This is a genomic window from [Clostridium] fimetarium (assembly GCF_900111235.1).
Lineage (GTDB): Bacteria > Bacillota > Clostridia > Lachnospirales > Lachnospiraceae > Clostridium_N > Clostridium_N fimetarium.
Genome location: NZ_FOJI01000021.1, coordinates 1 through 57,671 on the forward strand (window position 1 = coordinate 1; position 57,671 = coordinate 57,671).

Genomic DNA, 57,671 nt, shown 5'->3' on the forward strand with positions numbered 1-57,671 from the left:
ATCAGAAATTTTTTCTACTGCCTTTTAAAAATAGATAACAAAAAATCGCTTAGCCACAACCTTGGTAGGCCATCGCGTAGCGATTTTGTTCAATTCTAATTTGTTGAGAGTTGTAATATTGTACAGGAGGATAAAAATGGATGTAAAAGATATTGTTCAAAATATAGGATACTGTGGGTTGGTTTGTACATTATGCCATGGGGCGGATAAATGCAATGGGTGTAAATCTGATAATAATTGTTGTGGAAGGCATTTAAGTGAAGAGGGGTGCTTTCAGTTTGACTGTTGTGTCAAAAAGGGTATAAATGGTTGTTGGGAATGTGCAGATGGGCCATGTGAAAAAGATATGTTTAGTGAACATCATGATGTAAGAAATCGAACTTTTGTAAAAGTGGCAAAAAATGAGGGTATAGAAGCACTAGCAGCATATGTATTGGAGAATCAAAAGAATGGTATTATGTACGGATGGAACAAGGATTATGATAACTTAGGAAACGAAGAGGCTGTTATTGATTTATTAAATAATGGATTAAATAGTAAGTATGCAAAATAATCACAGTGTATAGTTTTGAAAAATTGCTGGCAAGTAAATAAGTTTTTGCGAAACCTAAAGTAAAAATACGGTTATTATTAAGAGGAGAGAACTATAGAGAGGACCCTTTGCACTGATTTTTTTTGATTTAAGACTTGCAACTTATAGTTGCGGATATTCAATGTCTGTTTGGTGGAATGCAACTACACTGAATGTTAGAATAACAAAATAAAATAGGAGGTTGTTATTATGACTTTTGGAGAAAAACTTCAATTATTAAGAAAACAAAAAGGGATATCACAAGAACAGCTTGCTTCAAAACTATCAGTATCAAGACAGGCCATTTCAAAATGGGAATTGGATAATTCTTTGCCGGACACAGAAAATGTAATTATGTTAAGTGAATTATTTGATGTGTCAACCGATTATTTATTAAAAGACCATGTAGAAAATACAAAAGAAAATCTAATATCAGCAAGTAGCATAAAAGAAAACCTAGCGCCAGTAAATAGCAAAAAAGAAAAGTATACAATATTTTCAGGGATTGGTTGTGTGTTGTTTTCCTGTTTAAGCTTTTTTGTAGTCTGGATTTTAGAAAAAGTATATCCCGCCCCAATCGTATTTTATAATACTAGTACACATTTATGGAAAGTAGGTTTAGATAACTTTATTTGGGTGCATGGTTTGGAGGATTTTATGTTTATTATAGGCGTATTATTTGTAATCGGTATAGGTTTGATATGCCACAAACAAATTATATGGACTACACACAAGTTTCATCAATTAAAATCGAATCAAACAAAATGAATTATAAGATTATTAGTAAGTATAGAAAAACTACGTTTATTTGTAATGGTCAAACATTTTTGCAACAAATTCACTTAAAATTATTTTCCATATATTTTTGCGTCCATGTACAATTAGCTAAACATTTTAAACAGCCATTACAGTGGTATACATCTACGACTAAATCTCTATTCATACCTATTTCCCATGTAGTGCCATGGATAACTCCTGCAGGACAAATGTCCTTACATACTGTGCAATTTCGACATTTAGGCATTAATATTGACCTATTCTCAGTAGGTAATGGTGCATTTGACAAAACGGTACACATACATAACGCACTTCCGTATTCTTGGGTAACTAACAAATTATTTTTCCCAATCCAGCCTAATCCAGCCAATATAGCAATTTTTTTATGTGGAAGTGAAGATGTTTTTGTAGCTTTATCGAAAAATCCATGCATTAGATTTCTATCGGATAGTGCGAATGCTTTGTATCCTTTTGCAATTATAAAATCAGCCGTCCACTCTGCAAGCTCATGAGTAAGGTGTTCCTTTTCCTGAAACTCGGAATGGTCGATTATGTTTTCTTTAGACAACCTAAAAATATAACTAGGACTAAGAACTATTCCAATCAAAATAGAAATGTTATACCCATGATTTTCATTTGCCGAGAGCATGGATATATCAACTACCTTTACAATGGTTGCACCACGTGTATTCAACTCGGAAATCAACTCGTTCAACATATTTTATACCTCATACAATCTTTTAGTAGTATTTACTAATAGTAGCATTAGGGCTTTGTTAATACAAGCGCATACTTAATTCTTAAATAAGTATGCGCACTCAATAAAAAGTGGGTGGCATATTTCTATTATGTTTATGAAAAGTATGGGAGAACAAAAAAGAAGCAGATGAATCAGAATTAGAAGTATAGATTATTTATACTTAAACTAGGAGGTTATGATGGGTATTGATCGAATAAGTAATGAAAATATGTCAACAGTAGCTCGGTTTTTTGAAGGATGGGAAGAAACTTTGATTTTGTCATGCTTACAAGGATACATGGGAACAGCCTGGGCTGATTGTGAAAACAAGCCCCAATCGGCTCAGATTGTTATTGCGGACTTTTGTTTTCTGTCAGGTAAAGTAAGTGAAGAGTTAATAAGAAATAACCCGAAAGAAAACAATTTGGATTTTGTAATTATGGTACCTCGAAATGAAGAATGGGCAGCGCAGATTGAAAAGACGTATGGAAATAATGCAAAAAAAGTGATACGTTATGCAATTAAAAAAGAGCCGAATGTTTTTGATCTAAAAAGACTCAGAGTATTTGCTGATGAAGTAAATCAAGATTACAAATTAGAGCTAATTAATGAGGAACTATATCATATTACAAGAAAAAATAAGTGGTCATCCGATCTATGTTCTCAGTTTGATACCTTTGAGAAATATAACGAAAGAGGTTTAGGAGTCGTTGCGCTACATAATGGTGAGGTTGTTTCAGGGGCGTCTTCTTACACTGTATATCGTGACGGTATAGAAATTGAAATTGATACAAGAAAAGATTACAGAAGAAAAGGATTAGCTTTGGCGTGTGGAGCTAAACTAATTCTTGAATGTATGAAAAATAATTTATATCCGAGTTGGGATGCACAGAATAAGGGTTCGGTCGCATTAGCAGAAAAACTTGGTTATCATTTCGATAAAGAGTATATTGCTTATGAAATATCTAGATATGGTGAAGTATGAGCATTGCACGAAGCACGATAACTTCTAATCTATAAGGTGATTTAAATTTCTCATTATATTTATACTCGTTGAGTATCACTTTATCCAATTTAAAATTTCCTGAAAATAATCTTTTGCTCAATTAAATCAATTGTGACAAGTAATTTACATTTCCAAATCTGGTCTGAATTCAATTCTATCATTGTTGAATAAGGTAATCCTTTTGCTTGTGCAATATCATTTGCTTCTGTAATATCCTTCAGAGTAAGTTCAAGGCCTCCAACTTTAAGTGGAATATCTAAATGTTTTGTGGGTTTATCTCCAATAGAACTGCTGCAGTCTGGATTATATAAATATGAATAATTTTTACCGGTATCCAAATAAACGATGGTAGGTTGATTATTATATTCGGCCTCGAAAAAGAGTAAGTCCTGCTGGCCTTCACTTGTTGTCTTAAAAAGCGGAAGTACTACATATTTATCGTCCTCCAACTTTGTATAATCAATGGGATTACTGCTAATACCAATTCTATGACCTGCATAGTCTAGTGTAATAACTTTTGAGTCAAAATAAGACAATCCTATTAATCCATTAAACTTAGAAGCTGAAGACATGGACAAATCAGCGATACTGGTAGTTATATTGTTAAACTGTTCTCCAAATACTTTCATTTCACCAATTGCTATGCCCTTATTCCACCCACGGTGAGAACCATCTCTATTAAGCGCTTCGGTTTTGTCTAATAAAGTATAGTCGATTTTGCCTTCAACAACATCGGTAAATTGTACTCCAGTGCCACATCCTGTATCGAATATCAATTTAAATATATTATTATCAACTTGAATGGGTATTTCAGGGCAACTTCTATTTCCCATCGAGTAAAATGTAAGTTCATGAATTTCATTATCCTCATATCCAAAGTCTATAATCCAAGTTTTATCTGCTAATAAAACCACTACAAATCTATGGATAAAATATCCACTAACTAACACGATTAGAACAGACAACATACTTATAAATATTATATTTTTTCTTGATTTCAATTTCATTCTACATTACCTTCCTGAAATGTCATAATATTAATACTGGGAATTTATAGTGATTTATGGTATTCCTACATATTTTACAAATTTTACCATAAAAAATATCAATGTACAATAATCATATAAGAATACCTTTTATAACTGTTTAAAAAATTTATATTATCTAATTGTATGATTTTAATCAGTTTATTAGTGGGGAAATACATTAGAAAAAATTAATTTAATAAGAAATTTTCTAATGAGATAGTCTAAAAGAAGGGAAATTAATTATTTGAGATTTATGGCATATTATGGTATTATTTCTTTGGGTGAAAATCATTTATAGGGTGATACTTTGGTATAACATTGATTGAAACGCAGTTAAAAAATGCCATATAATAAGTAGGGGGATAAAATGAAATATTTAAGGCACAAAAAGTATGTATTTATTGGAGCTATCATTATGTTGCTCATTTCACTACCAATAAGTGCTTATTGTTTTAATTATCAAAGTAATGATGGACAAAAGGATTTAAAAGATTTAGTAAAGTTACAAAATAAAGAATATGATCTCGTGGTTGAAAATGGAATAGAAAAAATCGAATCAGTAAATCATGAGTTGAACACTGAAAGTACGAAGGCTGAATATGTAGAAGATAATATCACGACTAATTATGAATTGGAAACTGCATTTAATAATGTTAGAAGTAATGAAATTATTAGTGGCACAAATAATGAAATACTAGTAGATCTCAATGATAGTAATGTTGGAAATAATGATATCCAAGTAATCGAAAATCAAGATCAAAAGGAAACAGTAATAGAAACCGTAATAGAAAAAGAAAATGATATTTTATTAAATGAACAGCTACAAGCGAAAAAGGAAGCGGCTATTAAATCTTTATTGGAAAAACAAAAGGCATATAAGGAAGCTCAGTTAAAAATGAAAGAAGAAATGGAAGCTGAATTAGAAAAACATATGAATAAATAAATATAGAATTGTTCATTGTTCTTGCTCATCATATTACAACTTCATTGGAATGGACATGGTATCCGCATCAAGCAGAACGAAATATTAGGACGTGTGGTGCAGACTTGCATGCAAAAATGTGATAGAAAAGATTGCGTATTGTTTAACAGATGATGGATATTCAAATTTTGTGGTTCCATACCCAGGTAAAAGTGGTATAAGAATGAAAGATTTAGCTGACAAAACATCGCTAGGACATATCGGTGATAGTTTTTTATTCTTACATAAACAATGGGGGCCTTGGGTTCATTTAAGATTGCTATTTACAGACGCGCATTTTGAAAGCGATAAGAATTCCGATATAAATGCATGTAATCATTGCGGCAAATGTATATCAGCTTGTCCGGCTAAAGCAATATATATTGATCATTTTAAGGGGATTGATTGTGGTGAATATCAAATGTCGCAATATATTGGCGTAAAAGACAATTATTATTGGAATTGTGAAGTATGTGCAAGAATCTGTCCAATCGGAAATTCTCCATTATCATTAAAAATCATAAGTGATATATAGTAAGATATTAAACGTAGTATCAATGAGAATGAAGCTGATTTTAATACAAAAATAGTTTTTAATAGGGGGGGGATTAACTAGATATGAATATTAAGAGAAACAAAATGCAGAACACAGAGCACAACACAGAGCAGAACACAGAGAAGAATCAAAAGCAGAATCCAAAGAAGATGAAGCTTAATAAATTTGGTGTATTTTTACTAGCATATTCAGGTGTATTGATCTCGATAGTTATTGTGTTATTGGTACTTTTATACGGTACGCTAAAAGATTATGAAAAAAGTATGCCTAATAACTCAATGAGCAAAATAGTAAAGGGATTTACACCAGATAATATTGAGCAAGTTCTAAATGATAATTCAGTGAAAATCAATGACTTTGAAACTGTGAGTTCAGTTGCTGATTATTTCAAACTCAAAATGCAAGATAAAGAAGTGACATATAAGAGAAAAAGTGGTGAGTTTACAGATACAACACCAGTATACTTAGTGAAAGCGGGCGATGCTTCAATTGCAAAAGTCACTTTAGTTGAAAATGGAAAAAATGCGCATAATTTCACTAAGTGGAAGCTAGGCAGCGTCTCATTCGATGGCTTTATTGATGCAGAAAATGAGATTACAATAGCAGCGCCAAGTACAGCAGAAGTTAAATTAAATGGAGTAAAGATAAGTGATTCTTATATAACGCAAAAAAATATTATTTTTGATATCGTAAAGAATGTAGGCCCATTTGTTAAGATTCCAACAAGTGTAGAATATAAAGTTAGTGGTCTTATGGTGCAACCTGAAATCACAGCATCAATAAATGGTGTTGAACTTGAAGTGATAGTAGAAGGAAAAACATGTACCGTGAATTATCCTACAGATGAAGCCTTGTTTGAAGCACAAAAGCCTACTATTCACACTATTAATCAAGAAATTGGTAAATTTATGATTAATAGAGGATCCCTAACTACATTAAACAAATATCTGATTGGGAATGCTAAATTGAATATGAATATAGAGGGGATTTGGGCATACTCATATGGTAAATCGTATACATATGAATTTAGAAATGAAAAGACTTTCGATTTGATAAAATATTCTGATGATTGTTTCTCTTGCAGCATATATTTCGATTTATATGTGAAATGGGTTGATACTGATAAAACATATCAAACTAGTATGACGTATACATTTGTAAAAACAAATGGCAGTTGGTTAGTGGCAGAGATTCTGCAATAGATTAGAATATTAATCTATAGGTAGACAAGCTAGCATTTCCAAACGAAAAGAGGTATTTAATGAATAGACTATTTATCGTTGAAGGTATTCCGGGCTCTGGTAAAACAACATTTGCAAGAAGGCTAGCCGAACAATTTCTAAAATACAATCCGAATGTAAATTTATATGTAGAAGGTGATTTACACCCAGCTGATATGGCTTGGTGTGCTTTGCTGACAAATAAAGAATACAAAGAAATATGTGATAAATATCCTTGGTATGTGCAAGAACTGGAACACAACAAAACCGTGTGGGACGGATATATAATAGTGGCCTATACAAAGATTCAAAACCTTGACAGTAAACTGTATAACTACTTTGAATCAAAAGAAGTCTATGATGGTCGCATAGACATAGAAACATTTTGTGGTGTACATGAAAATCGTTGGAAAAATTTTGGGCAGCAAGCAACAGGCATAAATGTTTTCGAGTGTGCATTACTACAGAATGCGGTAAATGAATTGCTGTTATTTAGATGTTCAGATGAAGCTGCATTATCTAAATATATTGGCAAGCTGATTTCTTGTGTAGAAAAGCTTAAGCCAGTTATAATTTATCTTAATGTTGATACGAAATCTGCCATGAAAAGGGCGGCTATGGAAAGGATTGACCAAGATGGAAACCATGTTTGGGAAAGTCGTGTTATAGAATATATAACAGAGTCACCCTATGGCATAGAAAACGGTATCACTGGAGTTGAGGGGATGTACAACTATTTCGAAAAAAGGAAGCAGATTGAACTTAAAATCATAGAAAAGCTGGCTGTTGAGAAATATTGTATATCTATAGATATAGATAATCAGCAGGAGATGGTAGGGGAGTTTATTGAAAAGATATGCAAAATACAACGTATCTAAAGATATAATTTCGTGTTGTAGAATTCGCAATTATTTGTGAATAGGTTGAAAGCATTTATAGGGTTGATCGTGGGGGATATAAGTTCTTAAGGGTATTACAGATGATGGTATTCTTCCATTAAAGTAGATCAGATAAAGCAGATCAGAGGTGACTAGATGCAAATTAACCGAATGTTTGAAATAATATATATACTAATTGATAAAAAAACCGTTACGGCAAGAGAACTAGCACAGCGATTTGAAGTTTCTGGAAGAACTATCTATCGTGATGTTGAAATCTTATCATCAGCAGGAATTCCTATTTTTATGAAAAAAGGGAAAGGTGGCGGAATATCAATTTTAGATGACTTTGTGCTGAATAAAGCTGTATTAACTGAGGAAGAGAAAACTGATGTTTTATCCTCAATGAAAGCCGTTGGAGCAATTAATTTTAATGCAACAGATTCTGCATTAAAAAAGTTAAGCAGCTTATTTGGGGAAAACAATTCCGATTGGATTGAGGTGGATTTTTCATCCTGGTACAATTCAAAGAAAGAGTCTGAAACGTTTAATGACATTAAGTCCGCTATTCTATCTAAGAAAATAATAAACTTTACCTATTCAAGTGGAAAGAGCGAAAGCACTTCACGAGAGGTTGAGCCTTTGAAGCTATGTTTTAAAGGTATGTCACGATATTTATACGCTTACTGTAGATTAAGACAAGATTTTCGTTTTTTTAAACTTAATCGAATAAAAAATATTGTAATTACAGAGAAATATTTTGAACGAATAGTTAAGAGCCCCATATTTAAGGACGATAATATGTTTCGTGATCAATATATCACATTAAAATTAAAGCTATCCTCCAATATGGAATTTCGGATTTATGATGAATTTGATAATTATACCAGAGAACCTGATGGTAGTTTTATAATTCAAACAGTTTATCCTGTAGGTGAATGGCTATTTGCGTATATTGCTTCTTTTGGTAGTAACTGTGAGGTGTTGGAGCCTTTGGATATAAGAAATGCAGTTAAAGAGGAACTGAAAAAAACTATGAATAATTATTTGTAATATGACATACAGCTGTCATATTACCTAGTTTATAATAACTATATCAAATATATGGAGGTAGTGTAATATGAACTATGAAATTGTAAATCTCGAAGAAAAAATGATTGTAGGTGTAAGTACGGCAACAAGTAATGAAGATCCCCAAATGGGTGAGAAAATCGGCAAGCTTTGGGTAGAGTTATATCAAGGCGGCGTCAATGCAAAAGTAAATAATAAAGTGAATGATTATGCAATAGGCCTTTATTCTGATTATACAGAAAACGGTTATATTGTGACTGCAGGAAACGAAGTATCAAAGTTAGAAAATGATGAGCTTATAACAAAAGTAATTCCCGCCGGTAGATATGCAAAATTCTCTGTACATGGACCTATGGAAAAAGTAGTTGCACAAGCATGGAGCGAAATATGGAGTATGGACTTAGACAGGAGTTTCACAGGCGATTTTGAAGAATATTTAAACAGTGACTTTGAGAATGCACATATTGATATTTACATTGCATTAAAATAATGAAATAAAGGAGATACACTATGGCAACATCAGTAGAATACATTGCGTTTGTTTGTGATCAAATAAACGAAGTAGGGGATATCCGATCTAAAAAGATGTTTGGTGAATATATGATATATGTGAACGACAAACCAATTCTTCTGGTTTGTAATAGCACTGTATATGTAAAATGTCTTGATTGTATTTCTGAACAAATGAAAGATGCAGAAACAGATAGTCCTTATACCGGTGCTAAGGTACATTATATTTTAGATATCGAAAATAAAGATTTAAGTAAAGAAGTAATACTAGCTTTAGAAAAGGTTATTCCTATACCAAAGCCCAAAAAGAAGAAAGTTAGATGAATAATATGACCGAACAATTTAAAAATATAACGATAAATAATCTGAATAATGAGCACCTTTGCTGTGCTATTGCGGATAAAAAACATCAATGCGGTGTGGATACTAAAAAAGTATGGTTAAAAGAACGTATTGCTGAAGGACATGTTTTTAGAAAACTGGACGAGAAAGGCAAAGTGTTTATTGAATATGCACCGATTGAAACAGCGTGGGTGCCTGTGAATGGCGATAATTATATCTATATTTACTGCCTCTGGGTTTCAGGCTCTTTTAAGGGAAAAGGGTATGGAAAATCACTTCTTGAATATTGCATTAATGATGCAATATCACAAGGAAAATCTGGTGTTTGTATTCTGAGTTCTAAAAAGAAAAAGCCATTTCTGAGCGAGAAAAAGTTTATAGAAAAATTCGGATTCCAGGTTGTGGACAGTATAGGAGACTACGAACTTTTGGCTTTATCCTTCAACGGGACAAAGCCTACTTTTGCGGAAAATGCAAAAAAGCAAAGCTATGACAGTAACAGGCTTACAATATATTACGGTGTACAATGCCCTTATATTCCAAATTGCGTAGATCAGATTAAAAAATATTGCCATGAGAACCATATTCCGCTTGAATTAATCGCCGTAGACAGCTTGGAAAAAGCAAAAGCTGTGCCTTGTGTTTTTAATAATTGGGCAGTTTTCTATAATGGAAAATTCGAAACGCTGCATCTGCTCAACGAGGGATACTTGAAAAGGATGCTCGACATATAGAGATAGAGTAATTTCTATATCTGGAAATTATGCAACAACAATTGAATTTAAAAAAAATAGAAGTAGAATAGACTAGCTTATTTGAACTGCTCCCTGTCAGATATACAGGGGCGGTTCAAATTAAGTAGTCTGTTTTTTTGTGGTCTCAATGGAGCGAGATTAAGGTATGGAAATAGTATAAAATCTAGAAAATCAGTCATGTTTAGATTTGAATATGAATTTGAAACCTCATAAAGCTTAAGAAGCTAATTTACAGGATTTGTAAGGTGCGTATAGATAAGAATACTTTCAAAGAATATGTTGTGGAAATAGGTATATTATGGTAAAATTCGGGTAAGAAATTGTGACTTGAACTTTGTATTTTATAAGAAACTATTAGCCTGTTTGGAAGGAGAATTGACATGAATGGAAGCTGGGAGAAAATTTATACAAAACATGGAAGAGTTCAGATTGACGTGCTAGACACAGCAATCCAAGCAGCAGATATTTTTTGTAAAAATGGATTTAAAAATATCTTGGATTTAGGTTGTGGAACAGGTCGTCATACATTATTATTAGCGGATCGAGGCTTTAATGTTCATGCATGTGACATATCTGAAACAGGTATAAAGATGACACGAGAATTAATAGAAAATTCTGGCTTGAGTAATGTGAGTTATTGTATTCAAGATATGTATAATCTTAATCTAGATTCAGATTCACTAGATGGTATTTTGTGTATTTGGGTACAAGGTCATGGACTTCGAGAAGAAATTGCTAAGGGGATAAGAGAAGCATATCGAGTTTTGATAAAAGGTGGAATATTTTATACGGATTTTGTGACTACAGATGACTTAACATATGGAATTGGTAGTGAGATTGCTCCGCATACATTTGTTGGAGGAAGAACAGGTGAAGAAGGAATTCCTCATTATTATACAACAGTCGAAGAATTAAAAGCGTTATTCGACATATTTGATGAGGTTAAGATAGAGAACAAGATATACAGATTTAATGACAATGAAGGGAATGCTCATGAGATAATTGCGGCGGTAGTGATTGCAAAAAAATGAGTGATTAGGAGGGAAGAGATAAAATGACACAAGAACATATTGCAGGTTTTTTATTAATGCTTATTTCGATATTACTGATACTGTTTCCTAACCAGATATGGAAGGTTACAGAGGCATGGAAAAGCAGCACAACTACAGCACCTTCAAAAGGTTATATAATAGTGCTTCGGTGCGTAGGAACTTTTTTGATAATTGTAGGATTTATTGTATTTGTGTTTGAGTAATTGCGAAAGTGAAACAGATAATGAGTGTAGTCTACAGTGGGAGGTGATGGATAAAATATGTTTGGTAAAATGATAAGCATATAGTTGGAAAACAATAGATAATGAGAATACAAACAGCATATCAATATTGCAGAGGAGAAAATAAAATTGATAAAAAAGGTGGCAATCGTAACAGGTGCGAGTAGCGGGATAGGAAAGGCGGTTTGTACTACACTTCTTAATAATTCATTTTGTGTTTTAGCAAACGGAAGAACAATACATTCTGTATTTGAAAAGTCAGATTGCTTAGGCTTGAATGATGGAGATATGTTACTTCCTGAAACTCCTCAATTATTACTGGACGAGGCGTTAGAGAAATGGGGAAGATGTGACGTGATTTTTGTTAATGCAGGAATAATTGAATCTAATAATATTGAAAATATAAATATTGATAAAATGTGTGAAATGATTAGGTTAAAAGTAGAAATGACGTTTAGGCTGATTTATACTGCTTTAAAGTATTTTAAAAAGGTTGGGGATGGACATATCATCATAACATCTAGCGTAATGGGTACTAAAACAAGAGAAAATTCTGGAGCATATTCGGCCTGTAATTATGCGTTAGAAGCGTTATCAGAATCACTTAGAATGGAATTGTCTGATACAAATATTAAAATCACTTGTATTGAACCTGGTTTAGTTGAAACTGGATTACATCGAGATTGGGAAGTTAAACCCAAGGAATTACTTGATATTTCGTGTGCATTAAGTCCACAGGATATAGCCGATGTAGTGATTGAAATCCTTACAAAACCAGATCATATAAGAATACCTAAATATATGATTCTGCCCAAGGGACATAAAATATAGTTAGTAAAATTCCAGTATGAATATTTATATGACGTAAAAAGTAAGATTGATTCTCAACATTAAAGCTAGACCTGAATTTTAGGAGGAAGTTGTATGTGTATTAAACCTTTTAACGAAATTGAAAGAGTTTTAAATAACTCTGCATCTGCATGGATAAAGCTTGTCGGGTACATTAATACAAATTACATAATGGATGAACGTTGGAATGACAAAGATGAATTAAAATTTAAAAAAAGAGGGAAAACACTAGCAACTTTTTATGTTCGGGATGGTTATTTCCTTTTGTTGCTTATTTTTGGTAAACAGGAAAGAACTGTCTTCGAAGAAATGAAAAATACCCTTACAATATGAGCAAACTAGGAAGTTAATATGGCTTCCATATATATATTATTATTATTATTATTATTATTTAATAGGAGAGAAAAAAATATGGAATGTAAAATTCGCGGTTGGAGAATAGAAGATGCATCTGATCTTGTAGAAGCCTTGAATAATAAAAAAATCCATGATAATTTAAGGGATGGCTTGCCTTATCCCTATACAACAAGTGATGCGAAAGATTTCATAGTGGCAATGCTAAATGCAGATATAAAAACAACATACGCTTTTGCGATTACTGTGGATGATAAAGCGGTGGGGAGCATTGGTGTGTTTCGCAAAGATAATATTCATTCAAGAACCGCAGAGATGGGGTATTATGTCTCAGAACTGTATTGGGGGAAAGGAATTGGGACAAGTGCCGTAAAACAAGTATGTGAATATATTTTTGAATATACCAATATTATTCGAATATTTGCAGAGCCTTTTGCATTTAATGGAGCTTCATGTCACATACTTGAAAAAAACGGATTTGAATATGAGGGGACACTAAGAAAAAATGCACTGAAAAATGGCGCAGTTCTCGACATGAAAATGTATTCAATCATCAAGTAATCAAATTATACGGTAGGGGGTATGAACATATGGTGCGAGAAATATTAAAGCTCGGAAATCCACAGCTATATGAGATAAGCAAAAAAATAACTGAATCCGACATTGATTGTTTATCGGGATGGATATCAGATTTGCATGATACGCTAATGAATTACAGGAAAATATACGGAGCAGGACGTGCAGTAGCTGCACCTCAAATAGGAGTTCAAAAACGGCTGCTGTATATGTTTATAGATAAACCTTATGTTTTTATTAATCCGGTGATCTCGTTCCCAGATAATGAAAAATATATGTTGATGGATGATTGTATGTCCTTTCCCGTTTTAAGTGTTAAACTAGAACGCTATAAGCGCGCTGATATTGCTTATCTTGATGTTGATTTTCAACCACAGCAAATGCATCTTGAGGGCGATTATTCAGAGCTATTGCAGCATGAATACGACCATTTGGATGGAATTTTAGCAACTATGCGGGCAGTAGATAACAAGTCTCTTATCTACGATATGTAAAACTCATAGTTTTTCTATTAAGTTTATTCATCGTATCAAGTCATAGTGAAATAAAATTTTTTATTAGAGGAGGTGCAGAGTTGAAACATTTAGGGACAAAAAAACTTGAAACAGATAGATTAGTACTTCGTCGCTTTATTATGGAGGATGCCGATGCCATGTACAATAATTGGGCAAATGATCCTGAAGTTACAAAATACTTAACATGGCCGCATCACAAAACGGTTGAAATGAGTCATACAGTATTGGGCGATTGGATTAGCCAATACTGTAAAGATGATTTTTACCAGTGGGCTATCATTTTAAAAGATAATCTTGATGAGCCAATCGGCACTATATCAGTTGTACATAAAAAGGATTCGATTGAGATGGTACATATAGGTTATTGCATAGGGAAAAGATGGTGGAAGGGGGGGATTACATCTGAAGCGTTAGCTGCTTTGATAAAATTCTTCTTTGAGGAAGTAGGTGTAAACCGAATTGAATCACGCCATGATCCAAGAAATTCTAATTCTGGAAAAGTAATGATGAAATGCGGACTAAAATATGAAGGAACGCATAGGGAAGCAGATTGGAACAATCAAGGAAGATGTGATTTTACCATGAATGCAATATTATCCAAAGATTATATTTGAAGAGAGGAAATTCATGACAGATAAAGAAATATTTAAGATTGCGATGCAACAATCTGCGATTGATAGCAATTGCTTCGTTGAAGACTTTGAAAAGACAGAAAACATAATTGTAATCTCTGATAAAAGTCCTAACGCCAGGAAATACCTAGAACTGCCGTTTTACTGTGATCTAACATCTTATGGTAATAATATAGTAGCTTCTGTTTCTGAAGAATTAACTGAAACAGTAAGTGAATATATAGCAAAATATCCTATTGAGCATTGTTTTGAAACACCAAACTTGCATATTTTAATTGAAAAATTAAAACCTTTTGATTTAAATGTTTGTTTTATGGCTGAGTATTTTTTGCCAGATATGGATTCTATAAAATCGCTAGGTTGTAAATATGAAACAAAAGTTATGGAACCTGAATTCTTTTCGGATTATTATTTGCCAGAATGGGAAAATGCGTTATGTAAAAAGCGCAAGCATTTAGATAAGTTAGTTGTTGGTGCATTTGATAACGAAAAACTTATCGGACTTGCAGGGTGTTCAGCTGATTGTGATACTATGTGGCAAATTGGGATTGATGTTCTGCCAGAATATAGAAAACAAGGTATTGCTTCAAGTCTTACAAGTAAACTTGCTATTGAAATATTAAATAGGAACATAGTTCCGTTCTATTGTTGTGCTTGGTCAAACATAAAATCGGTGCGAAATGCAATTAAAAGTGGATTTAGACCAGCTTGGGTTCAAGTTACAGCAAAAAGAAATGATTTTATTGCAGATATGAACAAGTAAGATAACGAGCAATTTACGAAGTTAAAGCAACTTTCTATTATGTTTGCATAAGGAAGATTAGTTGTTGTTGTTGTTGTTGTTGTTGTTGTTGTTGTTGTTGTTGTTGTTGTTGTTGTTGTATGTTATCAGGTCTTATAAGCTCTTGAAATAGGAGCTTATGAGATCTTTTCTTTTTTATAATTGGGAGTGTATGTATTCGTGTTTTGTTAAGAAAAAATGTCTTAAAAGAACCCCAGTTGACATAGAAAAAATATTATGATAGTATGTAGCTAGACGATATGTCGAGATACGACATATCGAGAGTGAACATATGAAGTTACAACTCATAAAACGTCAGCGAATAGAAAGCACCACATAGAATGCACCACAAAAATTAACAACGCATAAAGCTGAATTGATCTAAAGCAATGAAAGGAGTGAAATTTATTGAATGAATTAATTTTAAAAAAATATATTCCAATGACAGAGACAACGTATTATACGTTACTAGCTTTAAATGAGCCTCGTCATGGATATGCAATTATGCAATTTATAAGTGAGTTAACCCAAAAACGAATCCAGATGGGAACTGGAACTTTATATACAATGTTAGGCAGGCTTGTTGAAGATAGACTAATCAAAATAGTTTCACAAGACAGTGTTAAAAAAGTATATCATATCACAGAAGAAGGTAATGAGTTAATTAAAATGGAAATTGATAGACTCACACATCAATTAGAAAATGGAGAACAAATATATGGAAAATAATATGATAAAGAAAACAAAGTTTTTTGTTAGTATAATGAAAGAGAAAATATGGCTTGAGCAGATGGCATTAGAAGGCTATAAGTTGATTAAAATGACGATGGGAATGAGATATACATTTGAAAAGATTGAACCGACAAGATTAATATATGAAATTGATAGATTTAATCTCCCCAAGAATCCTACGTTGAGAGAAATCAAGAGTAAACACGACTCAATTGCTATGGCAGAGGAAATGGGTTGGAGGATTGCATTACATGATGAGGATTTGAATTATTATTTATGCAAGGAATATGTAGAAGGCGATATCAACGAATTATACAACGATCAAGAATCAAGACAGATTCATGCAGAAAAATACAGAAAAAGATATACATCAATTGGTAAAGATATGTTAAAATTAATTATTTTTTTAAATGCAATGCTTATTTTTGTTGGAATAGTGGAAATGTTTGATATTGATAAAGTTGGCTCTGCATATACTTGGCTTGTTGTTGGATGCACAATATTTAGTGTTATTATGGCAATTGCCTATAATAAAGTGGGTGAATTGTATTACAAAGAATTTATGATGACAGAAGAGGATTGGATTGAAAAAAATGACTATCTTAACAATAACTCCAAGAAGGTAACCAAATTTATATTTAGAAGTAGCACACTTCAAAGGTTTCTTGAAAAAGAAGGCGAGAAAGGATGGTACCCTCAAAAATTATCACTTATTAAATATACATTTGTTAAGAATGATAGTGGAAGATATCAATACATAATGGATTCAAAGCATTTGACAAACAAAAGACTAAAAGCGATTGGTTCTAGCAAAATCAAAGATCTCAAAGATTTGGGAGGAATGGGAAATGATTGGCAGGTTCAAAGTGTCGACGATGCTGAGAAATTAGGATGGGAATTTGTGTGTGCCGTTCAGAACCAATCGATATTATATAGAGCACCTAAAACAAATATGATTGAACCGCTGAATCCTAATGGAAAGATGTCTTTTGTAGGATTGCTTTCATTTAAAGTCAGCTTGTTAGTTGTGGCTTCGGGTGGAACGGGATTTGTGATAGGTTTTATATGGAAAATGTTGTCGCGTTAAGAACAAATACTATGTAGTGTATGATGATTAATCACCCATCTTGATAAAGATTATTTAGATAGATTACTTTAAGGTAATCAAGGTACTATGTTCGAATAAAATGATCGCATTTCGTTTTGTAAAAAAATAAACTTATGGAGAATCACTATGATTTATTTATCTCATTTTTCATTTCCTGATATTGAAGAAGAATATAGCTTTGTTATGGCTCAAAAAAGAACCTGCTATGATTCCTTTTATCCATTTCAAATTTTATCAAAGAACCATCTTTTAATGTTGGATTTTGAACCGGTCACGATTTTATATGGTGGTAATGGTTCAGGAAAGACAACGGCACTTAATGTTATTGGAGAGAAGTTAGGACTTTCAAGAGATACACTTTATAACCGAACCAATTTTTTTGAAGACTATACCAAATTGTGTTCCTATAAATTGAGTAAACCGATCACTGCAGAAAGTAGAATTATTACTAGTGATGACGTCTTTGATTTCATGTTGAATTTAAGGACTATCAATGATGGAATTAATCAAAAACGGGAGGATTTATTTCAGGATTATTTGGATATAAAATATTCAAAATTTCAGATGAAATCGATGGATGATTATGAACAGTTGAAAAAAGTTAATATGGTACGTAGTAACACACAATCTCGTTATATTAGAAATAGTCTCATGGATAATGTTAGAGAACACTCTAATGGAGAGAGCGCATTTATGTATTTTTCTGATAAAATCAAGGAGAATGGGCTGTATCTTTTAGATGAACCAGAAAACAGTCTGTCACCTGAAAGACAGCAGGAACTTTTAAGATTTCTTGAAGACTCTGCGCGTTTCTTTGGCTGCCAATTTATTATAGCAACCCATTCTCCATTTCTTCTTTCTATGAAAGGGGCTAAAATCTATGATATGGATGAGGAACCGGTAGATATTAAAGGGTGGACCGAACTTTCTAATGTCCGTGCGTATTATGATTTTTTCAAACAACATGAAAAAGATTTTAGGTAACATTTCTATTCAAATTTATCATCTCCACCTAGCCATATCACGATATTATAATCCGGGGTCCCCCATGTTTTTTTGCTTTTTTTAAAAAATATATAATAAATATGTTTGCATTATGACGAATACATGAAATAATTGACAAATTTGTGAAATAATTGTAAAATAAATGTAAAGTTATAGTAGATTTGAAGAAGAAAATCAAATACTCGGGATTGAAATACAACAACTAAGAGGCATGATTTACGACAAAAAGAACCTTGTTCGAACAATTATACTTTAGAAAAAGACAACGATGGTATGGGGGCTTGCAGCCTCTGACTACGAGTTTTAACTAGGAGGATTTATTTAATGAAAAAGAGGAATCACTTTAACAATGGCAAAAGAAATGTCATGAGAATCGGGGCGCTTGTAATCGCTTGTATGCTTACTGTGTCAACTTTATTTGTTCAGGGAGGTACAACAGTTGCTTATGCACAGAGCAGTGTATCATCGGATGTTTTATCTAAAACAATTAATAAAAGTAATATTCCGGGTACGGTGACAACCCAAAGCAAATATAATGATTCATTTCTCTCTGTTACGGGATTTGCTTCAATTGAAGGAAATATAACTGACAGAAGTAACTATGTAGGGACGCAGTATTATAGAACTGTTAATAATGAGAGAGAATTTCTTGATGCACTTATTGATGCACAGTCTGGTCTTGTAAAAGTTATTGAAATCACAAAGGACATGAACCTTGGATATAATGAACTTAATCTGACATCAGACGAACGTAAAAAGTATTCTATGGTTTCAAAATATGGAGCACCAAATAATGAATTAAATCGTGTAAACGGTGGTTTTACAAATCCGCTTATGCAGGTGAGTGGCGTTACTAAAATTTCTCTTTCTAATATTAAGGGACTTACTATTTTCTCACAAAATGGAAGAAGTATTAAACACACTGAATTAAAACTTAATTCTCCAAGTTCAGATATTGTTATAAGAAATTTAAATTTTAAAGAAATGTGGCAGTGGGATGATAAGGGATCACAAAAAGAAGTTGGTTGGTCAAATTTAAAAATCAATGGTGCAAAAAATGTATGGGTTGATCATTGCAGCTTTGAGATGGCCTCAGACGGTAATATTGACATGGAAAATGGTTCAAGTGGAATAACTATTTCATGGTGTGCTGTTGGTATTGATGCAACCGAAAATCCTAGTGAAGATAGTTCTTTATATCAGTCAATTATGTTTATGGAAGGCAGATATCAGAAGAATGAATTAAAACCGGACACAAGCTTATATTATCAATTAAGAAATGGTGGTGCTACACCACAACAAATCATGGCATATTCTGCATATCATAAGAAATGTCATTTAACAGGTTCCGGTGATAAGGATTTCGTAAACTATGTAAAACCTGATGGAACGGTAGTAGCGGATGCAAACAGCAATCTTTCGCTTACCCTTGCTTATAATCATTATTCAAATGTTGGACAGCGTGTTCCAATGATTAGGCAGGGGGTTGGCAATCTTATTAATTGTTATATTGATAATTCGACACATGTTGCAGCGGAAGCTGCAAGTCCAATTTTGGGTCAAATCGGACCTTATCATTTAAGCCGCGGTCTCAATTCAAGAGATGGTGCCAGCATCGCTGCTGATACATGTGTATTTAATGGAATAGAAGAACCAATTACGGGCAGTGAAGTTCAAGGTGATGATATTGCAAATATGTCAGCTCAATGGGCACATTTATTCCAGAATGCATATAATCATGTACTTATTGCCAATTCAACTGTAACTAATTCACAAGGTACCTATACAGGAAGCAGTTGGGACAACAGTGGTGAAAATCTGTTTACAACAGGATTCAACTGGAAAGACAAATCAACACTTGGAAAATGGGCATGGTATTCATCTATTGTAGGTAAAGAAACTTACAGCAAGGAGACACCTCCGCTAATAACAGATGCTCCATTTGAATTTACCTATGATTCAGAAACAGGACTGCCATTTGAATATCAGGTACTTCCACTTGAAGATGTTAAGGGAGTTGTAACAGAGAAATCTGGTTCAAATGTAATTGAAATGTCAGCTGCTGAATGGCTTATGACAGCATATTTAGCCGATGCTGATTACAGTGTAGTTAATACTGCAATTGATAAGGCAAATTCATTAAATGCGTCTGATTATGTTGATTTTACAGCAGTAACGAATGCGATGAATACAGTTGAAAAAGGTCTTAAATCTGACGAGCAGGAAAGAGTCGCTACTATGGCTACAGCAATTGAGAATGCAATTAATTCACTTGTTAAAATCACTGTAGAAGATTCAACACAAGAGCCAGCATCAACAGTGTCACCAACATCAACAGTATCACCAGCTTCACCTGAAACAGCGGATAAGGGTATGTTATCAATGTATACTTTGTTTCTTTGTTTATCAGTAGGAGTGGCTGGAATGGCAGCATCACTAAGAAAAAAAACCAGAGTTAATAAATAGTTCATTAGCTATTATAAAAGATATTTTTAAAAAATAAAATCGCCACCTCATAATAGGTGGCGATTTTTGTGATATATTATTTTGAATATGATCCAGATGAACTGATTACTGATTCAGTTTGCTCATTGGCAAGAATCATAACTCTATTATAATTTTAGGCTCTGACAGAATATAATGTTGATATATACATGCTTATACTGATATTAGTTTAATAAGTTTTTTTTACATCAAGAACTAAATTATATTCAAATTTTTCCCCATTCATGAGAATTCCACTTACTGAAAAATTTAATGATTTCTTTATTTGCTCCAAATTATCACCATAAAATAAGTCTTTTGAACTGATTGATCCCATATCTTGTTGAATATTTGTACCTTTAGGTGTACCTTTAGTAGTGGTTTCAATGCTTACAATATTATTTAAAATAATATTTTCAACCCCATCCTTGTAAAAAAAGAATTTTGTAGCACTGTATTTTACATCTGATGGTTCTTCGCCATTAAAAGTCAAATCTCCACCAATAAATTTTTCTGAATCATTAGTTACAATAATTAAGCCATTATTTATCGTTACAGTTTCATTTTTACCACTAAAAGAATAGATTTCGTTTTTCTCTTGTTGTTTTGTGCATGATGTAATAAGGAATACTACAATTACAAAGACAATTATTCTAAATTTTTTTCTCATTATTTTACCCCCATTTTGCTGTACTTTCTTAATGTTTTTGATTTAATACACATACGAATTACTTACTTAAATACATACTACATTAAATATAATTTTTTGATTAGTTTGATTATATATGTTAACTTAGTTCTAGAAAGACTGCATATATGAAAAAAGATAAAATTATTGTGCTTATAATTTTCCTGATTATTTTTATTTCAATTATATTATTAATATTATCCCTAAAACAAAAAAATACAATATTATATATAATAAAATACAATTTATATCAACTGAAATTTTATTATCCGGTTATGTTAATGAAGAAATTTCGTTACCAACAATTTTTGTATGTAATCAGAATTTAGACCCTAATAGTTTAATTGAAGATGTATCTTTAATTAATTCTGAAAATATGGAAATATCTAAATGGGATATAAAAGATGGAAATAAATATAAAGATATAAAATTAAATAATATTAGCTTAAAATTAAAAATTATAAAAGAAGGAGTTAGTGATATAAAAGGTTTGAAAATATTATATAATAATGGTACTGTTGTTGAATTTAAATTTGAAAAATTTCTGTTAAATTCATACCTTAAAAAAGCTTCGAATTTTATAGTGAATTCTAAAGAGAGTTATATAGCATCATATAATAAACTTGATTTCGACTTGAAAAACATTTCTGAAAATAAATTTAAATTTAATGAAATAAACTTGAATAGTCCAGATATTATTTTAGAAAACTCGCAATATAGTATTAATAATAATTATATAAAGAATTTAAATAATATCGATGTTGACCCTAATGATATTATTGATTTTAAACTAGAAATTGACATGAATAGACTGCCCGTTGACCTATTATTTATTAGACCCTATATTTCTTATACATTAGATAATATAACATATTATGAGCCGATTACCTTTGGTTGTATTATTGGCTTACCAATAAGTGATGATAAGATGGATAAGATATATAATAATTATATACAATTCTCAGAGATTGCAGGTGGGTGAATCAGCAACATAGTATTCTTTATGTTAAATATCATGTAGAATAGATATTAATTTAACAGAATATAGTTATTATAAGAAATTAAAAAAGTTCAAATTGAATGGAATATAACAATATTCATAGATACTAAATTCAAAGTCGTTGATTATAAATAAGTTATTAACAACTTTTCTTTATTACAAAACAATATATAAAATGAGAAAATATTGGCTCTGCAAAAAAAACATATTTGAGCAGAGCCAATATTATATTTAGAATTATGTACATTTTTTTGCTTTTTAGAGATTTGTTGTACACCAGCTTTTTATTGATTATGTACATTTTTTAGCTGTTTTTAAATTTGGGCGCCGGGGGATTTTAATATATTTTAATCCCTACGCAACTTAACTTCATTCCGAGCCTTACGCTTATTCTCGTCAACAATTTCAGCATAATGTCTTCTTGTTGTGTTAACATCTTTGTGACCGAGTACATCGGCAACAAGGTAAATATCTTTGCTTGCTTGATATAAATTCGTTCCATAGGTACTTCTTAATTTATGTGGTGTAATATGTTTTACAGTAGTAACTGTTAAAGCATATTTTTTTACTAGATTTTCAACGGATCGTACACATAGACGCTGCTTTTTTGCGGAAATAAACAGCGCATTTTCATAACCATCAAGCGGTACAAGATTTTTTCGTTCCTCCATAAAAATCACTAATATTTCATGGACTTCATCTCCAAAATATACAAAAGCCTCTGTACCACCTTTGCGTACCACTTTTATTCTATCGTTATCGAAATCAACATCATTAATATCTAAGCCAACACATTCGGATACACGAATACCAGTACCGAGCATAAGCGAAAGAAGAGCTAAATCACGAGTTTTAAGCTTATCATGGCGTAGTAGTTGGCCTTTTGATAACTTATCCCCAGATTCAACGTTATCAAGCAATTCGGATACTTCATTCACTTCAAGTCGTGTTATTGTCTTATCGTGAATCGTAGGCATATCTACTTGAAGGGAAGGGTTGTACTTTATTTTTTTTGTTCTATGAAAATATCCATAGAAAGAGCGAAGCGTAGATAATTTTCGTTTGGCAGCACGCTCTGAATTAGTTACCTCTTTCCCATTCTTATTGTATAATTTTACATGACGCAAATATTCTAATAAATCATTTGAGTCAAGCAAATCTATCTCCCCATTTAATTTAAAACTTTTAATGGAATAATTTGAAAATGTGGGATTCGCAGTAATTAAATATTCAAAAAAGCCTTTTAAATCCATCGCATAAGCAACCTTTGTTCTAGGAGCTTTTGTATATTCGATACTCGCAAAAAAATCCTTGCAAAATTCCGGTAATATATTTAATAGTTCATTTAATTTTTTTGTGTGAATAATGTTTTGTTGCTCGCTATAAGTTTTTGTATTAGACATCGGTATATCCTTTCGTATTTCAAAACGCATCAGGTTTGTATCTGTTTAAAACATTGAAATTATAATACTATTATAACTTAAAAAACCATGAAAACATAGTATTATATACTACTATATTATATGAAATATTATAATCTATTTTGTATATACTTCATTCAATAAAACAAACGGCCCTTTAAAAGAAATGGAAATAAAATAATAATAGTGGTTTTTTTATCTAACTTTCCTCTATTTCAGGAAGGACACCAAGATTAGCACCTGATTTTGCTAATGCAACATTACGGGATTGAATAATCAAATTAATATTAGAACCCAAAGATGAAAAAAATGATGCTATTTCTGCTAATTCAATTTGCGTTTTTCCTTGTGAAATTGCTTCTGCCAAAGTAATGGATAGAGCCAAATTACTAATCTCTGCACTCATATTTGTTATATAATCCTTTCTGTACAAAATAGCAAAATATTATTATTATTATTTGTCGTAGTATTGTTTTGCTACTTCTTGGTGTTTTTAAAATATAATGTATATTATAATATTATAATCAATTGTCTTTTTTGAAATGCTTATTATATATTAAATATATTCCCATAAAAATAAAGCATATGATAAAAGCACAGGCTAGAATATATGAAAAAGGACTTATATTATTTGTGATAATTTCTATTGATGCTTTTATAGTCACTCCAAAGGTTACTAAAACTGTATTCCATATTGTGATTCCAATTAATGTAAGCACTAAAAATAACAATAAGTTCATTTGGGCCATTCCAGCAGGAATTGAAATCAGACTTCCCAGAATAGGAATACATCTACCAAATAAGACAGAATATTTTCCTTTATGTAAAAACCAATCTTTCGATTTATATATATCCTCTTTTTTGAAACCTATTATATGAGCAATCTTACCTTCAGCAAACTTTTGTAATCTATCTGGTGTGAAAAAGCGCCCCACGGAATATAGAATGATAGCACCGGTTAGTTCACCTAGCGTTGCAAATATTATAACTCCATATTTAGACAGTCTGGTAAAAGTAGTCATGTACCCGCCTAATGTTAAGATAAATTCCGCGGGAATAATCGGAAAAATACTTTCTAGGGCGGTAAGTAAATAAATCCCCCAATATCCATAATTATTTACAATCTGTAAAGTCCATTCTTTCATATTTAGCCTTTTTTTATATTCTATAATAGCTTATGATTGTTTTATAACAATTAGAAAAAAAGATTTTTTTATTTTTTGTCCTCATAATCTTATTATATTTGAAGGGAGAACAATCATATAAAAGAGTATTTACCAAATTCCAAGAAAATGTTGCATTAATAGGCTTACTGTAGTGATTCCAATCCAACAACAAAACCCCATAAAAATTGATTTTCCACCTGTTTTTACTAGCTTTATAATATCTGTATTAAGACCGATAGCTGCCATTGATAAGATGATGAAGAATTTACTAAGATCCTTGAATGGCGCAAATATATAAGAAGGAACACCAACGCCCGTAGCTATAGTGGTAATAATAGATGCAATTAAAAAATATAGGATAAATATTGGAAAACTTTTTTTGAAATCAATTTTGACTCCATCTGTAATTTTACTTTTTCGTGTACGAATGAATGTAAGCACAAGCGTAATAGGAATTATGGCTAAAGTTCTTGTTAATTTCACTGTAACTGCCTTATCTAATGTAGCTGAAGATAGATTATACATACTATCCCAGGTAGAAGCTGCGGCAGTTACGGATGAAGTATCATTGATTGCGGTTCCGGCAAAGATACCAAAGGGTTCCCCGGAAGTTTTGGAGAAACCAAGCCAGGCGCCAAAGGCTGGAAACAAGACAGCAGCAAGTATATTAAAGAAGAAGATAACAGAGATGGCTTGTGCAACTTCCTCATCATCTGCATCTATAACCGGAGCAGTGGCTGCGATTGCGGAACCACCACAAATCGAAGAACCTACACCTACTAAGGTAGAAATCTTTGATGGAATATGCATTGCTTTATGCAGTACAAATGAAATAATAAGCGAAGTAGTTATAGTACCAATAATAATAGGAAGCGACTGTTTTCCTGTTTTTAGTATTACAGAAAGATTTAAACCAAAACCTAGTAGGATGACTGCATACTGTAAGATTTTTTTTGAGGTGAATTTGATGCCAGATTCAAATTTGCTTTTGTTTTTGATGAAGATGGTAATAATCATGCCAAGTAAAATTGCAATTACAGGGCCACCTATAATGGGGAATATTATTCCGAGTAACCATGATGGAATTGCAATGATTAGACAGATTAATAACCCTGGCCAATTCTTTTTTATGAATTTCATTTTTTTTTACTCCTTTTATTTTTAACAACATTCATTACATACATTTATAACGAACATTAGTTTCAATATTTATGGTATCATAGATTTATGATAAAATATAATTATGATTATTTATAGTTCTATAAATTTATGTTATAGTCAATTTATAGTTTCTGTAACAGTTACATTAAAAGTCGTATAACTGCTATATAATTTTTATTATTAAGTTAAGTAGATATCTAATGAAAGGAACATATTTAATTATGATGGATTTTAGAATTGATACTTTTTTAACTGTATGTAGATTGATGAATTTCACAAAAGCTGCGGAGGTACTTCACATTACACAACCGGCGGTATCCCAACATATCCATTACCTGGAAGATTTTTATTGTGCAAAGTTGTTTGTATATGAAGGGAAAAAAATGAATCTAACCAATGCTGGAAATGCTTTGTATCAAGCGGCGGTCACAATGAAACATGATGACCTTTATTTGAAGGAAAGTATTCTTGATTTAAATCAAAGAAAAACAAGATTATTATTTGGAGCAACTTTGACTATAGGTGAATTTGTAATGCCAGCACATTTGAAAATATATTTAGATTTATATCCAGATACTGAAGTTCGAATGATTATAGGAAATACAAGTGAACTGTTAGAGAAGCTCCGTCTTGGTGAAATAGATTTCGCAATTGTCGAGGGGAATTTTGCAAAGGATCAGTATGATTATCTAATGTATTCGCATGAAAAATATATACCAGTGTGTAGTAAAGATTATTGCTTTGTGAAAAAACCTAAGAATTTAAAGGATCTGTTATTAGAACGGATTATTGTAAGAGAAAATGGATCTGGAACAAGAAAAATTTTTGAGGAAAATCTAGAGACTAGGAATTTGGTTATAGGAGATTTTAGTTGTGTAGTTGAAATTGGAGGAATGAATGCCATTAAGTCGATGGTGCTAGCTGGTTGTGGCATTACTTTTTTATATGAAGCGGCAGTCAGAAATGAATTGGAAAGTGGCTTTTTAAGACGAATAATATTGAACGATTTCCATGTGTCGCATGATTTTTCGTTTATCTGGAATAAAGGTAGTGTTTTTTCTGAGAACTATAACAAAATATATGAAATATTAAAAGCTTAATTATGAAATAATAAGAGTCTGAGTTATTGACATATGTCGGAAATGGTGTATGATTATTTACATAAGTCAGAAATAAAGTTGAGATTACTAATCTGTTTCAGAAATGGAGACAAGCATATGCCAAGGCCACGAAAATATAGGAGAATTTGTTCTATGCCACAAAATGTTGGATTTGAGCCAATTGGTGAAAATAAAAACATGGATGATTTTGTGAAACTGAATGTAGATGAATATGAAGTAATCAGACTAATTGATTTTGAAAAGTTAACGCAAGAGCAGTGTGCTACGCAGATGTTTGTTTCAAGAACAACCATTACAAGCATTTACGGATTGGCTCGTTATAAAATGGCGGACGCCTTAATAAATGGAAAAAAATTAATGGTTTCCGGAGGCGAATTCAAGTTATGTGAGCATAATAGAGAATGCTGTAGAAAAGGTAGATTGGCAAATGAATCATGCATTGATTTATTTGGTGATGTAGCACTGAAAATGAAAAATCATATAAAGGAGAATGAAAAAATGAGAATAGCAGTAACTTATGAAAATGGACAAATTTTTCAACATTTCGGTCATACCGAACAATTTAAAATTTATGAGGTTGTAGATAATAAGGTGATTTCTTCACAGGTTATCGATACTATGGGAAATGGTCATGAATCATTGGCTGGGTTTTTAAAAACACAAAATGTTGATACTTTGATTTGTGGCGGCATTGGTGGTGGAGCAAAGGAATCGTTAGAGGAGGCAGGAATTAAATTGTATGGTGGCGCTAATGGTGAGGCAGATTTGTCAGTTGAGAATTTGCTTACAAACACGTTAGAGTATAATCCTGAGGTTGTATGTAAACATCATGATAATGAGGAACATAATGGTGGTGAACATAGTTGTGGCAGTCATTCTTAATGCAACGATAATTGGTAAAGTAAAGTAAAGTAAAGTAAAGAAATAGAATTGTAATATATTTTGTATTAAAATAAATGTAAAATTAAATAATATATATAAACAGTTAATGCAAATGATTTGCATTAACTGTTTACAAAAAATATAATTGGGTTTATAATTTGTAAATTGAAAGATTTATAAATTATGAGCCTTATTATATTTTTAAAATAGTAGTATTTAAAATGTTTATGTATATATATATGGAGCTAGGAGGAAGACCATTGAGCCAGATTGATGTTATACTGAAAGAAAATGGATTGAAAAGTACAAAAAGCAGAAAATTAATTTTAGATATTTTAGAAAGAGCACTGGAACCAATGAGTGCAGAAGAAATATTTATTAATGTCAGACATCAGGATGAGCTTAATTTTTCAACGGTTTATAGGACACTTTCGACGCTTACCCAGAAATTGATCACATTAAAAAATATTGAGGACGATGGAATATCTTATTATCAATTAAATAATCATAAACATAGTAATTATCTCGTATGCTCCGAATGCAGAAAAAGAATCCTACTTGACAGTTGTCCATTGGAAGAAATGACTGTAAATCTGGAGAAAAAAACTGGATTTCATATATCAGGTCATAATCTTGAATTTATTGGAGAATGTCCAGAATGTTTAGAAAATGAAATTTATAAAGTAAGTAAGTAAGTAAGTAAGTAAGTAAGTAAGTAAGTAAGTAGAAAGTAAATAGATCATGAAAATGGAGGAGAACGTATGTACAAGAATAATTTAAAAAACAAAATTGCATTGTGCCTAGCAATTCTTGCCCTTTTTGTGATTTTTTACGCAGAACTTTTTATTATAAATAACATTCATCATAATTGTAATGGAAAAAACTGCCCAATTTGTGCAGAAATCCAGATAGCTGAGTCGATGATACAGCAGTTTGGTTCTGCAGTACCACCAGTCATGCTTCTTATTGTTTTTGTATGTTTTTTTACAGAAACTACATCTATAGCAAATCAAGTAAATCTATTTAGTACTCCAGTTGAAATGAAAGTAAGAATGGATGTTTGAAAAGACAATTTCATGTGAATTGATCTAAAAGAGAATGAATGATGCAGATACGTATGAAAGGTATCTTGTATTTTTGCATTCCTTTTTTGGTAAAAAATCGTGCTAGAAATATGAAATTGTTGAAAAATAACAGAATCATAAAAACTGACACAAGCATAGAAATTGGAGAATTTAATCATGAAAAAATTATATAGAAATATATTTTTATTATTTGCCGTTGTTGTTATGATGGCAGCTTTATATGCATGCGGTACAAACGTTAATTCAACGAAAAATGAAAATGGGAAGATAAATGTTGTAGCAACAATTTTTCCAGAATATGATTTCTTACGTCAGATTGCAGGTGACCATATTAATTTGACAATGTTGTTAAAGCCAGGAGCAGAAACGCATAGTTATGAGCCTACACCAAAGGATGTATTGAATGTACAGAATGCAGACCTATTTGTATATGTGGGTGGTGATTCAGATGCGTGGGTTTCCGGCATATTAGATTCAATGGATCAAAGTAATATGAATATTGTTACATTGATGGATTGTGTAAGTCTAGTAGAAGAAGAAGCTGTTGAAGGCATGGTTGCAGAGGAAGAAAAAGATACGGATGAACCAGAAATGGATGAACATGTATGGACTTCACCAAAAAATGCAATATTAATTGCCCAGAAACTTTGCGATGAACTTTGTAAAGTTGATTCTGTAAATTCACAAGATTATAAGGCAAATACAGAACAGTATATAAAGCAATTAGAAAAATTAGATGGTGAATTTCAGGATGTTGTAGATCATGCAGTTAGAAAAGAAATCATAGTAGGGGATCGATTCCCATTTCGCTATTTTGTAGATGCTTATGGACTGACATATTATGCAGCATTTCCAGGATGTTCTACAGATACGGAAGCGAGTGCATCAACAGTAGCATTTTTGATTGACAAAATAAAGGCAGATAAAATACCGGTTATATTTCATATTGAACTTTCAAATGAGTTAATGTGCGATTCTATATGCAGTGCAACAGGAGCAAAAAAGGAACTTCTAAATGCTGTCCATAATGTAAGCAAAGATGATTTTGCAGCTGGAGTAACTTACCTTGATTTGATGGAGCATAATGTTACGGTATTAAAGGAGGCTTTAAACTAATATGAACTTAATTGACTGTAAGAATGTTACTTTTGCATATGAAGGAAAAATTGCATTAACTGATTTGAATTTCACCGTACAAAGAGGAGATTACCTATGCGTTGTAGGAGAAAATGGTGCAGGTAAAAGCACTCTGATAAAGGGGATATTACGTTTGAAAAGCCCCTCTATAGGAAAAATTCTTATAGTCGATGGGTTAAAAGCGAATCAAATCGGTTATTTACCGCAACAGACTATAGCACAGAGAGATTTTCCGGCAAGTGTATATGAAGTGGTACTTTCTGGACGCCTAAATAGCTTGGGTATATTACCCTTCTATAAACGAATCGATAAACAAGACGTTATGAAGCAATTAAAACTTCTTGGAATTGAGGATCTGAAAAATAGGTGCTACAGAGAATTATCAGGTGGACAACAGCAAAGAGTGTTATTGGCAAGAGCCTTATGCGCCAGTAAAGAGCTTCTAGTGTTGGATGAACCCATTACTGGTCTCGATCCAATTATGGCGGGAGAATTATACCGCGTTATAGCAAGAATTAATCAAGAAGAAAAAAGAACAATAATTATGGTGTCCCATGACATTCAAGGTGCAATTACGTATGGAAGTCATATTCTACATTTGGGAAATACGCAGCTTTTCTTTGGAAAAAAGGAAGATTATATGAAGAGTGAAATAGGCATACACTTTATTGGGGGTGGTAAAAATGATTAATACCTTTCAACAGATGTTATCCTACCCATTCCTGGTAAATGCATTGGTAGTGGGTATCCTTGTATCTTTATGTGCATCGCTATTAGGTGTAAGTATGGTATTAAAAAGATACTCGATGATAGGTGATGGTCTGTCACATGTTGGTTTTGCAGCATTGGCAGTTGCTTATGCAATGAATGTAGCGCCGCTAACAGTTTCAATTCCGGTTTGTGTAATTGCTGCATTTCTCTTATTGCGTATGAATGAAAATAGTAAATTGAAAGGTGATGCAGCAACGGCTCTTCTTTGTAGCGGAGCACTTGCAGTAGGTGTAATGACAATATCGCTTACTAGCGGTATGAATACTGATGTCTGCAATTATATGTTTGGTAGCATTCTTTCTATGAATAAAGCCGATGTAAGACTTTCGATTGTATTGTCCATAGTGGTTCTGATCTTGTATTTATTATTCTATAATAAAATATTTGCAGTTACATTTGACGAGACCTTTGCAAAAGCAACAGGAACTCGAAGCAATCTTTATAATATGCTGATAGCACTATTAACGGCAATTACAGTGGTTTTAGGAATGCGAATGATGGGAACATTATTGATTTCTAGTTTGATTATATTCCCTGCACTATCTTCAATGAGGATTTGTAAGCATTTTCGTTCAGTTATTATTTGTTCCGCAATGTTTTCGGTAGTCGGTTTTGTAGTAGGGATTTATTTTTCTTATATGCATTCTACTCCGACAGGTGCAAGTATAGTAATTGCAGATGTTATTATGTTTATATTGTTTAATTTAGTTGAGAAAATAAAGGCGAGGTAGATAAGAAATGAATAGTAGAAAAGAATATATACTGTTTTTATTAATTGGCATAGTTACCTTGGTATTAGGAACTACAGGTTGTAGCAAACAGCAGAGTGCAACTTTGAATAATAGAATGAAGACTCAAGATACTGCAACAACTGTATCAAATGATACTGGAGAAGCAACAAAAGGAACATCAGAATCTGCAACGCTAACGAATGGCACTTCAGATGCATCAGATGCATCTGATAAGTCTGGCTATCATTGTGATATCGAAAAAGATAAGAAAAACTTTGATGGACATGTGGATATTGTTGTTGGAAATAATCTCTATACAACACAGATTAATGACTGGTATATGAACTTTGATCAATACGTTGGAAAAACAGTTGAAATTGAAGGATATTATATTGATGATTATGCTCCATATACATTTATCGGAAGATATGGACCAACATGTCCTTATTGTAATGGTGGATATGTAAGTTTTGAATTTTATACTCAGGAGGATTTATCTTTATTGAAATCTGCTAAGGATTGGATTAATGTAAAAGGAATTCTACGACAGGGAGAAGATCCGAGTGGAATATTTTATTATATAGAAGTTCTTTCATTTGTGAAGATGGATAAAGTTGGGATGGATACAGTGACAAATTAGCATCTATAAACAAAAGAAAGGAGACTTGCTCAGTATGTGAAATCACAGATTGAGCAAGTCTCCTTAATAATTACTAATATAATATTTTAAAATAGTGTGTAATCTAAATTATAATAAATGGAACGCTACAATAAGTCCTGCAAAAACAATAGAAACCATTGAAGTAAGTTTGATTAGAATATTGATTGATGGTCCTGAAGTATCTTTGAAAGGATCACCAACTGTATCGCCAACAACTGTTGCTTTGTGCTGTGCACTTCCTTTACCACCATGTGCGCCGCCTTCAACATATTTCTTGGCATTATCCCAAGCACCACCTGCATTAGCCATCATAATAGCAAGAACAAAACCTGTAATTAAGTTTCCTGTTAGAAGACCTACAACACCGGCTGGCCCTATAAGAAGTCCAACAACAATAGGGACAATGACAGCGACTAAAGTTGGTGCAACCATTAGCTTTTGAGCAGATCTTGTACACATATCAACACAAGCAGCATAATCTGGTTCTGTTGTGCCTTCCATAATCCCAACAATTGACTTAAACTGACGTCTAACTTCAATTACAATTGCCTGAGCAGCAATACCTACTGCATCCATAGTAAGTGCAGCAAATAGGAATGGTAACATACCACCAATTAAAAGACCAACAAGTACGATTGGATTCGTAATTGATAAATCAAAATTAAAACCACCTTCGATACCTTTTACTTTATCAATATAAGAAGCAACTAATGCAAGTGCGGTTAAGGCTGCTGAACCAATTGCAAAGCCTTTTCCAGTAGCAGCTGTTGTATTTCCTAGAGAATCCAATGCATCAGTTCTTTCTCTTACATTCGCATCCATATGTGTCATCTCAGCAATGCCACCAGCATTATCAGCGATTGGACCATATGCATCTGTTGCTAATGTAATACCTAAAGTCGATAACATTCCAACAGCAGATAAACCAATTCCATAAAGACCAAGATTGAAATCACCTGCACCACCTGCACAATAGTAACTTGCAAGAATAGAAGTAGCAACGATTAAAACTGGGGCAACTGTTGAAAGCATACCAAGTGAAAGACCGCTGATAATTACTGTTGCAGCGCCAGTTTCACTTGAATCAGCCAATTTTTGTGTTGGCTTATATGTATCAGATGTGAAATATTCTGTAACAGCTCCAATTAAAACACCCGCAACCAATCCTGAAATAATAGCTCCATAAAGTCCCATATGATCAGGAAGTAAAATCCTGATTACAAAATAGGAAGCAACTATAATAATTGCGGCACTAATATAAGTACCTGTTCTAAGAGCCTTGAGAAGATTCTTTTGTGAAGCACCTTCTTTTGTTTTGACAAAAAATGTACCAATTATTGATGCAAGTACTCCAAGTGCGGCTATCATCATTGGAACAGAAACACCAGCCATTCCATATCCTGCAGCAACAGCAAGAGCTCCGGTTGATACAATAGAACCAACATATGATTCATAAAGATCAGCACCCATTCCAGCTACATCACCTACATTATCACCTACGTTATCAGCAATAACAGCTGGATTACGTGGATCATCTTCTGGAATTCCAGCTTCAACTTTACCAACAAGATCAGCGCCTACATCAGCAGCCTTAGTGAATATACCACCACCAACTCTAGCAAATAATGCCATACTAGATGCACCCATACCAAATGTTAGCATATTAGTTGTGATTGATGAAATATCACCTGGGAAAACTGCATTCAATATAAAGAACCATATTGAAAGATCAAGAAGTCCAAGTCCAACTACTGTAAATCCCATAACAGAACCAGCTGAAAAGGCAACTTTAAGTCCCTTATTCAAGCTAAGTGAAGCTCCTTGAGCAGTTCTACTGTTAGCCATGGTAGCAGTACGCATACCAATGAAGCCTGACAGTCCTGAAAAGAAACCACCTGTTAAAAATGCAAAAGGAGTGAAAAAGCTTAAGTATCCTCCTATTGCCATACCAAACAAAATAACAAAAACTACTGCGAAAAATATCGCTACGCCAGAATACTGACGTTTCAGATATGCGTTAGCGCCTTTTCGTACGGCTTCAGAAATATGAATCATCTCTGCTGTACCCTCTGGTTGCTTTTTAACGCGTAAGAACATACAAAAAGCAAAAATAAGTGCTAGCGTTGACCCCGCTGCAACGAAATACATTACTTCCATTGTTATAATACCTCCTAGTAAAATTTTTCGAATATTCTTTTATTATATAACACAGTTTGTACAATATCAACTAAAAATTAATATAAAGATTGTTAAAAAATATACAATATTAACAAAACAAATCAAAATAACTGTATTTTAAATTAAAATTTACAATAGTAGAGTAATATCCTTATAATATACAAAAAATAGCTTTAAAAATCATATAATTTAATAATATTTCCAAAATATTACAATTGTAAAAAATCAATTCAATCATGAATTATTTATATTGTAGAAAAGAATTCATTGATTTTTTGATAATTTGACGTTTGATGTAATAACATGATAATATCCATATATCGAATTTATAATGAAAAAATATAGAAACTTCATTATTTTTTTTAAAACAATATAATATACGAAATAAATGATTGGATATTAGTAAAATATTTGATAATACATATTTGAAAAAATTGATACTGCCAATAATCATAGAACAGATACTGGCAGTTACAATAGGAATAGTTGACATGCTTGTGATTTCAACTGTAAGCCAGTCAGCTTTGACTGGTGTAGCTTTAATCGAAAATATTAATAGGCTTATTATTCAAATAATGGCAGGATTTTCAATGGGCGGGATTGCGGTATGCAGTCTTTACTTTGGTAAAAAAGACGAAGAAACCGCAAAAAAAGTATGCGCACAGCTTGAGATAATAATGCTAATATTTTCTGTTTTAATGATGCTGATTTGTATCATCGGAAATAAGGCTTTAATTTCATTAATCTTTGGAAACATAGATAATGATGTTATGAAATCTGCACAGACTTTTTTGGTTATTTCAGCGTTATCATATCCTTTTCTTGGAATATATAATGCGGGTGCTGCAATTTTTAGAAGTAGTGGAAATAGTAAAATAAGTATGCAGTTAAGTTTTTTAATGAATATAATAAATTTGTGCCTTAATATGATGTTTGTTTTTTTGTTTCACCTTGAAGTGTTAGGGGTTGCAACAGCATCACTTATCAGTAGAGCTCTAAGTGGCATAATAATATCATATTTAGTATGCTCGCCCAAAAATCCAATACAAATAAAGGGTATAAGAGTGTTTAGGCCTAAAATAGATTTAATTAAAAAGATTCTAAATATAGCTGTTCCTAGTGGAATTGAAAATGGTATGTTTCAGATTGGAAAGTTGGCTGTAGTGAGTATGATAGCTGTTCTTGGCACAGATGCGATAGCTGCAAATGCAGTTGGATATACAATAATAGATTTTCCTAATATCCCTGGGGTTGCTATTGGACTTGCATTAATTACTGTCGTAGGTCAGTGTAGAGGTGCCGGTGAATATGAACAAGTATATAAATATACAAGGAAATTATTAAAATATGCATATTTAGGTGATTGGCTATGTAAGTTTATCTTATTCATATTTGCGAAAGAAATTGTATCATTGTTTTCTTTAAGTGTTGATGCAACAAATACAGCTGTATTAATATTAAGGTGTTTTTCAGTTGCTTCGATTGTAATATGGCCACTTAGTTTTACACTTCCTAATGCATTAAGAGCAATGGGGGATGCTAAATTCACAATGACTGTAAGCATTGTGTCCATGTGGATATTTAGAGTAATTAGTAGCTATATATTGGCAATTGTATTTAAAATGGGTGTATTAGGTTTATGGATTGGAATGTTTATTGATTGGTATTTCAGAGGGATTATATTTAGTGTAAGGTTCTTTGCAAGAAAAAAAAAGAATTTATAAGTAGTGATTTCTAAATATACCTATTATATATAAATAGAACAAGTTAAATAGGAGAAGTGATATAATAAAGAAAATTAATAATTGGAGGATTATATGTTTGCAAATGAGTACATAAATATCATTATTAGTTCATCAGCTGTATATTTTTTTATTATTTTTGCCATTCGCATATCGGGCAGAAAAGAATTGGCCCAGTTGTCTGTGATTGATCTTGTTTTCATCTTATTAATTAGCAATGCCGTACAGAATGCAATGGTGGGGCAAAACACATCGCTGGTCGGTGGATTGGTGGCTGCTGCTACCTTATTTGTTGTTAATTTCATACTGAAACAGCTCATGTATCGTTTTTCGAAACTTAGTAATTTAATACAAGGACAAGAGATTATGCTGATATATAATGGCGTATTAAATGAGAAGAACTTAAAAAGAGCGAGAATGAGCATAAATGAAATACAAGAAGCGGTCAGAGAACATGGCGTGTCAGAGATAAAGGATGTGGATTTAGCAGTATTAGAGGTAGATGGTAATATCAGTATTCTGTCAGATAATTATAAAGACAAGAGCGTGAAAAGGCGTAAATCATACAAGCATCTAGAACATTCAAATAACTAGATTATACAAACACTTAGATTATACAAACACTTAAATTATACAGACGTTTAGATTATGCAGACACTCAGATTTGATTAATATTATCATAAACTTTTATAAAAATATACAATGCATATTTTAGAATTGAACTGATAATATAATATAAGTAATCGAATAAAGGAAATACCATGAAAACACAAATAAAACGAAGATATCGGGCTGAAATATGGGATATCATGCAGTATATATTTGCAAATTCAATGGATCATCAAATTCATTTTCTAATCAAGTTTGACTCGTTTATTGCTATAGATAGATTAAAAAAAACGTTGAATTTATTGATTAATGAGTTCCCATTAATCGGATGCAAATTTTCGGAAAGAGGGAGTCATCCCTTCTGGGAAGAAGCTGGATTTACGGGAGAAGATATTGTGTTTATGAAGAAAACGCAAAATAGGAATGAAGATATTCAGAAAGTCTTCGGGCCCAAGATCGATGAATTTAGTGAACCTCAATTAAGAATACATATTATTAGAACACAAAAAGAGGATACGTTATGCATCAATATTAATCATATGCTATGTGATGGAGAAGGGTATAGAGACATAATCTATCGACTGAGCTCTATTTATTCGCAGCTTGAAACAGAACTAGGTTATAAGGTTAGTAGCAATATTGCGGGTATCGATAAAGTAGGTATCGATATGAGATGCCGAAATACTTGGCAAGTGCTTCAGGCTTTTAATATGAAAGATAAACTAAGGATTCTATCTAACAGATATGATTTGAAGAGAAACAAAATGACAACTGCCTATGAATTAGAAGGAGATGCGAATGCTCCATTTCTTGTTTCTCATACGATTACGCAAGCAAAATTTAAAATGATTAAGATTTATGCGAAAAGTAAAGGCGCATCAATTAACGATGTTTTATTAACGGCATATATCAGAACATTATTTAAAAATTTGAATATGCAGGTGCCAGCGATTCAATGTGTTGTTAATCTTAGGAAATATATTACAAAAAAAGAATCGGTGGGATTTTGTAATCTAACATCCACATTGATGTGTGATATCGGTGATCATATAGGAACTAATTTTGAAGATACATTGAAAATGGTAAAAAAAGTGATGGATGAAGAAAAAGGCAAACTAAATTGCTTAAATCTTATAATGAAATTAGAAATCGTATTTCGCATATTGCCATATAAAATATTCAAACGCAAAGTAATGGAATCTAATTGCTTCCCACCACTTGCTATGAGTAATATTGGAATTATTGATAAAGAACGGCTTGTTTTTGGCAAAATCAAAGTCACAAATGCATTTATCTCCGGCTCTATAAAATATTGTCCACTCATACAATTGTCCCTATCCACTTTTGACGATCGAATCACATTCAGCTTTGGATTCCATGGTACAAGTGCCGACAATGAAAAACTTACAAAGCTTCTATGTGAATTCGAAAAAGAGTTACCATAGTTAAAGTTCAATCATATTTGTGCCACATTTCCAGATTATATTAATAGTAACAAAAAAATTAGGAGGTGTTAAAGATGATGATATTTGGATGGCTACTCATTGGTCTTGGAATATACTATTTTATGAATAATGGTAAGTTAGAAAAAGTAAGATGTAATAACAGTAAAAGGCCAGAAGACGTTTTGAAAGAACGCTATGTAAATGGTGAAATTGATGAAGCAACTTATAATAAGATGAAAATGACAATTGACAGATAATCGGAGGAATTAATTATGATGTATGGAAGAGGATATACTGGAAGTGGATTTAGTGAGAATGCTAGATGTTTTGGATATGGGTTTATGAATAATGGATGGGGTATGCTAGTTGCGATAGCAGTACTTTTGATTATTTCTTTACTTATTTATATTTTCGTTCATAATAGAAATAAGAAGGTATCGCAAAGTTCTGTATTTGAGGTATTAAAAATGAAATATGTTCAGGGTGAGATATCTGAAGAAGAGTACTTGAAACGAAAGGAAGTAATAAATAGAAAGTAATAAATAGAAAGTAATAAATAGAAAGTAATAAATAGAAAGTAATACTTAGAAAATAGTATTTAGAAAATAATACTTAGTATTTACAAAATAGGTTATAGATTTTAATGGACGAGGTGCAATGATGGTTTATAGAATATTGGTGGTAGAAGATCAGAGAGAGATTAGTGATATTGTATCAAAATACTTAGCGAAAGAAGGCTACAGTGTTTGTGTCGCTAATAATGGTTTTGAAGCACTAGATTATTTCAATAAACAGGATTTTCACCTCGTTCTTTTAGATATTATGCTCCCTGGAATTAGTGGATTTGATGTATTAAAGGAAATAAGAAAGATCTCTGAGATTCCTGTGATTATGGTTACTGCAAAACAAGAAGAGATTGACCGATTAAAAGGCTTTGAAATAGGAGCAGATGATTATGTAATTAAACCATTTAGCCCTAGAGAACTCATGAAACGTATTCAAGTATTTCTTAAGAGAATTTATCATGAATCAGATGAAATAATATATAAATGTGTAGATTTAAGTCTCTATACAAAGAGTATGAAACTTATCAAGGGTGAAAAAGAAATCCCAATCACTTCTGCAGAGTATAAGTTGTTATTGGTCTTATTTAAAAACAAGGGGCAAGTCTTAACAAGAGAACAACTGATCAATCTTGCATATGGAGATGCTTATGAAGGCTATGATAGAAATATAGATAGTTATATTAAGCGAATCAGACAAAAAATTGAGAATAATCCCAAAAGCCCAGAAATACTTACAACAAAATATGGTGCTGGTTATGTATTTGGAGGTGAAGCGTTATGACAATAAAAAAGCAATGGCTATTAGTTCTCATTCTTATAGCTATTTTTTCTGTATGTGTGAACTCCTTCGTTCTAAGTACATTAACCAATCGCTATTTTAAAGATTATATCAAAGAAAATTATCAAAAACATTTTGACGAAATTGTTGAATATTCAACCATTGCTTTAAAGGAAAAGGATTTGTCAGTTAATCAAATTGTAATTGAATTAGAAACGCATCTGATTGACCCAATTACTAGGATTAAAGTGTATGATCAAAATGGTATTCTTATAGCGGATGTAAGTGCTGATAATCAGACCGTTAGTGGCAAGGGTATGATGAATGGCATGATGAGTAGAATGAAGGAAAGTCAGTTAGAAGAAGTTGATCATGCTGAGATTTTGGATGGTAATGAAGTTATAGGACAAATAAACATAACGAAATATAGTTCTGCTGAAAATTCAACAGCCGCATGGATGTTTCAGTCGTCCTTAATTAAAAACAGTCTCTATTCTATGGGTATTGTACTGACATTCGCAATCATAATTGGGATACTTGTAAGTAAAAAAATGAGCAAAGATTTAATTAACACTGCCAATATGGCACAAAATATTGACATTGGAAATGATACTCCAAATTACCATTCAAAAGTAAAAGAAATTAGAGTGATACAACAAAGCTTGGAATTATCAAAGACCAGGTTAAAACTTAAACAAAAAAGTAGGAAAGCCCTAATTGATCAACTGATCCATCAGACAAGAACTCCACTTACAATTTTAAGAACGCATTTAGAGGGTATCGAAGATGGAGTGATTGATATGACACCAGAAGAAATTAAAACATGTGAAAATCAAATAGAGAATATTACGTTTATCATTACAAATATGAGCGGTATGATTGATGCTGAAAAGCAAATTGAAGAACTACATGTTGAAGAATTTGAAATGAGTCAGGTTATAAAACAAATCGTAAATGGACTTAAAGTGCAGTTTGAAAAGAAGAAAATAGCGTTAAAGGTTACTGGACAGCCCAAGGTTATGATAAGTACTGATAAATATAAATTAAGCCAAGTAATATATAATATATTGACCAATGCATATAAATTTACCAAGCCAAATGGAACCGTTCGCTTGTATTATCAGTTAACTTCAGAAAACTTGATTTTAACGATAGAAGACAATGGCCCCGGTATTTGTGAAGAAGATCAAGCAAAAATATTTGATGCATACTATAAAGTTGATATTAGTGGGAATATGGTTGGTGAAGGGATTGGATTATTTGTTGCAAATGAAATTTTGACTAGTATAAATGGTTCAATTACGGTTGAATCAAAGTTAAATAAAGGAAGTAAATTTATTATTGTTATACCTAGACAATTTGTGCTCAAAGAGGAAGAAGTTTAGCAGTATCATGTATAATAATGTTGTTAAAAATATGTGAGGAGTATATTATTAAAATAATATATATAAATTTAGCAAAGAGAAAGTGAATCACTGTTAGATAGGAGTAAAATAGAATGACAATAAAAAAGAGAATATTTATCTCGAATACAGTCATGGTTTTTGGCTCTCTGCTTATATTGCTATTCATAGCTTGGGGAATTGTCAGCTTATTCAAAGAAAAATATTTAAATGAAAATAGTCAAAATGTACAGTTGGCAGAAAATAGTTATGAGGTTCAAGGAATATTAATCAATGCATCAAGCTTGGATAAAGATTGGACGTCTATTAGTGTCGCTCTACACAACTATGGGTTTGAACTTTATGTGACGGATGATAATGGAAATGAACTTTACTCTAATATTAAACATAGTGAAATGGAGTGCTTGGAGGGATTATTGTCGGATGAGAAATTTGATACTGATAAAGTAGTTCTATACTATTTGGAAAATGTCACCATAGCGAAAGAAAAAATTAATAATAATGGAGATATTAAATATTTTTATGCGGTTAATTATCCTGATAAATATGCATTTCTAGGTGTCGGTCGTGGTATGTTTGAAATGTTTATTATTCTATTTTTGATGATTTGTTTATTTGCAATTGTAGGGTTATTATTATCCAGCCAATTCTTTACTAAAATGCTAATTAAGAGAATTTTAAAGCCTGTAGAAGAATTAAAGATGGCAGCAAGTCGTATTAATGAAGGAAATCTGGATGAACTGATAATTTATGATAATCCTGATGAATTTCAAGAAGTTTGTTCGACCTTTAATAATATGCAAAAGCACTTAAAAGAAGGAATGGAAAAAAATGCGACTTATGAAAAGGCAAGAACAGATATGATTTCTGGGATTTCACATGATTTGCGCACACCATTAACATCAGTAAAAGGCTATATTAAAGGAATAAAAGATGGAGTAGCAAATACATCCGAGAAACAGGAGCAATATTTAAATATTGCCTATAAAAAAGCATGTGAAATGGATATATTATTGCAGAATTTATTTTATTTTTCAAAACTCGATACAGGAAACATGCCATTTTATAAACAGGATATAGAACTTTCAAAATGGATTAGCAGTTATGTGAAAGAAAAAAGTGAAGAATTATTACAAAAAAATATCATATTAATATTTGAGCCGGATAGGTTTGAGCATAAAGTATCTATTGATGTGGAACAAATAAAAAGAGTATTTGATAATGTTATAGAAAACAGTGTAAAATATGTGGACGTTGATGATATCATTCTGGAGTTACGTCTTTTTAAAGAGGATACAAAAGTGTGTATCTGTATTTCGGATAATGGACATGGGATTGAGGATGAAAAATTACCACTCTTGTTTGAACAATTCTATCGTGGAGATGAATCTAGAAATAGTAAAAATGATGGAAACGGATTAGGATTATACATTTGTAGATATATTATAGAAGAACATTGTGGAACAATAGAAGCAAAAAATCAGAATGGACTGAGTATATATATACGACTGCCAGAAAAATAGAAAGGAGGGATTTTAGTTGGCAAAAATTTTAATAGTAGAAGATGATGAAGAAATTGGTATGTTAGAAAAAGATTATCTTGAAATTAGTGGTTATGAGGTAGAACTAGTTGCGGATGGAATTAGAGCAAAAAAATTGTTGCTAGGAGGTAGCTATGATTTAGTGATTTTGGATTTGATGTTACCGGGAAAAAACGGATATTGTATTTGTAAAGAAATCAGAGAAGAAATTGATATTCCTATAATTATGGTAACAGCAAAGACTGAGTCTATCGATAAAATAAGAGGGTTAGGTTTAGGCGCCGATGATTATGTTGCGAAACCCTTTGATCCAGCTGAATTAGTAGCAAGAGTTAAGTCTCATTTAAGCAGATATGCAAGGTTGACGAATCTTACACATAACCAAGATCACTTACAAGTAAGTCATAAGGATTGTGCGATTGTAGTTGGAAACCTGAAAATTTTCGCAAATAATTGGAAAGTTTATATAGGAGAATCCGAAATAAAATTTCCAAACCGTGAATTTGAATTATTGAAATTCTTAGCCATGAACCCTAATATAGTTTTTTCAAAAGAGTATTTATTTGAAAAAATATGGGGATACGATTATATTGGGGACAGTGCAACAGTGACTGTACATATTAATCGTATTAGAGAAAAAATTGAAGAAGACAGTAAGAACCCACAGATAATAGAAACCGTGTGGGGCGCAGGATATCGTTTGAATTTATAATGAGAGAATAGACAGAGCATGAGTGATTACAATATTTATATTGTAGTTACCCATGTTTTTGTTTAGATAATAGTTCTGAATTGTTTAAACAATTGAATTTGTTTAGAAAATGTTTATAAATTAACATTTGCATATTTACAATTATTTGTTATGATATTAATATCTGAAATCGAGAAGTATCAGACTACTTTGAAATTATGAATGGAGAAAAAATGAGTTTTATAAGAACTTTTATAAATGCAATATTACATCTTGATAAATATTTAAATGTAATTATACAAAATTACGGGATGTGGACATATGGACTTTTGTTTTTAATAATATTTTGTGAAACTGGATTAGTTTTAACTCCTTTTTTACCTGGGGATTCTTTGTTATTTGCCACTGGAGCACTCGCTTCTACTGGGTCACTTAATATTTTTGCTTTATTTATCATCTTTTTTGTAGCTGCGGTTCTGGGTGATACTGCAAATTATCATATTGGTAAAAAGATAGGAAACGGAATTCTAGAGAAAGAAAGTGTAAAATTTATAAATAAAGAATATCTTAACAAAGCACAGAACTTTTACAAAAAACATGGATCTATTACTATCGTATTAGGAAGATTTATACCGATAATAAGAACTTTTGTGCCATTTGTAGCAGGAATAGGGAAGATGAAGTATTCAAATTTCATCACTTATAATATTATCGGAGGATTTTTGTGGGTTACATTAATGTTAGGCGCAGGCTACTTTTTTGGAGGATTACCTTTTATAAGAGATAATTTTTCTTTTGTAGTAATTGCTATAATAGCGATATCTGTTGTTCCAGCAATTATTGCATTTGTTAATAGCAAGAGACATGAAGATAATCGTGAAGAAGAGACTAATGATATAGAGATTTAATATTATTACATTTATCCATTAGAAACATATGTTATGTTCTATATATTCAAATGATTTTACTTAAGAGAATACGAAGAGCCCAATACAGTGATAATAATCTGTATTGGGCTTTTATATTTATCGAGAAAAAGACATTGACATTTGTCTATGTGAATTGTATAATCAAGACATAGATAAATATCTATACGATTTTGCAATGTTATATTTAAATAATAGGAGTAGAATTTTAAAAAAAGATGTTTGTTTTGGTTATATGTAAAGGAAAAAATATCAATTATGTTTGGGAGGATTTAAAATGGAGTTATCAATTGAATATGCACCCATTTTCAAGGCACTAGGAGATGAAACAAGACTGAAGATTATAGAGATTTTATCATGTGGTGAAATTTGTGCCTGTGAAATTCTTGAATCATTTCATATTACACAACCAACGCTTTCCTACCATATGAAGATATTAACTGATTGTGGCCTTGTAAAGAGTAGAAAAGATGGGTCATGGATAAGATATAGTAATAATGTAGTATTAGTTGAAGCAATTAAGCAGTTTTTGGATTTGATAACAACGGAGCAAGATGACTGTATCTGTAAAAGTGCGAAGGAGGATGTAAGATGCGATTAGTTATAATTGGTGCAGTAGCTGCTGGAACTTCAGCTGCGGCAAAGGCAAGAAGAAACGATGAGGATGCCCAGATCGTTATATATGATAAGGATAATTTTATTTCATACTCAGGATGTGGAATGCCATATTTCATTGGTGGGGAAGTTGAAGACGCAGATGAATTAACACCACGTGACCCTGCTTTTTTTAAAAGTAAATATAATGTAGATGTATTCATTTTGCATGAAGTACTTTCTATTAATGTACATGAAAAGTCTATGAAGATTAAGAATCTTTCAACTGGAGAAGAGTTTGAGGATACTTATGATAAACTTGTAATCGCAACTGGAGCCAGAGCCATTTTACCTCCTATAAAGGGAGCAGAGAACAAGAATGCATTTACACTAAGAAATATTGGCGATATGAAAAAAATAAAATCATATATCAATGAATTTCTTCCTAAAACAGCAGTTATTATTGGAACCGGATTCATTGGACTTGAAGTGTGTGAGAATCTAAAAAAGCTTGGGATAAATGTAACACTTGTTGAGAAGTTACGTCAGGTAACGCCAGGGCTTGATCCTGATATGGCAATATATGTAAAAGATCATCTTGAGAAAAATGGTATCACTGTATTAACAGGAGTGTCTGCCACTGAAATCAATATAGATAGTGTTGTTTTATCTGATGGGAATATGATAAAAGCAGATATGGTTTTGATTTCTGTAGGAGTGCGTCCCAATACAGCGATTGCAACACAAGCTGGAATTGAGCTTGGGATAACCAAAGCAATTAAAGTAGATGAAAAAATGCGAACTAACATAGAAGACATATATGCTTGTGGTGATTGCATCGAGCACTTTAATATAGTGACAGGTAGCCCAACATATCGTCCATTGGGTTCAACCGCTAATAAAACTGGAAGAATAGCTGGTGATAGTGTAACAGGAGGAGACCTTGCTTTTAGAGGAATTTTGGGAACTGGAATATTTCAACTATTTGGTATGACAATCGCCCAGACTGGATTATCAGAAAGAGAAGCAACCGAATTAGGATATGACATCGCTGTTTGCCATAATATCAAGCCCAATAAGCCTGAGTATATGGGTGGTAAAGAAATGGTCATCAAAGCTGTTGCGGATAAATCAAACGGACGATTAGTAGGCGTTCAGATTGTTGGATTTGAAGGCGTTGATAAACGAATTGATGTGTTTGTTACAGCAATTACATTTAAGGCCAAAGTGGAAGATTTATTTCATCTTGATTTGGCATATGCTCCACCATTTTCAACTACAAAGGATCCAGTTATGTATACGGGAATGATTTTAGACAATGCAATTCATAAAGGAAGACCACTTATGACCGCGAGTGCCTTAAAGACACTTATGGAATCAGGTGAAAAGTATGAGCTTATTGATGCAAGAGCTGCCGGGCAATATGAAAAGGCACACGTTGAAAATGCCGAAAATATACCACACGCAAAACTTAGAGTTTCACTAAAATCACTAGATAAAGAAGTCGTTGCTATTACTTACTGTAATAAAGGAGTAACAGGAAATGCTGCGCAGAATATTTTGATCAATGCAGGATTTAAAAAAGTGTATAATCTTTCTGGTGGACATAAGCAATATAGCAAATCTATGAAAATCTAGATAAAGCGATTCTAGTAAAAGGGAATTTAGAAAAAGTAAATATATTAAGCTAATCAATGAATGACTCTTACATGCATAGTATATGCATATATGCGCATATACTTATGTAAATGAGAAGAGGTGTTGTTGTAAATGATTGATAAATTCAAAGCACTGTCAGAAGAAAGTCGATTGAGAATATTAACGTTATTAATGGAAAGACAGATGTGTGTCTGTGAAATTGAAGCTTGTTTACACATGACACAGTCTAATGCATCAAGACATCTTACAGTTCTAAAACAATGTGGTATTTTAGAAAACGATAAGAAAGCACAATGGGCATATTACAGAATTAGTGAAAACTTTAAAGAAGAACACAAAGGGCTATGGGAATACTTACAAATAAAGATAAAAGAACTTCCTTCCTATCAATTAGACCGAAAGGAATGCGAAAAGTACAAAACGATAGATATTTGTGCAATTTCGAATGAACCACATTAAAGGAGAAAAAAATGAATAAAGAAAAGTCGTTACAAATAGGTTTCTTTCAAAAATATTTAACAATTTGGGTTGCTCTTTGTATGGTATTGGGCGTGTTGATTGGAAAATTTCTTCCAGTAGTGCCGCAGTTTTTTGGTAAGTTTGAATATGCAAATGTATCAATACCTACAGCAATTTTGATTTGGGTTATGATTTATCCAATGATGATGAAAGTTGACTTTCAAAGCATTAAAGATGTTGGGAAAAATCCCAAAGGGTTGTATGTAACATGGATAACAAATTGGTTAATCAAACCATTTTCGATGTTTGGTATTGCCTCCTTCTTTTTCTACGTAGTATTTAAAGGACTGATACCAGCCGATCTTGCAAAACAATATTTAGCAGGAGCAGTTTTATTGGGTGCAGCACCATGTACTGCAATGGTATTTGTATGGAGTCAGTTAACAAAAGGAAATCCAGCTTACACAATTGTTCAAGTAGCAACCAATGATTTGATTATATTAATTGCATTTGTACCCATTGTTAAATTTTTGCTAGGCGTTAGTGATGTTTCAGTACCATGGGATACCTTGATCCTATCAGTTGTACTTTTTGTAGTCGTTCCATTGCTTGCTGGAATCCTCACAAGAATGTTTATTAGCAAAAATAAAGGGGTAGAGTATTTTGAAAAACAGTTTCTGCCTAAGTTTGACAATGCAACCGTAGTAGGGTTACTATTGATGTTAGTATTATTGTTTTCCTTCCAGGGCGATATTATCTTAAACAATCCACTTCATATTTTATTAATTGCAGTACCTCTGACAATTCAGACCTTCTTGATTTTCTTTATTGCATATATTGCAGCTAAGTTTTTGAAGCTACCACACAATATTGCAGCTCCTGCAGGGATGATTGGTGCATCTAACTTCTTCGAACTTTCAGTGGCAGTAGCAATTGCACTATTTGGAATGCAATCACCGGCAGCACTTGCTACAGTTGTTGGGGTGTTAACAGAAGTACCAATTATGTTGATTTTAGTAAAAATTGCAAACAACACAAAAAAATGGTTTCCACCGGCTATGAAAGAAAAAAATATAATTAAATAAATCTATGATAATAAGACAATAGAGAACTAACACATATAAATTAATGAATCGATAGTAAATGAATCGATAGTAAATGAATCAATAATTGATAAATCAATAGTTAATAGAAGATCAATATTAAATAGAAGATCAATAGAAAATCGATAGTAAAAAATAAAAATAAGAATGGAGAAATTTATTATGAAAAAAATGCAAATATTTGAACCAGCTATGTGTTGCTCCACCGGACTTTGCGGTGTTGGTGTGGATCAAGAACTACTAAGGATTTCAACAGTATTAAATACATTGGATAAAAATGGAGTGAAAGTAGAAAGATTTAATCTATCTAGCGCACCACAAGAGTTTGTGACGAACAAAGTAGTGAACAATTTAATTATGGAAAAAGGTGTTGATGAGTTACCAGTTACTATTTTAGATGGTCAAATCGTGATATCCGGTAGATATCCCCAAAGTGAAGAATTTGTTAAGTTACTTGAAATTCCAGCAATCTTTTTAGGTGAACAGCCAAAGGCAGTTGAAGATACAGTTGAAAAATCGGAAGGCTGCGCTGGCGGGGATTGCTGTTAAGGAAAATCTGTGTTGGTATACACACTTGAAATTGTAGCTTGCTTGAGCAAGCCACAGGAATGAGGAAGATTATGAAAAAATTTAATCCAAAAGATATAGAGTTAACAAAATATTTGTTTTATACAGGTAAAGGCGGTGTAGGTAAAACCTCCACCGCTTGTGCTACGGCCGTTTTTCTTGCAGATAGTGGTAAAAAAGTACTTTTGATTAGTACGGATCCAGCCTCTAACTTACAGGATGTATTCAATACGGAGTTAAATAATAAAGGCGTTGCAATTGCAGAGGTTCCTAATCTTGTAGTGGCTAATCTTGATCCAATAGAAGCAGCGGCAGAGTACCGTGAAAGTGTCATTGCTCCATTTCGAGGGAAGTTACCAGATTCTGTACTAAATAATATGGAAGAGCAACTTTCAGGCTCTTGTACCGTTGAAATTGCAGCTTTTAATGAATTTTCAAAATTCATTACGGATAAAAAAGTCAAGGAAGAGTATGACTATATTATCTTTGATACAGCGCCAACTGGTCATACACTTAGAATGCTACAACTGCCTTCTGCCTGGAGTAACTTTATCAGCGAAAGCACCCATGGTGCATCTTGCTTAGGTCAGCTGGCTGGACTTGAAAGTAAAAGAGAAATATATAAAAAAGCGGTAGAAACTTTAGCAGAGGGTTCACTTACTACCTTGATTTTGGTCGCTCGACCAGAAGAAACTCCGCTAAAAGAAGCACAAAGAGCATCAAAAGAGCTTGCAGAAATTGGTGTTAAGAACCAGTCGTTGATTATTAACGGCGTGTTAACTTCTTTTGATGATCCTATTTCTGAGAGCCTATATAAGAAGCAACAAAAAGCACTTGAGAATATGGCACAAGACTTAAAGGGCCTAACAACTTACACAATACCACTGAGAGCCTATAACATTACTGGAATTGAAAATATAAGAGCATTACTTACAAAGGATAATTATGTTTTTCGCAAAGAATCGGTAAATGCAAAGACAATTTTAGGACTGAAAGATGTAATTGAAGATCTATATCTTTCTGGCAAAAAGGTTATCTTTACAATGGGTAAAGGAGGCGTTGGTAAAACAACGATTGCTGCAGCCATTGCATTAGGGCTTGCAGCAAAGGGAAAAAAAGTACATTTAACGACAACGGATCCAGCAGCCCATCTTAAATTTGTTATTAAGGAGACTAGTGGTATTACGATAAGCCATATTGATGAAAAAGCTGAACTTGCTAAATATCAGGAAGAAGTACTATCAAAAGCGAGAGAAACGATGTCAAAAGAAGACGTCGCTTATGTGGAGGAAGATTTACGTTCTCCTTGTACACAAGAGATTGCAGTATTTCGAGCATTTGCAGACGTTGTCGAAAAAGCAGAAGACCAGATTGTTGTGATTGATACAGCGCCAACCGGGCATACGCTTTTGCTTCTTGATTCTACGCAAAGCTATAACCAGGAGATGAAACGTTCTCAGGGTGACATTCCGGAATCAGCGAAAAAGTTATTACCAAGACTTCGTAATGCTGACGAAACAGAAGTGATTATTGTAACACTTGCGGAAGCAACTCCGGTATATGAAGCAATGCGTCTTGAAGAAGATTTGAAACGTGCAAATATTAATACAAAATGGTGGGTTATTAATTCATCCCTTTATCATACAGAAACCACAAATGCTATGTTATCCGCAAAGGCAAGCAATGAAATTGAGTGGATAAATAAGGTCGATGCACATTCGGGTGGAAATTTTGCAGTGATTAGCTGGAGTGCAGATGAGATTAAGGGAGATAAATTGCTTACTATATAGGTAAGTAGTTTTGTTATACAAATGAAAACATTAATAGGTTGGCACAAAAATTTGTGTATAGTTTAGAATATTGAATTCAATTAAGGCCAATAAATCCAACTATTTTTTCTGTCACGATGTTTTGCTGCTCGTCAGCAGAGATTGTCGCAGTTCCGTCACCCTTTTGATCTCCGTAATTGCCGTAGCCGGCATGATTTCCACCTTCTATTTCAAAGTACAGTGAATTACTTGGTGCATTGCTTTTTGTTTCACTGAGTTTGTTTTTATTTAAAACGTTGTCATTCGAGCCGTACATTGTGAGAAATTTTAAATTTGTTTTGCTCAAATCAGACGAAGGGTAAGCACCCAGTAAGATAATACCACTCAGTTTATCTGCATTGTTTGCAGCATAAGTGGAAGCCATAGCACCACCAAGTGAATGACCGCTGATATACCAAGTTGTAATACTCGATAATTCATTAATCGCTTTGTTGGCGGCGTTAACATTAAATACTGCGAGATTAAATGGCATTTTAATCAACACACAGGTGACACCTTTTTGAGCCAATTTAGTCATCAATGGGGCATAGGAGATATATTCAACTTTTGCGCCGGGATAAAAAATAAGACCAACCTTTTTGGAGTCTACTTCCGGTGAGAATATTATCATATCGTCTTTGTATGTAATCGTTACGATTCGCTTATCTGTCATTGCCTCAACAGCTTCTGCTGTTGCATGATAATAATTAGCAGTATAGATAAAAAAGGCTCCAGTCAAGCAGAAAACTAATATTATGGCAATTACGGATATTTTAAAGTAAAGCTTTTTATAAAATTTCATATCAACACCTCATCTTTTTTTTGATTAATAAATTTTTCTTACATTGTTAAATTTGGGGACAAAGTATGTCCTCCACTTGAACATCATTTGTGATTAAATATAGCTTACGCGAAGCCAAAAGTAAATAGTAAAATAATATACCAGTAATAGGTGATGAATAATCAGAAAGAGAAGTGATCCAAATGGACAATGCTAACACAATTCAAAATGAAGTGCTAAACTGTATCCTTACACGAAGGAGCACACGAAATTATGAGAATCGACAGATTGAAATGCTTCAGCTTGATACAATTCTCAATTCTGCCATATGGGCGCCAAGCGGAGGAAATAGCCAGACTTGGCTGTTTACTGCGATACAAAATAAAGAAATACTGTTAAAATTAAATGTACTAGTAAAAGAAGGATTTCAGAAATGGATTCCTGATGACGACTACCCAGGTAAACTAGGAGCCAAAGCATCCTCAGAAAAACAAAATTACAATTTCTATTATCATGCACCTACCCTCATTATTGCCTCAAACCAACCAGGATATGAAAATGCGATGGCCGATTGTTCTCTAGCACTAGAAAATATATTTTTGGCCGCTCATTCGCTTGGTCTTGGTAGTTGTTATATAAATCAACTGCATTGGCTACGCAATGACCCTAACATACGCGATTTCTTGTTTGAGTTGGGAATACCCAAAGAGCATACCATCTGCTCGACAGCAGTAATTGGGTATATTGGGAAGGCATCATCACCTTTACCACGTAAGAAAGATACCATCCATATTATCAGATAAGGTCTTGCAATCTTTTTTCGTTAATTCATTAGATGAATTGTACATTAACTAGGTAGAAATTTACTGTGTATAGAATGGGTGATAGTGTTTATTCTATATACGTTCTAAGTTATCAGGAGGAATAAAGAATATGAAAATTCATAACGTTAGCCAATTGAATGAAGATTTTATTTGGCACGATCAAGTCGGACTCATTACTCAGTCATTAGGCGCTGCAGCCGGCAGTCAAAAACTATATGTAAATATAGACCAAGTTCCACCAAATGCATATAGCACCAAGTATCATAGTCATTCCCAACAGGAAGAATTCTTTATGATATTGGAGGGCTTCGGTACATTGCGGATGAATGGGGATGAATACCCTGTCACAAAGGGAGATTTCATTGCTAAGCCCCCAGCAAAAACCAATGCTCATCAGTTTTATAATTCCAGTAAAGATACTTTGGTTATTCTGGACGTCGGAACAGTGGAAAGGGAAGATACTTGTTATTATCCTGATGAAGATATATATTTACATAAGTCAAATGGTGAAAATATAGCATTCAGAAAACAAGCCATTCTTGACAGCTGGACATCGGATCCAAACAGTATATGAATATTAGGAGTACGTGAAATATAAAATTAGGAGAACTATACTAAAATGAATCTTGAAATTACTGACATCATTAAAGAGCAAGACAGAGAAACAATTTTTCAGGGACTATTGGAATATAATTTGGTAAGAATAGAAGATAAGAATCCAAAAGATTTAGGTGTTTATTTTAAAGATGAAACAGGAAAAACCCTTGCGGGACTGATTGGAGATACACATGGTAATTGGTTGACTGTTAAATATTTGTGGGTAAGTGAAGAACTACGTGGAAATAGTATTGGTAGTCAAATTTTAAAACAGGCCGAAGAAACAGCAAAGGAACGAGGGTGTAAATATGTTTTTTTAGATACTTTCAGTTTTCAGGCTCCTATGTTTTATAAAAAACATGGATATCAGGAAGTGTTTGCATTAGAAGAATATCCTGTAACAGGAAAACGTTATTATTTCACAAAAAACATATAGGTAAGTTGAGCTTATTCGGGTTTGAACACTCAGCTTTTTAATGATTATAACAAGTGAAAAATACTTTAATCGGTATAATATCAATTAGTTGCAAAAAGGTGCCTATATAATAAAAGGTGCCTACTTTTGTTTTTTATGCTTTGTGAGTATAATTAAAAACAGGAAAAGTAAAAAGGAGAATATTAAATGGGCAGCTTCTGTTGTAGAAGATAATTAAAATCTGTAAATATGACAACAAAGCTTGCTTTTTATCTAATTCAATCCGATACTAATTATATCTCAATAGAAAGAAGATGATATTATAATTCAATTAAGAGCAAGTTCCAAATTAAAAGTGATTTTTATAAAATTAATAAAAACATTAGGCACAGATATCCAATGGACGGGAGTATTTGTGATAAATAATAATAATCTAATTCTGGTGGGTAGTGACAGTGTATGGTTATTCGACTTTGGTAATAAAATGCTTGTCTGTAATCCTTACGAAATGCAATTGAAGGAAGAGAAAACATTGCTAATAACTGAAAACGAGAATCAATTATTGAAAAATGTTTTGAGTATGACCTTATATGCATTTGGAAAATGGGGTGGAATCAAAGGGCTAGCAGTGGAGAAAGACTATCCCGAATTAAATGAACTGTTTGCAAGCTTTTTAAACGAAATTCATGTGGAGCCGGTTCTGACCGAAGATGGTTTGCGCTTTTATAAGAACGAAGTACAGATTACATATGAAGATATAATACAGAATGTATTGGATAAGAAACTTCAAGATAAAATCGATAAAGAAAACATAGATAATGGAAATGATGATGCAGCTAACGAAGATAATAGCAGATACAATAAAGGTTTATGGCATAAAATAATCTGGAAGAGTGAGCATGATTCATTTTTAAAAGAAAAGATAAGCAAAAATGATAAGTTTAAGAACCGAATGGGAAATAATTTTTATATGGGTACTTATAAATGTCCTGATTGCGGGGAAAAATTATTTATGGTGGTTTATCCTGAGGGAAAAGAATATTTAATTGAGACGGACCAGAAGGGGGTATACTTAGCCAGGATATATACTTGCCGTACATGCTATAAAATGTATACTCCGAAGCCACAAAAGTTTTTATTTGATGGAGATGTCTTTTGCATCGATTTTGAGGATGATATGGTAGCTTACTCGGACTATCTTGAAGTAATAGGGCAACTAGGAGAAAGAACATCTAATAGTAATTTCAATGAATATGAAGTGAATTACCATAGGGAAAGCATTAAAAAAGAAGATCAATTAGATGAAATCTGTATTGAGATGAATTCCATGACTGATCACGAAATTCTTGAATTACAAGATAAAATGGATTCTGGATTCTATTCGAAGAAAAGCATTGATACATTTCAAAAGGTAGTGGATACTGAAGTGAAAAATAGACAGAAAAAGTCTCCCAATAAGGGGATAAAGGAAGTTGTAATTCAGGACGCTATAATTCAGAGGGATGCAATCCAGGAAGATAAAAATAAACAGGATTATTCGACCTCAAATATGAAAGTAACCATAAAAACAGAAGCAGCCAACAAAACAGAAGCAGCCAACAAAACAGAAGCAGCCAACAAAACAGAAGCAGCCAACAAAACAGAAGCCGCTTATAAAACTGAAGCAGTCTCCAAAACTGAAGCAGTCCTCGATACAGAAGCAACCCTCAATACTGAAGCAACCACTCAGAATGTAATTTTGAACTCCGACAAAATAGAATCAGGTGATGGAAGACATGCAGCCAATATTCAGAGTATAGATGATTCAGAGTCTTGGAGGAGTAAGAAGAAATCGGAAGAATTAAATTCAAAAGGATTATCAGCAACTAAAGCTCCTTCTTCAAAGGATTTTATATCTGAAACAGGAGAGGAACACTTTTCGGACCAGAATGATAATGGAAAATTGCAACCTAAATTATCATCCTATGAAAAAGAAAAAGAGTTCGTTTTGAAAGCAGTACAATGTAAAGATAAGAATTATACAAATATCTTGCGGTTTATGAAAGATATCAAAAAGGAAGATTTTAGCCAAAGCAGCAAAGACTCCATATTACATTCTCTTCAAGAATTGTTAAATAGAAGAGGGATTGCAGAGTTGGATGCAATCTGTTCAAAAATTCCTGATAATATAACCAAAGCTCAGCATATAAAGTTTACTCAGATAATCAATCAATATGAGGAAATCGATAATACTACACATAAGAAGCATCTGGACCTTAAACGAGATGAAGCTGAAAAACGAGAAATTGCTGCATATATAAATCTAGCAAAGGTAAAAGATAGTAAATCTTTAACTGTATTATATCAAAAGCTGAAAAAAGAAGATTTTGAAGAAAGAAATGTGGTACCATTTCTTGAAAACATTAATGAAAAGATTAAAACCATTGATGAGGCTATTATCCGAAAGATTTGTCCAGAGCCGGCAGCGCTTACCTTTGAGGCTGGATTAAAAGCGTATGAAGAGATTTCTGCGAAAGATTTACTGCCTGAATTAAAAGTAAATATCCTTAGTGAAATCGATAATCGGCTAAGAAAATTAAAGATGAATGAATGTGAACAGCTAGTTGAAAAGTTAGCAAAAGATATAGGAAATCAAGCACATAAATGTTCAAGGATACATTTTTATGATGTGAGAAAAGGGATGCGTGATAGTAGCGAGGATGAAGAAACCCAAGTTATGAAAAATGCACAGAATACATACACAGCAGGAAAGGGGAAATATGAATTCCCAATCTTAGTATGTGATACATCTACGAAAAGAAATGGAGTAAAAGGATTTGTTTTAACGCCGGATCATATTTTTTATAATAGTATGTTTGATTTTGACGTAATTGATATTAATAAAATTGTAGATATAAAAGCAATCAAAGGAATCTTTGGTACAGGACTTTGTGCAAATACATTAAACAAAGGGAAGGTAAAGATATCAAATTCTCTTGGATTAAACAATTTAAAAAGCTTTGCAAAGGTTTTGAATGATTTTATTACTTATCTAAAGGAAAAGCCTGAATCTAGAGATATTTCTTATATGGCTGAAGAAAAACATAAAGTTATATGTTGTTATCGCTGTGGCTTTATTTATCGCAACGGCATTACTTGTCCAAAATGCGGCGCGAAAATAAATGAATAGACGATTTGAAATAGTCTATTTGATTTTTAAGATTCAGAAGTTAATGATGAGGTATTTTGGAAAACCAAAGGTGATTGTTATAAAGTGTTTTGATACTTCAATTAGTGAAGAAGAACTATTAACACTGACAGCTTTAGCTGAACAGCGTTCTGAAAATCACCTTCCTTTTTTATTAAGTGTTATTATATAAGATCTTATAATTATATAGGATAAGTGGCAATATAGAAAATTTAGAATATAATAAATTATTAAAATTAGAAGGCTGTGATATATTGACAATTAAAATATTTATAGACCAAGGTCATAATCCTAGCTATTATCATAATAGTGGAGCAATCGGAAACAATTTATTTGAACAAGATATTACTTATCAAGTTGGTATTTATTTAGCAAATTTACTAAAAAACAATCCTCAATTTGAAGCTCGTGTATCAAGAGTGACTCCAACAATTGTTTTAGGTACTAGTAATATTACCAGTTTACAAGAAAGAGTTCAAATGGCTAATCAATGGCCAGCAGATTATTTTATTTCTATTCATTGTAATGCTAACCCCAACCCAAATATAAATGGTACTGAAGTATATATTTATAAATATTATTCAGAGGCAAATTGGTTAGCAGAGCAGGTCATGGATGGGATAACCGAAACTGTGGGTACTAAGAATAATGGAATTAGAGTAAATAGTGCATTATATGTATTAAGAAAAACTCAAATGCCAGCTATTTTAGTAGAATTAGGATATTTAACTAATGTTGCCGATGCTGAAAAACTTGGAAGTAATCCATACGGATTTGCTTATGGAATCTATTTGGGAATTTTAAGATATTTTGGGTTTGCGAAATAGAAAATCTTGAAAAGTTGTTGATGAAAATGGACACAAGTCAATGTAATAGTGTTAGTCATAGATATACATATAACTTCGCTAAACTCAAGTTTAACGAAGTTAACTAAAGCAAATCACGTGTTACAGAAGGAATACTTCATTTCATATAATCTATATCCTATAATCTACAAAAGATACTCCAAGTATGTCTTATGAACATATCTGGAGTATCTTTTGCTTTACTTACTTACTTACTAACTTTACTTACTAACTTTACTTACTAACTTTACTTACTAAACTTTACTTACTAACAAGCTTACCTTCATACAATCGTTTTTCAACGATATTAATATTAAATTCTTTCTGGAACGATTTTATCTTTGGTAATTCATTTTCTGTAATGATTGAGATACAAATGCCTTGTTGTCCATTACGTCCGCAACGA

The 57,671-nt window shown here is 32.5% G+C and carries 64 protein-coding genes (1 of these 64 running past the window's edge); 54 read left to right on the plus strand and 10 right to left on the minus strand.

The annotated features are described in order from the left end of the window. The first annotated feature begins 136 nt into the window (after positions 1-136). Together BMY18_RS18485 and BMY18_RS18490 are read left to right on the plus strand one after the other, a co-directional pair. Entirely contained in the window at positions 137-553 is a 417-nt protein-coding gene (locus BMY18_RS18485) for a DUF3795 domain-containing protein (protein ID WP_092457328.1), read from the plus strand. 228 nt (positions 554-781) lie between these two features. Then, entirely contained in the window at positions 782-1,339 is a 558-nt protein-coding gene (locus BMY18_RS18490) for a helix-turn-helix domain-containing protein (RefSeq protein ID WP_092457332.1), read from the plus strand. Positions 1,340-1,409: 70 nt separating this feature from the next. Here the strand turns inward: BMY18_RS18490 and BMY18_RS18495 are convergent, their stop codons facing one another. Then, the gene (locus tag BMY18_RS18495) at positions 1,410-2,066 is read right to left on the minus strand and encodes a 4Fe-4S dicluster domain-containing protein (protein ID WP_092457335.1); all 657 of its coding nucleotides are present in this window, start codon (positions 2,064-2,066) and stop codon (positions 1,410-1,412) included. Positions 2,067-2,286: 220 nt separating this feature from the next. Here BMY18_RS18495 and BMY18_RS18500 point away from each other — a divergent pair, with 220 nt between their 5' ends. Further along, a complete protein-coding gene (locus tag BMY18_RS18500) occupies positions 2,287-3,072 on the plus strand; it encodes a GNAT family N-acetyltransferase (RefSeq protein ID WP_092457338.1) in 786 nt (261 codons plus the stop codon). 89 nt (positions 3,073-3,161) lie between these two features. On the opposite strand, the gene BMY18_RS18505 is transcribed toward BMY18_RS18500, so the two are convergent. Beyond that, complete coding sequence (locus BMY18_RS18505; protein WP_092457342.1) at positions 3,162-4,100, minus strand: hypothetical protein; 939 nt, start codon at positions 4,098-4,100, stop codon at positions 3,162-3,164. 388 nt (positions 4,101-4,488) lie between these two features. Here BMY18_RS18505 and BMY18_RS18510 point away from each other — a divergent pair, with 388 nt between their 5' ends. The 20 genes from BMY18_RS18510 (at position 4,489) to BMY18_RS18605 (ending at position 20,705) form a co-directional block, all read left to right on the plus strand. Next, positions 4,489-5,064, plus strand: coding sequence for a hypothetical protein (locus BMY18_RS18510; protein ID WP_092457345.1), 576 nt, complete (start codon positions 4,489-4,491; stop codon positions 5,062-5,064). A gap of 118 nt (positions 5,065-5,182) precedes the next feature. After that, on the plus strand, positions 5,183-5,617 hold the full coding sequence (locus BMY18_RS18515) for a 4Fe-4S dicluster domain-containing protein (RefSeq protein WP_139197343.1): 435 nt from the start codon (positions 5,183-5,185) through the stop codon (positions 5,615-5,617). Between the two features lie 83 nt (positions 5,618-5,700). Continuing rightward, positions 5,701-6,840 (plus strand): hypothetical protein, encoded by a 1,140-nt coding sequence (locus BMY18_RS18520; RefSeq protein ID WP_092457351.1) that lies wholly within the window; start codon positions 5,701-5,703, stop codon positions 6,838-6,840. 59 nt (positions 6,841-6,899) lie between these two features. Beyond that, positions 6,900-7,736 carry a P-loop NTPase family protein gene (locus tag BMY18_RS18525; protein WP_092457354.1) on the plus strand — a complete coding sequence of 279 codons (837 nt, stop codon included), beginning with the start codon at positions 6,900-6,902 and terminating at the stop codon, positions 7,734-7,736. Positions 7,737-7,892: 156 nt separating this feature from the next. Next, positions 7,893-8,789 (plus strand): helix-turn-helix transcriptional regulator, encoded by an 897-nt coding sequence (locus BMY18_RS18530; protein WP_092457357.1) that lies wholly within the window; start codon positions 7,893-7,895, stop codon positions 8,787-8,789. A 67-nt stretch (positions 8,790-8,856) separates the two neighbouring features. Next, positions 8,857-9,297 (plus strand): GyrI-like domain-containing protein, encoded by a 441-nt coding sequence (locus tag BMY18_RS18535; protein WP_092457361.1) that lies wholly within the window; start codon positions 8,857-8,859, stop codon positions 9,295-9,297. Between the two features lie 20 nt (positions 9,298-9,317). Then, complete coding sequence (locus BMY18_RS18540; protein ID WP_092457364.1) at positions 9,318-9,641, plus strand: TfoX/Sxy family protein; 324 nt, start codon at positions 9,318-9,320, stop codon at positions 9,639-9,641. A gap of 5 nt (positions 9,642-9,646) precedes the next feature. Next, entirely contained in the window at positions 9,647-10,393 is a 747-nt protein-coding gene (locus BMY18_RS18545) for a GNAT family N-acetyltransferase (RefSeq protein WP_092457538.1), read from the plus strand. 401 nt (positions 10,394-10,794) lie between these two features. Continuing rightward, positions 10,795-11,445, plus strand: coding sequence for a class I SAM-dependent methyltransferase (locus BMY18_RS18550; RefSeq protein WP_092457367.1), 651 nt, complete (start codon positions 10,795-10,797; stop codon positions 11,443-11,445). 23 nt (positions 11,446-11,468) lie between these two features. Further along, on the plus strand, positions 11,469-11,669 hold the full coding sequence (locus BMY18_RS18555) for a DUF6199 family natural product biosynthesis protein (RefSeq protein WP_092457370.1): 201 nt from the start codon (positions 11,469-11,471) through the stop codon (positions 11,667-11,669). Between the two features lie 147 nt (positions 11,670-11,816). Further along, on the plus strand, positions 11,817-12,518 hold the full coding sequence (locus BMY18_RS18560) for an SDR family oxidoreductase (RefSeq protein WP_170841494.1): 702 nt from the start codon (positions 11,817-11,819) through the stop codon (positions 12,516-12,518). A 93-nt stretch (positions 12,519-12,611) separates the two neighbouring features. Then, positions 12,612-12,869, plus strand: coding sequence for a DUF3788 family protein (locus BMY18_RS18565; RefSeq protein ID WP_092457377.1), 258 nt, complete (start codon positions 12,612-12,614; stop codon positions 12,867-12,869). Positions 12,870-12,947: 78 nt separating this feature from the next. After that, on the plus strand, positions 12,948-13,451 hold the full coding sequence (locus BMY18_RS18570; protein WP_092457541.1) for a GNAT family N-acetyltransferase: 504 nt from the start codon (positions 12,948-12,950) through the stop codon (positions 13,449-13,451). A gap of 29 nt (positions 13,452-13,480) precedes the next feature. After that, positions 13,481-13,960, plus strand: a complete 480-nt coding sequence (locus BMY18_RS18575; protein ID WP_092457380.1) for a peptide deformylase — start codon at positions 13,481-13,483, stop codon at positions 13,958-13,960. A gap of 80 nt (positions 13,961-14,040) precedes the next feature. Continuing rightward, on the plus strand, positions 14,041-14,595 hold the full coding sequence (locus BMY18_RS18580) for a GNAT family N-acetyltransferase (RefSeq protein ID WP_092457383.1): 555 nt from the start codon (positions 14,041-14,043) through the stop codon (positions 14,593-14,595). A 13-nt stretch (positions 14,596-14,608) separates the two neighbouring features. Further along, on the plus strand, positions 14,609-15,376 hold the full coding sequence (locus tag BMY18_RS18585) for a GNAT family N-acetyltransferase (RefSeq protein ID WP_092457544.1): 768 nt from the start codon (positions 14,609-14,611) through the stop codon (positions 15,374-15,376). 426 nt (positions 15,377-15,802) lie between these two features. Continuing rightward, positions 15,803-16,123, plus strand: a complete 321-nt coding sequence (locus BMY18_RS18590; RefSeq protein ID WP_092457386.1) for a PadR family transcriptional regulator — start codon at positions 15,803-15,805, stop codon at positions 16,121-16,123. Then, positions 16,113-17,213, plus strand: coding sequence for a DUF2812 domain-containing protein (locus BMY18_RS18595; RefSeq protein WP_170841495.1), 1,101 nt, complete (start codon positions 16,113-16,115; stop codon positions 17,211-17,213). The genes BMY18_RS18590 and BMY18_RS18595 overlap by 11 nt, the downstream gene beginning before the upstream one ends. Positions 17,214-17,360: 147 nt before the next feature. After that, positions 17,361-18,218, plus strand: coding sequence for an AAA family ATPase (locus BMY18_RS18600; protein WP_092457393.1), 858 nt, complete (start codon positions 17,361-17,363; stop codon positions 18,216-18,218). Positions 18,219-18,563: 345 nt separating this feature from the next. Continuing rightward, positions 18,564-20,705 carry a pectate lyase family protein gene (locus BMY18_RS18605; protein WP_207647458.1) on the plus strand — a complete coding sequence of 714 codons (2,142 nt, stop codon included), beginning with the start codon at positions 18,564-18,566 and terminating at the stop codon, positions 20,703-20,705. Positions 20,706-20,913: 208 nt separating this feature from the next. On the opposite strand, the gene BMY18_RS18610 is transcribed toward BMY18_RS18605, so the two are convergent. Next, positions 20,914-21,393 (minus strand): hypothetical protein, encoded by a 480-nt coding sequence (locus BMY18_RS18610; RefSeq protein WP_092457397.1) that lies wholly within the window; start codon positions 21,391-21,393, stop codon positions 20,914-20,916. Between the two features lie 394 nt (positions 21,394-21,787). Here BMY18_RS18610 and BMY18_RS18615 point away from each other — a divergent pair, with 394 nt between their 5' ends. Beyond that, complete coding sequence (locus tag BMY18_RS18615) at positions 21,788-22,393, plus strand: hypothetical protein (protein ID WP_092457401.1); 606 nt, start codon at positions 21,788-21,790, stop codon at positions 22,391-22,393. A 365-nt stretch (positions 22,394-22,758) separates the two neighbouring features. On the opposite strand, the gene BMY18_RS18620 is transcribed toward BMY18_RS18615, so the two are convergent. The 4 genes from BMY18_RS18620 to BMY18_RS18635 form a co-directional block, all read right to left on the minus strand. Then, positions 22,759-23,814 carry a tyrosine-type recombinase/integrase gene (locus BMY18_RS18620; RefSeq protein WP_092457404.1) on the minus strand — a complete coding sequence of 352 codons (1,056 nt, stop codon included), beginning with the start codon at positions 23,812-23,814 and terminating at the stop codon, positions 22,759-22,761. A 217-nt stretch (positions 23,815-24,031) separates the two neighbouring features. Then, on the minus strand, positions 24,032-24,238 hold the full coding sequence (locus BMY18_RS18625; protein WP_092457407.1) for a hypothetical protein: 207 nt from the start codon (positions 24,236-24,238) through the stop codon (positions 24,032-24,034). A 118-nt stretch (positions 24,239-24,356) separates the two neighbouring features. After that, positions 24,357-24,977: a DedA family protein gene (locus BMY18_RS18630; RefSeq protein ID WP_092457410.1), complete on the minus strand. Its 621-nt coding sequence runs from the start codon at positions 24,975-24,977 to the stop codon at positions 24,357-24,359. Between the two features lie 129 nt (positions 24,978-25,106). Then, a complete protein-coding gene (locus BMY18_RS18635; RefSeq protein ID WP_092457414.1) occupies positions 25,107-26,138 on the minus strand; it encodes a YeiH family protein in 1,032 nt (343 codons plus the stop codon). A 221-nt stretch (positions 26,139-26,359) separates the two neighbouring features. On the opposite strand from BMY18_RS18635, the gene BMY18_RS18640 reads away from it, so the two are divergent. The 8 genes from BMY18_RS18640 to BMY18_RS18675 all read left to right on the plus strand — a co-directional run bounded on the left by BMY18_RS18640 (position 26,360) and on the right by BMY18_RS18675 (position 32,526). Beyond that, positions 26,360-27,259: a LysR family transcriptional regulator gene (locus tag BMY18_RS18640; protein WP_330386018.1), complete on the plus strand. Its 900-nt coding sequence runs from the start codon at positions 26,360-26,362 to the stop codon at positions 27,257-27,259. Between the two features lie 117 nt (positions 27,260-27,376). Beyond that, positions 27,377-28,162: a DUF134 domain-containing protein gene (locus BMY18_RS18645; RefSeq protein WP_092457417.1), complete on the plus strand. Its 786-nt coding sequence runs from the start codon at positions 27,377-27,379 to the stop codon at positions 28,160-28,162. A gap of 260 nt (positions 28,163-28,422) precedes the next feature. After that, on the plus strand, positions 28,423-28,857 hold the full coding sequence (locus BMY18_RS18650; protein ID WP_242941072.1) for a Fur family transcriptional regulator: 435 nt from the start codon (positions 28,423-28,425) through the stop codon (positions 28,855-28,857). A 66-nt stretch (positions 28,858-28,923) separates the two neighbouring features. After that, entirely contained in the window at positions 28,924-29,226 is a 303-nt protein-coding gene (locus tag BMY18_RS18655; protein WP_092457420.1) for a hypothetical protein, read from the plus strand. Positions 29,227-29,403: 177 nt separating this feature from the next. Next, the gene (locus BMY18_RS18660; protein ID WP_092457423.1) at positions 29,404-30,363 is read left to right on the plus strand and encodes a metal ABC transporter substrate-binding protein; all 960 of its coding nucleotides are present in this window, start codon (positions 29,404-29,406) and stop codon (positions 30,361-30,363) included. A gap of 1 nt (position 30,364) precedes the next feature. Beyond that, complete coding sequence (locus BMY18_RS18665; protein WP_092457433.1) at positions 30,365-31,075, plus strand: metal ABC transporter ATP-binding protein; 711 nt, start codon at positions 30,365-30,367, stop codon at positions 31,073-31,075. Further along, complete coding sequence (locus BMY18_RS18670) at positions 31,068-31,886, plus strand: metal ABC transporter permease (RefSeq protein ID WP_092457436.1); 819 nt, start codon at positions 31,068-31,070, stop codon at positions 31,884-31,886. Before BMY18_RS18665 ends, BMY18_RS18670 begins: the two co-directional genes overlap by 8 nt. Before the next feature lie 7 nt (positions 31,887-31,893). Then, a complete protein-coding gene (locus BMY18_RS18675) occupies positions 31,894-32,526 on the plus strand; it encodes a TIGR03943 family putative permease subunit (protein ID WP_092457439.1) in 633 nt (210 codons plus the stop codon). Positions 32,527-32,634: 108 nt separating this feature from the next. On the opposite strand, the gene BMY18_RS18680 is transcribed toward BMY18_RS18675, so the two are convergent. Next, positions 32,635-34,704, minus strand: coding sequence for a sodium-translocating pyrophosphatase (locus BMY18_RS18680; protein ID WP_092457441.1), 2,070 nt, complete (start codon positions 34,702-34,704; stop codon positions 32,635-32,637). A 413-nt stretch (positions 34,705-35,117) separates the two neighbouring features. On the opposite strand from BMY18_RS18680, the gene BMY18_RS18685 reads away from it, so the two are divergent. The 16 genes from BMY18_RS18685 (at position 35,118) to arsA (ending at position 50,598) form a co-directional block, all read left to right on the plus strand. Further along, the gene (locus tag BMY18_RS18685) at positions 35,118-36,449 is read left to right on the plus strand and encodes an MATE family efflux transporter (RefSeq protein ID WP_242941073.1); all 1,332 of its coding nucleotides are present in this window, start codon (positions 35,118-35,120) and stop codon (positions 36,447-36,449) included. A gap of 93 nt (positions 36,450-36,542) precedes the next feature. Beyond that, positions 36,543-37,061, plus strand: coding sequence for a DUF421 domain-containing protein (locus BMY18_RS18690; protein WP_092457444.1), 519 nt, complete (start codon positions 36,543-36,545; stop codon positions 37,059-37,061). Positions 37,062-37,228: 167 nt separating this feature from the next. Next, positions 37,229-38,521, plus strand: a complete 1,293-nt coding sequence (locus BMY18_RS18695) for a hypothetical protein (RefSeq protein ID WP_092457447.1) — start codon at positions 37,229-37,231, stop codon at positions 38,519-38,521. A gap of 74 nt (positions 38,522-38,595) precedes the next feature. After that, positions 38,596-38,778, plus strand: a complete 183-nt coding sequence (locus tag BMY18_RS18700; RefSeq protein WP_092457449.1) for an SHOCT domain-containing protein — start codon at positions 38,596-38,598, stop codon at positions 38,776-38,778. 15 nt (positions 38,779-38,793) lie between these two features. Then, positions 38,794-39,060 (plus strand): SHOCT domain-containing protein, encoded by a 267-nt coding sequence (locus BMY18_RS18705; RefSeq protein WP_092457452.1) that lies wholly within the window; start codon positions 38,794-38,796, stop codon positions 39,058-39,060. 118 nt (positions 39,061-39,178) lie between these two features. After that, a complete protein-coding gene (locus BMY18_RS18710; RefSeq protein WP_242941074.1) occupies positions 39,179-39,868 on the plus strand; it encodes a response regulator transcription factor in 690 nt (229 codons plus the stop codon). Beyond that, on the plus strand, positions 39,865-41,250 hold the full coding sequence (locus tag BMY18_RS18715; protein WP_092457458.1) for a sensor histidine kinase: 1,386 nt from the start codon (positions 39,865-39,867) through the stop codon (positions 41,248-41,250). The genes BMY18_RS18710 and BMY18_RS18715 overlap by 4 nt, the downstream gene beginning before the upstream one ends. Before the next feature lie 113 nt (positions 41,251-41,363). Next, positions 41,364-42,791: a HAMP domain-containing sensor histidine kinase gene (locus tag BMY18_RS18720; RefSeq protein WP_092457461.1), complete on the plus strand. Its 1,428-nt coding sequence runs from the start codon at positions 41,364-41,366 to the stop codon at positions 42,789-42,791. Between the two features lie 16 nt (positions 42,792-42,807). After that, positions 42,808-43,521: a response regulator transcription factor gene (locus tag BMY18_RS18725; protein WP_092457464.1), complete on the plus strand. Its 714-nt coding sequence runs from the start codon at positions 42,808-42,810 to the stop codon at positions 43,519-43,521. A gap of 212 nt (positions 43,522-43,733) precedes the next feature. Next, positions 43,734-44,408 (plus strand): DedA family protein, encoded by a 675-nt coding sequence (locus BMY18_RS18730; protein WP_092457467.1) that lies wholly within the window; start codon positions 43,734-43,736, stop codon positions 44,406-44,408. A 295-nt stretch (positions 44,409-44,703) separates the two neighbouring features. Continuing rightward, positions 44,704-45,027 carry an ArsR/SmtB family transcription factor gene (locus tag BMY18_RS18735; protein ID WP_092457471.1) on the plus strand — a complete coding sequence of 108 codons (324 nt, stop codon included), beginning with the start codon at positions 44,704-44,706 and terminating at the stop codon, positions 45,025-45,027. Continuing rightward, positions 45,018-46,658 (plus strand): FAD-dependent oxidoreductase, encoded by a 1,641-nt coding sequence (locus BMY18_RS18740; RefSeq protein WP_092457474.1) that lies wholly within the window; start codon positions 45,018-45,020, stop codon positions 46,656-46,658. Before BMY18_RS18735 ends, BMY18_RS18740 begins: the two co-directional genes overlap by 10 nt. Positions 46,659-46,790: 132 nt before the next feature. Beyond that, positions 46,791-47,138, plus strand: a complete 348-nt coding sequence (locus BMY18_RS18745; protein ID WP_092457477.1) for an ArsR/SmtB family transcription factor — start codon at positions 46,791-46,793, stop codon at positions 47,136-47,138. A gap of 11 nt (positions 47,139-47,149) precedes the next feature. After that, positions 47,150-48,223: an ACR3 family arsenite efflux transporter gene (arsB, locus tag BMY18_RS18750; RefSeq protein ID WP_092457480.1), complete on the plus strand. Its 1,074-nt coding sequence runs from the start codon at positions 47,150-47,152 to the stop codon at positions 48,221-48,223. A gap of 180 nt (positions 48,224-48,403) precedes the next feature. Further along, positions 48,404-48,790 (plus strand): arsenite efflux transporter metallochaperone ArsD, encoded by a 387-nt coding sequence (gene arsD, locus BMY18_RS18755; protein WP_092457483.1) that lies wholly within the window; start codon positions 48,404-48,406, stop codon positions 48,788-48,790. Between the two features lie 71 nt (positions 48,791-48,861). Beyond that, the gene (gene arsA, locus BMY18_RS18760) at positions 48,862-50,598 is read left to right on the plus strand and encodes an arsenical pump-driving ATPase (RefSeq protein ID WP_092457486.1); all 1,737 of its coding nucleotides are present in this window, start codon (positions 48,862-48,864) and stop codon (positions 50,596-50,598) included. Positions 50,599-50,674: 76 nt separating this feature from the next. Here arsA and BMY18_RS18765 read toward each other — a convergent pair whose 3' ends face one another. Next, on the minus strand, positions 50,675-51,418 hold the full coding sequence (locus BMY18_RS18765) for an alpha/beta fold hydrolase (protein ID WP_092457489.1): 744 nt from the start codon (positions 51,416-51,418) through the stop codon (positions 50,675-50,677). Between the two features lie 182 nt (positions 51,419-51,600). Here BMY18_RS18765 and BMY18_RS18770 point away from each other — a divergent pair, with 182 nt between their 5' ends. The 6 genes from BMY18_RS18770 to BMY18_RS18795 all read left to right on the plus strand — a co-directional run bounded on the left by BMY18_RS18770 (position 51,601) and on the right by BMY18_RS18795 (position 57,247). Then, the gene (locus BMY18_RS18770; RefSeq protein WP_092457492.1) at positions 51,601-52,200 is read left to right on the plus strand and encodes a nitroreductase family protein; all 600 of its coding nucleotides are present in this window, start codon (positions 51,601-51,603) and stop codon (positions 52,198-52,200) included. 130 nt (positions 52,201-52,330) lie between these two features. Next, on the plus strand, positions 52,331-52,795 hold the full coding sequence (locus BMY18_RS18775; RefSeq protein ID WP_092457495.1) for a cupin domain-containing protein: 465 nt from the start codon (positions 52,331-52,333) through the stop codon (positions 52,793-52,795). A gap of 45 nt (positions 52,796-52,840) precedes the next feature. Continuing rightward, positions 52,841-53,254, plus strand: coding sequence for a GNAT family N-acetyltransferase (locus tag BMY18_RS18780; protein WP_092457498.1), 414 nt, complete (start codon positions 52,841-52,843; stop codon positions 53,252-53,254). 394 nt (positions 53,255-53,648) lie between these two features. Beyond that, complete coding sequence (locus tag BMY18_RS18785) at positions 53,649-56,402, plus strand: hypothetical protein (protein ID WP_139197345.1); 2,754 nt, start codon at positions 53,649-53,651, stop codon at positions 56,400-56,402. Further along, on the plus strand, positions 56,395-56,592 hold the full coding sequence (locus BMY18_RS18790) for a hypothetical protein (protein ID WP_092457504.1): 198 nt from the start codon (positions 56,395-56,397) through the stop codon (positions 56,590-56,592). Before BMY18_RS18785 ends, BMY18_RS18790 begins: the two co-directional genes overlap by 8 nt. Positions 56,593-56,674: 82 nt before the next feature. Beyond that, positions 56,675-57,247 carry an N-acetylmuramoyl-L-alanine amidase family protein gene (locus tag BMY18_RS18795; protein WP_092457507.1) on the plus strand — a complete coding sequence of 191 codons (573 nt, stop codon included), beginning with the start codon at positions 56,675-56,677 and terminating at the stop codon, positions 57,245-57,247. A gap of 279 nt (positions 57,248-57,526) precedes the next feature. Here the strand turns inward: BMY18_RS18795 and BMY18_RS18800 are convergent, their stop codons facing one another. Continuing rightward, positions 57,527-57,671 carry the 3' portion of a DEAD/DEAH box helicase gene (locus BMY18_RS18800; protein ID WP_092457510.1) on the minus strand. Its footprint extends 989 nt past the window's final position, so only the last 145 of its 1,134 coding nucleotides appear in the window; its start codon lies off the right edge, out of view — the gene reads right to left on this strand; it ends in the stop codon at positions 57,527-57,529.

What these genes read in the sequence shown, in the direction of transcription:
- BMY18_RS18730 (WP_092457467.1), top strand. Translation starts at nt 43,734, where the DNA reads ATGAGTTTTATAAGAACTTTTATAAATGCAATATTACATCTTGATAAA.
- BMY18_RS18525 (WP_092457354.1), top strand. Translation starts at nt 6,900, where the DNA reads ATGAATAGACTATTTATCGTTGAAGGTATTCCGGGCTCTGGTAAAACA.
- BMY18_RS18790 (WP_092457504.1), top strand. Translation starts at nt 56,395, where the DNA reads ATGAATAGACGATTTGAAATAGTCTATTTGATTTTTAAGATTCAGAAG.
- BMY18_RS18530 (WP_092457357.1), top strand. Translation starts at nt 7,893, where the DNA reads ATGCAAATTAACCGAATGTTTGAAATAATATATATACTAATTGATAAA.
- BMY18_RS18605 (WP_207647458.1), top strand. Translation starts at nt 18,564, where the DNA reads ATGAAAAAGAGGAATCACTTTAACAATGGCAAAAGAAATGTCATGAGA.
- BMY18_RS18540 (WP_092457364.1), top strand. Translation starts at nt 9,318, where the DNA reads ATGGCAACATCAGTAGAATACATTGCGTTTGTTTGTGATCAAATAAAC.
- BMY18_RS18510 (WP_092457345.1), top strand. Translation starts at nt 4,489, where the DNA reads ATGAAATATTTAAGGCACAAAAAGTATGTATTTATTGGAGCTATCATT.
- BMY18_RS18680 (WP_092457441.1), bottom strand. Translation starts at nt 34,704, where the DNA reads ATGGAAGTAATGTATTTCGTTGCAGCGGGGTCAACGCTAGCACTTATT.
- BMY18_RS18550 (WP_092457367.1), top strand. Translation starts at nt 10,795, where the DNA reads ATGAATGGAAGCTGGGAGAAAATTTATACAAAACATGGAAGAGTTCAG.
- BMY18_RS18595 (WP_170841495.1), top strand. Translation starts at nt 16,113, where the DNA reads ATGGAAAATAATATGATAAAGAAAACAAAGTTTTTTGTTAGTATAATG.
- BMY18_RS18770 (WP_092457492.1), top strand. Translation starts at nt 51,601, where the DNA reads ATGGACAATGCTAACACAATTCAAAATGAAGTGCTAAACTGTATCCTT.
- BMY18_RS18490 (WP_092457332.1), top strand. Translation starts at nt 782, where the DNA reads ATGACTTTTGGAGAAAAACTTCAATTATTAAGAAAACAAAAAGGGATA.
- BMY18_RS18765 (WP_092457489.1), bottom strand. Translation starts at nt 51,418, where the DNA reads ATGAAATTTTATAAAAAGCTTTACTTTAAAATATCCGTAATTGCCATA.
- BMY18_RS18780 (WP_092457498.1), top strand. Translation starts at nt 52,841, where the DNA reads ATGAATCTTGAAATTACTGACATCATTAAAGAGCAAGACAGAGAAACA.
- BMY18_RS18705 (WP_092457452.1), top strand. Translation starts at nt 38,794, where the DNA reads ATGATGTATGGAAGAGGATATACTGGAAGTGGATTTAGTGAGAATGCT.
- BMY18_RS18565 (WP_092457377.1), top strand. Translation starts at nt 12,612, where the DNA reads ATGTGTATTAAACCTTTTAACGAAATTGAAAGAGTTTTAAATAACTCT.
- BMY18_RS18670 (WP_092457436.1), top strand. Translation starts at nt 31,068, where the DNA reads ATGATTAATACCTTTCAACAGATGTTATCCTACCCATTCCTGGTAAAT.
- BMY18_RS18630 (WP_092457410.1), bottom strand. Translation starts at nt 24,977, where the DNA reads ATGAAAGAATGGACTTTACAGATTGTAAATAATTATGGATATTGGGGG.
- BMY18_RS18745 (WP_092457477.1), top strand. Translation starts at nt 46,791, where the DNA reads ATGATTGATAAATTCAAAGCACTGTCAGAAGAAAGTCGATTGAGAATA.
- BMY18_RS18585 (WP_092457544.1), top strand. Translation starts at nt 14,609, where the DNA reads ATGACAGATAAAGAAATATTTAAGATTGCGATGCAACAATCTGCGATT.
- BMY18_RS18655 (WP_092457420.1), top strand. Translation starts at nt 28,924, where the DNA reads ATGTACAAGAATAATTTAAAAAACAAAATTGCATTGTGCCTAGCAATT.
- BMY18_RS18505 (WP_092457342.1), bottom strand. Translation starts at nt 4,100, where the DNA reads ATGAAATTGAAATCAAGAAAAAATATAATATTTATAAGTATGTTGTCT.
- BMY18_RS18645 (WP_092457417.1), top strand. Translation starts at nt 27,377, where the DNA reads ATGCCAAGGCCACGAAAATATAGGAGAATTTGTTCTATGCCACAAAAT.
- arsA (WP_092457486.1), top strand. Translation starts at nt 48,862, where the DNA reads ATGAAAAAATTTAATCCAAAAGATATAGAGTTAACAAAATATTTGTTT.
- BMY18_RS18640 (WP_330386018.1), top strand. Translation starts at nt 26,360, where the DNA reads ATGAAAGGAACATATTTAATTATGATGGATTTTAGAATTGATACTTTT.
- BMY18_RS18775 (WP_092457495.1), top strand. Translation starts at nt 52,331, where the DNA reads ATGAAAATTCATAACGTTAGCCAATTGAATGAAGATTTTATTTGGCAC.
- BMY18_RS18485 (WP_092457328.1), top strand. Translation starts at nt 137, where the DNA reads ATGGATGTAAAAGATATTGTTCAAAATATAGGATACTGTGGGTTGGTT.
- BMY18_RS18620 (WP_092457404.1), bottom strand. Translation starts at nt 23,814, where the DNA reads ATGTCTAATACAAAAACTTATAGCGAGCAACAAAACATTATTCACACA.
- BMY18_RS18555 (WP_092457370.1), top strand. Translation starts at nt 11,469, where the DNA reads ATGACACAAGAACATATTGCAGGTTTTTTATTAATGCTTATTTCGATA.
- BMY18_RS18520 (WP_092457351.1), top strand. Translation starts at nt 5,701, where the DNA reads ATGAATATTAAGAGAAACAAAATGCAGAACACAGAGCACAACACAGAG.
- BMY18_RS18690 (WP_092457444.1), top strand. Translation starts at nt 36,543, where the DNA reads ATGTTTGCAAATGAGTACATAAATATCATTATTAGTTCATCAGCTGTA.
- BMY18_RS18695 (WP_092457447.1), top strand. Translation starts at nt 37,229, where the DNA reads ATGAAAACACAAATAAAACGAAGATATCGGGCTGAAATATGGGATATC.
- BMY18_RS18700 (WP_092457449.1), top strand. Translation starts at nt 38,596, where the DNA reads ATGATGATATTTGGATGGCTACTCATTGGTCTTGGAATATACTATTTT.
- BMY18_RS18570 (WP_092457541.1), top strand. Translation starts at nt 12,948, where the DNA reads ATGGAATGTAAAATTCGCGGTTGGAGAATAGAAGATGCATCTGATCTT.
- BMY18_RS18615 (WP_092457401.1), top strand. Translation starts at nt 21,788, where the DNA reads ATGGAAATATCTAAATGGGATATAAAAGATGGAAATAAATATAAAGAT.
- BMY18_RS18625 (WP_092457407.1), bottom strand. Translation starts at nt 24,238, where the DNA reads ATGAGTGCAGAGATTAGTAATTTGGCTCTATCCATTACTTTGGCAGAA.
- BMY18_RS18675 (WP_092457439.1), top strand. Translation starts at nt 31,894, where the DNA reads ATGAATAGTAGAAAAGAATATATACTGTTTTTATTAATTGGCATAGTT.
- BMY18_RS18500 (WP_092457338.1), top strand. Translation starts at nt 2,287, where the DNA reads ATGGGTATTGATCGAATAAGTAATGAAAATATGTCAACAGTAGCTCGG.
- arsB (WP_092457480.1), top strand. Translation starts at nt 47,150, where the DNA reads ATGAATAAAGAAAAGTCGTTACAAATAGGTTTCTTTCAAAAATATTTA.
- BMY18_RS18720 (WP_092457461.1), top strand. Translation starts at nt 41,364, where the DNA reads ATGACAATAAAAAAGAGAATATTTATCTCGAATACAGTCATGGTTTTT.
- BMY18_RS18660 (WP_092457423.1), top strand. Translation starts at nt 29,404, where the DNA reads ATGAAAAAATTATATAGAAATATATTTTTATTATTTGCCGTTGTTGTT.
- BMY18_RS18575 (WP_092457380.1), top strand. Translation starts at nt 13,481, where the DNA reads ATGGTGCGAGAAATATTAAAGCTCGGAAATCCACAGCTATATGAGATA.
- BMY18_RS18735 (WP_092457471.1), top strand. Translation starts at nt 44,704, where the DNA reads ATGGAGTTATCAATTGAATATGCACCCATTTTCAAGGCACTAGGAGAT.
- BMY18_RS18545 (WP_092457538.1), top strand. Translation starts at nt 9,647, where the DNA reads ATGACCGAACAATTTAAAAATATAACGATAAATAATCTGAATAATGAG.
- BMY18_RS18740 (WP_092457474.1), top strand. Translation starts at nt 45,018, where the DNA reads ATGCGATTAGTTATAATTGGTGCAGTAGCTGCTGGAACTTCAGCTGCG.
- BMY18_RS18610 (WP_092457397.1), bottom strand. Translation starts at nt 21,393, where the DNA reads ATGAGAAAAAAATTTAGAATAATTGTCTTTGTAATTGTAGTATTCCTT.
- BMY18_RS18535 (WP_092457361.1), top strand. Translation starts at nt 8,857, where the DNA reads ATGAACTATGAAATTGTAAATCTCGAAGAAAAAATGATTGTAGGTGTA.
- BMY18_RS18715 (WP_092457458.1), top strand. Translation starts at nt 39,865, where the DNA reads ATGACAATAAAAAAGCAATGGCTATTAGTTCTCATTCTTATAGCTATT.
- BMY18_RS18710 (WP_242941074.1), top strand. Translation starts at nt 39,179, where the DNA reads ATGATGGTTTATAGAATATTGGTGGTAGAAGATCAGAGAGAGATTAGT.
- arsD (WP_092457483.1), top strand. Translation starts at nt 48,404, where the DNA reads ATGAAAAAAATGCAAATATTTGAACCAGCTATGTGTTGCTCCACCGGA.
- BMY18_RS18635 (WP_092457414.1), bottom strand. Translation starts at nt 26,138, where the DNA reads ATGAAATTCATAAAAAAGAATTGGCCAGGGTTATTAATCTGTCTAATC.
- BMY18_RS18495 (WP_092457335.1), bottom strand. Translation starts at nt 2,066, where the DNA reads ATGTTGAACGAGTTGATTTCCGAGTTGAATACACGTGGTGCAACCATT.
- BMY18_RS18600 (WP_092457393.1), top strand. Translation starts at nt 17,361, where the DNA reads ATGATTTATTTATCTCATTTTTCATTTCCTGATATTGAAGAAGAATAT.
- BMY18_RS18665 (WP_092457433.1), top strand. Translation starts at nt 30,365, where the DNA reads ATGAACTTAATTGACTGTAAGAATGTTACTTTTGCATATGAAGGAAAA.